Origin of the sequence: Polyangium mundeleinium, assembly GCF_028369105.1 — a bacterium.
GTDB classification, from domain to species: domain Bacteria; phylum Myxococcota_A; class Polyangia; order Polyangiales; family Polyangiaceae; genus Polyangium; species Polyangium mundeleinium.
In genome coordinates this window covers 3,109,640-3,152,500 of sequence record NZ_JAQNDO010000001.1, presented here as the reverse complement: position 1 = coordinate 3,152,500, position 42,861 = coordinate 3,109,640, and the positions used below count along the sequence as shown (strand labels likewise).

The 42,861-nt window shown below is 69.0% G+C and carries 34 protein-coding genes and 2 tRNA genes (1 of these 36 running past the window's edge); 16 read left to right on the top strand and 20 right to left on the bottom strand.

The window, feature by feature from the left end:
• Window positions 1-614: 614 nt before the first annotated feature.
• From POL67_RS12755 to POL67_RS12725, 7 genes are all read right to left on the bottom strand, one after another.
• Window positions 615-1,277: a roadblock/LC7 domain-containing protein gene (locus POL67_RS12755; protein WP_271917561.1), complete on the bottom strand. Its 663-nt coding sequence runs from the start codon at window positions 1,275-1,277 to the stop codon at window positions 615-617.
• Window positions 1,274-2,302, bottom strand: a complete 1,029-nt coding sequence (locus tag POL67_RS12750) for a peptidylprolyl isomerase (RefSeq protein ID WP_271917560.1) — start codon at window positions 2,300-2,302, stop codon at window positions 1,274-1,276. The genes POL67_RS12755 and POL67_RS12750 overlap by 4 nt, the downstream gene beginning before the upstream one ends.
• The gene (locus POL67_RS12745) at window positions 2,299-2,478 is read right to left on the bottom strand and encodes a hypothetical protein (protein ID WP_271917558.1); all 180 of its coding nucleotides are present in this window, start codon (window positions 2,476-2,478) and stop codon (window positions 2,299-2,301) included. Before POL67_RS12745 ends, POL67_RS12750 begins: the two co-directional genes overlap by 4 nt.
• A 128-nt stretch (window positions 2,479-2,606) precedes the next feature.
• Window positions 2,607-3,425 carry a hypothetical protein gene (locus tag POL67_RS12740; RefSeq protein ID WP_271917557.1) on the bottom strand — a complete coding sequence of 273 codons (819 nt, stop codon included), beginning with the start codon at window positions 3,423-3,425 and terminating at the stop codon, window positions 2,607-2,609.
• Window positions 3,426-3,431: 6 nt separating this feature from the next.
• Entirely contained in the window at window positions 3,432-4,295 is an 864-nt protein-coding gene (gene ttcA, locus POL67_RS12735; RefSeq protein WP_271917556.1) for a tRNA 2-thiocytidine(32) synthetase TtcA, read from the bottom strand.
• Between the two features lie 10 nt (window positions 4,296-4,305).
• Window positions 4,306-5,787 (bottom strand): leucyl aminopeptidase, encoded by a 1,482-nt coding sequence (locus POL67_RS12730; protein ID WP_271917554.1) that lies wholly within the window; start codon window positions 5,785-5,787, stop codon window positions 4,306-4,308.
• A 244-nt stretch (window positions 5,788-6,031) separates the two neighbouring features.
• A complete protein-coding gene (locus POL67_RS12725; RefSeq protein ID WP_271917553.1) occupies window positions 6,032-6,967 on the bottom strand; it encodes a class I fructose-bisphosphate aldolase in 936 nt (311 codons plus the stop codon).
• Window positions 6,968-7,169: 202 nt separating this feature from the next.
• On the opposite strand from POL67_RS12725, the gene fbp reads away from it, so the two are divergent.
• On the top strand, window positions 7,170-8,228 hold the full coding sequence (gene fbp, locus POL67_RS12720) for a class 1 fructose-bisphosphatase (RefSeq protein WP_271917552.1): 1,059 nt from the start codon (window positions 7,170-7,172) through the stop codon (window positions 8,226-8,228).
• 13 nt (window positions 8,229-8,241) lie between these two features.
• Window positions 8,242-11,769: a caspase family protein gene (locus POL67_RS12715; protein ID WP_271917551.1), complete on the top strand. Its 3,528-nt coding sequence runs from the start codon at window positions 8,242-8,244 to the stop codon at window positions 11,767-11,769.
• Between the two features lies 1 nt (window position 11,770).
• On the opposite strand, the gene POL67_RS53560 is transcribed toward POL67_RS12715, so the two are convergent.
• Complete coding sequence (locus POL67_RS53560) at window positions 11,771-16,087, bottom strand: DEAD/DEAH box helicase (RefSeq protein WP_271917550.1); 4,317 nt, start codon at window positions 16,085-16,087, stop codon at window positions 11,771-11,773.
• Between the two features lie 153 nt (window positions 16,088-16,240).
• On the opposite strand from POL67_RS53560, the gene POL67_RS12705 reads away from it, so the two are divergent.
• The 3 genes from POL67_RS12705 to POL67_RS12695 all read left to right on the top strand — a co-directional run bounded on the left by POL67_RS12705 (window position 16,241) and on the right by POL67_RS12695 (window position 18,688).
• Window positions 16,241-17,308, top strand: coding sequence for a DUF4349 domain-containing protein (locus POL67_RS12705; RefSeq protein WP_271917549.1), 1,068 nt, complete (start codon window positions 16,241-16,243; stop codon window positions 17,306-17,308).
• Between the two features lie 18 nt (window positions 17,309-17,326).
• Entirely contained in the window at window positions 17,327-17,794 is a 468-nt protein-coding gene (locus POL67_RS12700) for a hypothetical protein (protein ID WP_271917548.1), read from the top strand.
• Window positions 17,795-17,929: 135 nt separating this feature from the next.
• Window positions 17,930-18,688 (top strand): CDP-alcohol phosphatidyltransferase family protein, encoded by a 759-nt coding sequence (locus tag POL67_RS12695; protein ID WP_271917547.1) that lies wholly within the window; start codon window positions 17,930-17,932, stop codon window positions 18,686-18,688.
• Window positions 18,689-18,754: 66 nt separating this feature from the next.
• Here POL67_RS12695 and POL67_RS12690 read toward each other — a convergent pair whose 3' ends face one another.
• On the bottom strand, window positions 18,755-20,932 hold the full coding sequence (locus tag POL67_RS12690; RefSeq protein WP_271917546.1) for a PAS domain-containing sensor histidine kinase: 2,178 nt from the start codon (window positions 20,930-20,932) through the stop codon (window positions 18,755-18,757).
• A 182-nt stretch (window positions 20,933-21,114) separates the two neighbouring features.
• On the opposite strand from POL67_RS12690, the gene POL67_RS12685 reads away from it, so the two are divergent.
• Both POL67_RS12685 and POL67_RS12680 read left to right on the top strand, forming a co-directional pair.
• Entirely contained in the window at window positions 21,115-22,758 is a 1,644-nt protein-coding gene (locus tag POL67_RS12685) for a L,D-transpeptidase (RefSeq protein ID WP_271917545.1), read from the top strand.
• A 138-nt stretch (window positions 22,759-22,896) separates the two neighbouring features.
• Window positions 22,897-23,058 carry a hypothetical protein gene (locus POL67_RS12680; protein ID WP_271917544.1) on the top strand — a complete coding sequence of 54 codons (162 nt, stop codon included), beginning with the start codon at window positions 22,897-22,899 and terminating at the stop codon, window positions 23,056-23,058.
• A gap of 341 nt (window positions 23,059-23,399) precedes the next feature.
• Here the strand turns inward: POL67_RS12680 and POL67_RS12675 are convergent, their stop codons facing one another.
• From POL67_RS12675 to POL67_RS12660, 4 genes are read right to left on the bottom strand one after another with little or no spacing between them, the layout of a single operon-like run.
• Window positions 23,400-25,706 carry a hypothetical protein gene (locus POL67_RS12675; protein ID WP_271917543.1) on the bottom strand — a complete coding sequence of 769 codons (2,307 nt, stop codon included), beginning with the start codon at window positions 25,704-25,706 and terminating at the stop codon, window positions 23,400-23,402.
• Entirely contained in the window at window positions 25,706-27,031 is a 1,326-nt protein-coding gene (locus POL67_RS12670; protein ID WP_271917542.1) for a tyrosine-protein kinase family protein, read from the bottom strand. The genes POL67_RS12675 and POL67_RS12670 overlap by 1 nt, the downstream gene beginning before the upstream one ends.
• Window positions 27,028-27,498 carry a hypothetical protein gene (locus tag POL67_RS12665; protein WP_271917541.1) on the bottom strand — a complete coding sequence of 157 codons (471 nt, stop codon included), beginning with the start codon at window positions 27,496-27,498 and terminating at the stop codon, window positions 27,028-27,030. The genes POL67_RS12670 and POL67_RS12665 overlap by 4 nt, the downstream gene beginning before the upstream one ends.
• A gap of 20 nt (window positions 27,499-27,518) precedes the next feature.
• Window positions 27,519-27,905 (bottom strand): OsmC family protein, encoded by a 387-nt coding sequence (locus tag POL67_RS12660; protein ID WP_271917540.1) that lies wholly within the window; start codon window positions 27,903-27,905, stop codon window positions 27,519-27,521.
• A 97-nt stretch (window positions 27,906-28,002) separates the two neighbouring features.
• On the opposite strand from POL67_RS12660, the gene POL67_RS12655 reads away from it, so the two are divergent.
• The gene (locus POL67_RS12655; protein ID WP_271917539.1) at window positions 28,003-28,740 is read left to right on the top strand and encodes a lysophospholipid acyltransferase family protein; all 738 of its coding nucleotides are present in this window, start codon (window positions 28,003-28,005) and stop codon (window positions 28,738-28,740) included.
• Between the two features lie 47 nt (window positions 28,741-28,787).
• Here POL67_RS12655 and POL67_RS12650 read toward each other — a convergent pair whose 3' ends face one another.
• On the bottom strand, window positions 28,788-29,435 hold the full coding sequence (locus tag POL67_RS12650) for a GNAT family N-acetyltransferase (protein ID WP_271917538.1): 648 nt from the start codon (window positions 29,433-29,435) through the stop codon (window positions 28,788-28,790).
• A gap of 243 nt (window positions 29,436-29,678) precedes the next feature.
• Here POL67_RS12650 and POL67_RS12645 point away from each other — a divergent pair, with 243 nt between their 5' ends.
• Both POL67_RS12645 and POL67_RS12640 read left to right on the top strand, forming a co-directional pair.
• Complete coding sequence (locus POL67_RS12645; RefSeq protein WP_271917537.1) at window positions 29,679-30,029, top strand: hypothetical protein; 351 nt, start codon at window positions 29,679-29,681, stop codon at window positions 30,027-30,029.
• 58 nt (window positions 30,030-30,087) lie between these two features.
• On the top strand, window positions 30,088-31,389 hold the full coding sequence (locus POL67_RS12640) for a UDP-glucose dehydrogenase family protein (RefSeq protein WP_271917536.1): 1,302 nt from the start codon (window positions 30,088-30,090) through the stop codon (window positions 31,387-31,389).
• A gap of 388 nt (window positions 31,390-31,777) precedes the next feature.
• Here the strand turns inward: POL67_RS12640 and POL67_RS12635 are convergent, their stop codons facing one another.
• Complete coding sequence (locus POL67_RS12635; RefSeq protein ID WP_271917535.1) at window positions 31,778-33,250, bottom strand: DUF4178 domain-containing protein; 1,473 nt, start codon at window positions 33,248-33,250, stop codon at window positions 31,778-31,780.
• Window positions 33,251-33,366: 116 nt separating this feature from the next.
• Here POL67_RS12635 and POL67_RS12630 point away from each other — a divergent pair, with 116 nt between their 5' ends.
• The 3 genes from POL67_RS12630 (at window position 33,367) to POL67_RS12620 (ending at window position 37,455) form a co-directional block, all read left to right on the top strand.
• The gene (locus POL67_RS12630) at window positions 33,367-34,905 is read left to right on the top strand and encodes a polyamine aminopropyltransferase (RefSeq protein WP_271917534.1); all 1,539 of its coding nucleotides are present in this window, start codon (window positions 33,367-33,369) and stop codon (window positions 34,903-34,905) included.
• Window positions 34,905-36,500, top strand: coding sequence for an FAD-dependent oxidoreductase (locus POL67_RS12625; protein ID WP_271917533.1), 1,596 nt, complete (start codon window positions 34,905-34,907; stop codon window positions 36,498-36,500). The genes POL67_RS12630 and POL67_RS12625 overlap by 1 nt, the downstream gene beginning before the upstream one ends.
• 178 nt (window positions 36,501-36,678) lie before the next feature.
• Window positions 36,679-37,455 carry a PP2C family protein-serine/threonine phosphatase gene (locus tag POL67_RS12620; protein WP_271917532.1) on the top strand — a complete coding sequence of 259 codons (777 nt, stop codon included), beginning with the start codon at window positions 36,679-36,681 and terminating at the stop codon, window positions 37,453-37,455.
• Between the two features lie 67 nt (window positions 37,456-37,522).
• Here the strand turns inward: POL67_RS12620 and POL67_RS12615 are convergent, their stop codons facing one another.
• The 4 genes from POL67_RS12615 to groES form a co-directional block, all read right to left on the bottom strand.
• The gene (locus POL67_RS12615; RefSeq protein ID WP_271917531.1) at window positions 37,523-38,290 is read right to left on the bottom strand and encodes an MBL fold metallo-hydrolase; all 768 of its coding nucleotides are present in this window, start codon (window positions 38,288-38,290) and stop codon (window positions 37,523-37,525) included.
• Window positions 38,291-38,295: 5 nt separating this feature from the next.
• Window positions 38,296-38,943 carry a Crp/Fnr family transcriptional regulator gene (locus tag POL67_RS12610; RefSeq protein WP_271917530.1) on the bottom strand — a complete coding sequence of 216 codons (648 nt, stop codon included), beginning with the start codon at window positions 38,941-38,943 and terminating at the stop codon, window positions 38,296-38,298.
• Between the two features lie 137 nt (window positions 38,944-39,080).
• Window positions 39,081-40,769: a chaperonin GroEL gene (gene groL, locus POL67_RS12605; protein WP_271917529.1), complete on the bottom strand. Its 1,689-nt coding sequence runs from the start codon at window positions 40,767-40,769 to the stop codon at window positions 39,081-39,083.
• Window positions 40,770-40,811: 42 nt separating this feature from the next.
• A complete protein-coding gene (groES, locus tag POL67_RS12600) occupies window positions 40,812-41,117 on the bottom strand; it encodes a co-chaperone GroES (RefSeq protein ID WP_271917528.1) in 306 nt (101 codons plus the stop codon).
• A gap of 443 nt (window positions 41,118-41,560) precedes the next feature.
• On the opposite strand from groES, the gene POL67_RS12595 reads away from it, so the two are divergent.
• The 3 genes from POL67_RS12595 to POL67_RS12585 all read left to right on the top strand — a co-directional run bounded on the left by POL67_RS12595 (window position 41,561) and on the right by POL67_RS12585 (window position 42,844).
• Window positions 41,561-41,631, top strand: a tRNA-Gln gene (locus tag POL67_RS12595).
• Between the two features lie 42 nt (window positions 41,632-41,673).
• Window positions 41,674-41,748, top strand: a tRNA-Glu gene (locus POL67_RS12590).
• A gap of 157 nt (window positions 41,749-41,905) precedes the next feature.
• On the top strand, window positions 41,906-42,844 hold the full coding sequence (locus POL67_RS12585; protein WP_271917527.1) for an alcohol dehydrogenase catalytic domain-containing protein: 939 nt from the start codon (window positions 41,906-41,908) through the stop codon (window positions 42,842-42,844).
• Window position 42,845: 1 nt separating this feature from the next.
• On the opposite strand, the gene POL67_RS12580 is transcribed toward POL67_RS12585, so the two are convergent.
• Window positions 42,846-42,861, bottom strand: the final stretch of a protein-coding gene (locus POL67_RS12580) for a metallophosphoesterase (protein ID WP_271917526.1). Its footprint extends 1,271 nt past the window's final position; the window shows 16 of its 1,287 coding nt (coding positions 1,272-1,287); its start codon lies off the right edge, out of view; its stop codon occupies window positions 42,846-42,848.

Below are 42,861 nucleotides of genomic sequence, written 5' to 3'. Positions count from 1 at the left end.
TAGTTGCCTTGCGGCGCCCTGTCAACCATTCATTTTCGAGTCAGTCGCTTTCTACTTCGACCAACTCTCCCTTCGCTCGGGAGCCGCTCATCGCGGCATCCTCTGCGTCGGGGCGGCGGACTCTACTCATCGAGTTCCGCCTGTCAACCACCTTTTTGCCTTTTTACTTCGTCCCGTTTCTTCCGCTTTCTCCTCCCCTCTCGCGAGGCTGAGGGAGCGAGGTAGACCTCGCCCTTATCGAGCTGAAGAACCGGGGCACAGGCCCTCGGTGGCCCCTCCGCGGCGACTCACGTCGTCGCATCGAGGGGGGCGGACTTTACTCATCGAGTTCCGCCTGTCAACTGCCTCGTTACCTTTTTTTTTCGTCCCGTCTCTTCCGCTTTTTCCCCGCCTCTCGCGGGGCGAAGGAGCGAGCCAAACTCACTCCTTCTTGCTGAAGAACCGGGGCGCAGGCCCTCGGCAGCCCCTCCGCAGCGGCACCGCCGTCGCGTTGGGGAGGCGGACTCTACTCACCCTCCCCTTCCTGTCAACAACCAGGACGATCTTTTTCCGTTCATCGTGTCCGACAGCGGGTTTCACCGCAAAACCCGCAGCCAAGACAATCGAACGTGCGCCTAGATGAGCTCCTCGACGTGCTCGTCCGCGAACCAGCGGTTCCGGCACTCACGCACGAGCAGCATCTCCGCACCGCTTGGCAGACGCACGCGAAAGCCCTTTTCCCGCCCGCGAAGCCCCACCATCGCACCCATCACCTCGATGGACTGCCAACCGCCCGCCGCCCGGAGCCGCCTCGGTCGCGAGTGATCGGGCGGAGCCGTCTCCACATCCACGCGGAACCACTTGGTGCTGCCCTGCGGCAGCGACCAACCCGCCTCCGTATAGAGCTGCGCCTCGATCTCCTCGAGCGTGCGCTCGGAAGCCGCGAACGCGGCGCGCGGATGAAAGACGACGACGAGGGCATACCCATCCGGGAGCTGCCGCACGATGTACCCATGGCCGCGCGCCCGAACCGTGATCTGCTTGGGCGACGCGAAGTTCGGCGTCTCCCGGAGCTCCCCGAGCACGATCTGCCAGTGCGCCGCAGCTACTTTGAGGTCGAACGGCTCCAGGACGCCGAAGTAGTCGACGGTCTCCCCCTCCGCGTCGACCATCGCCGCGCCCTTCGCGCTGGGCAAGGCCTGCACGAGGCGCTCGAGGATCGTCGTGAAGGTCGTCGCCTCCTGATCACGCGGCGGAGGCGCAGGACGAGGACGGCGGGATCGCGTGCGTTCGCTCATCGCTCGATCGGGACCAGGGCGAGGAGCGATTCCGCGCTCCGCTCGACGAGGACACCACGCCGGAGCCCCTCGAGGAGCTTCGACCGCGCCGCACTCGCGCGGCCCCACACGACCTCTTCACGCACGAGCTTCCGTCGCTCCTCCAAAGGGACGCTCTGCGCCGGCGTGCGCTCGAGCAAGACGATGACGTGCACGCCATACGACGTGGGCACGAGGGGGCTCGTGTCGCCACGCGCCCCGAGCGCACTCGCTGCGCGCGCGAACGGTTCCACCAGCGTCCCGCCTTCGGGGCGGATCATGCGTCCATCCGCCGTGACCGGCGCGAGCGTCTCCACCACGATCTCGAAGCCATCCTTGTCGATGCCGTCGACGGCGGTGCGAAACGAGGCGACGACTGGATCGTTCACGTCCTCGAACGGGTGCGCCGCCTGCGGGCGCGCGATCGTGCGCGCCGATGCGCCGACCGGCAGCACGGCCTCGCGGATCGCGCGCGCCACGACGTCGGCGCGGCTTCGCGTCGCGTCATCCGCGTTCTCCGCGAACCGCACGACTGCATGCACGGTCCCAAACCCCTCCGGGCGATCGAGCTCGATCCACCGCCGTGCCATCACCCGCTCGAGCTCCGCGTCCGTCACCGGCCCCTGGTGATCCGCCTCCGCGAGGAGCTGATGCAAAAGCCGACGCGCGAGCGCCGCGCTCACGCGACCTTCGAGCTCGGGATCGTTCGACGCGCCGCGCGACCGGGCCTCGCTCGCGAAGAGCGCATCCCGGATCGCGAGCTCCCGCGCTGCCGCGACGTCAACCCCCTGGCTCGACGCAATGCGCGACACCGTGCCTTCGTTCACCTCTTCCTGCCCGACACGCGCGACCGTCCCCGCGGCAAGCGTGCCTCGCTCGGGCGGCGGCCCCGAAGGACCCCCGGAGCCTCCGCACCCTGCCGCGGCTGCCACGAACCACAGGAGCGACACGAGCCGCGGCGCGGAAGCGCCACGCCCATCGCGCAGCACGCCCGCGCGCACGCTCATCCACCCCCCCGCGGGCGCAAGAGCTCCGTCGACGCTCGCAAGGAGAAGCCACCGATCACGAGGAGGTAGACCGCCTTGAAATCGTCGCGCTGGCCGAGCGCATGAACGCCGAAGCCAAAGGCAGACGCGGCTGCGAAGAGCAGGAGCACCGCGAAGGCGTCAATCGCGCGAGACACGATGGGAGCATACCTCGACGCGCGCGGCCTGTGGGGCCGGACCGGCCTGGAACGTCGTCGAACGAGGGGGAAAGCCGCCGAGATTGCCCCGCGTCCCCACCGAACGCCTGGATTCGTCCGCCAGGCGACTATCGCCGCATCAGGACGACGGCAACTCCCGCCACCACGAAGACGACGAGCATGAGGAGCGATTTTCCGGCCGCAGGCGTCATGCGTCGCGAGGACCTCGACGAACGCCTACCGCGCTCCACCGCCACCATCGCTGCGACGACGCTGATGGCGACCGCACAAGCAACCGCGACGGCCTGTGCGGCGAGCGCGCGATCTCCATCACGCACATGCCACGCCAGGACGAGATAAATGAGGCCCGCGAGGATGCCGCCGGTCGCGACGGGGATCGCGCCGCGCGGCAACGTCGAGCGCGCTTGCAGGAGCGGCGCGTCGGGATCCCGCGGCACCTCGGGCTTCGACGGGCCCGTCTCCCAGCGCTCCCGCCACGAGAGCGCGAACGCGCCCCAGGCGATCGCGCCGACCGATGCACGCAAAGGATCGAGGCGCGCGGGCGCGAGCGCGGGTGCTCCGAGGAGCCACGCGCCTGTCGTGAGCGCGAGAAATGCCGTGATGCCGACGTGACGCGCCAGGGTCGGGCGGCTGCCACGGAAGAGCGGACCCGCGAGGCCGGCGACGAGGCCCACGACGGCGACGAACGCGGCCGGGCGCGCTGCGGTGCGCGAAAGCGCGGCGGGCGCGACGGTGGTCGACCAGGCGACGAACGTGGCGAGCAGCGTTTGTCCGGGGGAATCCCCGGCGCGAATCTCGGCGACGAGGCGCGCGACGGGTCCCTCGTTTTGCGGCGCGAGGGCGCGGGCGGGGGCGACCTTCAGCGGCTCCGCGAGGGCCCCTTCGTGGTCGGTCTCGCTCGATCGCTGCTCCCGCTCATCCGCCATGCGTGCTCACACGATACTCCGATCGGAGAGCCTCGACAGCGGGACGAAGCCGCCGGTGTCCTCATCGTCCCCCGCGAGCGCGGCGGAGGCCTCGCTGCCTCCGTCATCCCGCGCGACTTCGAGGCCGAGCTTCTGCCACAGGCCGGCATCGAAGAGGTGGCTCGGCCGCACGTTGCCGAGCGCGGCGAGCATGTTCCGCCGGGCGCCGGGGCAACGCGCGTCGAGGTCGGCGAGCAGGCGGCTGATCGCCTTGCGCTGGAGGTTCTCCTGCGAGCCGCAGAGGTCGCACGGCAGGATCGGGAACTTCTCCTCGGCTGCGAACGCCGCGAGATCGTCCTCGGCGCAGTAGATGAGCGGGCGGATGACGACGTTCTTGCCGTCGTCCGCCACGAGCTTCGGCGGCATGGCCTTGAGCTGCCCGGCGAAGACGAGGTTCAGCATCAAGGTCGTGATCGCGTCGTCGCGGTGGTGCCCGAGCGCGATCTTCGTGCAGCCCATCTCTTGCGCGATGCGGTAGAGGATGCCCCGGCGCAGGCGCGAGCAGAGCGAGCAGTACGTCTTGCCCTCGGGGATCTTGTCCGTGACGATCGAGTAGGTGTCCTCGTTGATCATCACGAACTCGTGGCCACGCGCGCTCATGTACTCGCGCAGGAGGTGCCCCGGGTAGCCCGGGTGCCCCTGGTCGATGTTCACCGCGACGACGCTGAAACGCACGGGGGCTCGGCGCGCGAGATCCACGAGCAGGTCGTGCATCGCGTAGCTGTCCTTGCCGCCCGAGACCGCGCAGAGGACGCGGTCGCCGTCGGAGAGCAGCTTGAAATCGGCGATCGCGCGGGACATCGACCGCGCGAGCTTGCGGCGTAGGTTCACAGCGAGAACTTCAGGACAGCTCTTCGATGAGCCGGAGGAACGTGAGGACCCCGTGGCCCGTGCCGCCCTTGGGGTAGATGCCGTAGGGCTTGTTCGCAAGCGAGGGGCCGGCGATGTCCACGTGGATCCACGGGCGATCCCCCACGAACTCGCGCAGGAAGAGCGCGGCCGTGATCGAGCCGCCCCAGCGATCGGCGGTGTGCTTGATGTCCGCCCAGTCGCTCTTCAGGCCCTCGCGCAGCTCCTCCACGAGCGGGAGCTGCCACGTCGATTCGCCCGCCGCCTTCGCCGACTTGCGGAACTGCTCGGCGAGCTCCTCGCGGTTCGCGAAAAAGCCGGAGACCGTGGGGCCGAGCGCGACGACGCACGCGCCCGTGAGCGTCGCGTTGTCGAGGATGAGATCGGGCTCGAGCGCGCGGGCGTACGCGAGGCAGTCCGCGAGGACGAGGCGGCCCTCGGCGTCCGTGTTGATGATCTCGACGGTCTTGCCGTCGAGCGAGCCGAAGACGTCGCCCGGCCGGTAGGCGTTGCCGTCCGGCATGTTCTCGGCGCAGCCGATGATGCCGTGCACCTCGACATTCGGCTTCGTGGCAGCGACGGCGGCCATGAGCGCGATCACGTTGGCCGCGCCGCCCATGTCGCCCTTCATCTCTTCCATGCCCTGCGCGGGCTTGATGCAGAGGCCGCCGCTGTCGAACGTGAGGCCCTTGCCGACGAAGACGAGCTTCTTCTTCGCGGGCTTCGCCGGCTTGTACGTCAGGTGTGCGAGGCGCGCATCCCGCGAGCTGCCCTGGCCGACGGCCAGGATGAGCTTCATGCCGCGCTTCGTGAGCTGGGCCTTGTCGAAGATCTTGCACTCGAGGCCGTTCGCCTTGGCCACGTCCTCTGCCGCCTTCGCGAGCTTCTCGGGGTAGAGCTCGTTCGGGGGTGTATTGATGAGGTCGCGCGCGATGCACACGGACGCGCCGATCTTCTGGCCGAGCGCGGCGCCGTCACGATCGGCCTTGCTCACGCGGCCCGCCGTCGTGAGCGTGACGCGCGCGAGGTTCGTCTTCGGGATGCGATCGCCCGTCAAAAAGCTCGTGAAGCGGTAGGCACCGAGCACCACGCCCTCGGCCGCGGCGCGCGCGGCGTGCGCGACGCCCTCGGGCAGCGCGATCGTCAGCGACTCGGCCTTGCCGCCAAGCGCGGTGCGCGCGCCCTTCGCCGCGAGGAGGCGAACCTCGACGTCCGTGATCGTCGCCTTGCCCAGACCCATCAGGAGAACACGCTGCACAGGCAGCACGCCGTTCGTCTGCAGATCGAGCGTCTGGTCCTTTTTCCCCGTGAAATCCTCACGTTTGACGAGGCGGGAGACGACCGGACCGAGCGCCTCTTCGAGCTTCGCGAGGATGCCCTCCTTCGTCGTGGCCCCCTCGGGCACGCCGATGACGGCGACGTCGGCGTCGATCCGAAGCGGGTCCTGGGAAACGACGGAAAGCTTGATGGACATGCGTTCTCCTGGACGATTGCATGCGACCCCTCGGGGGTCGGGGCGCGCATCTAATCACGAGACGCAGGCAACGTCGACCGCTCGTCTCGTGGGTTTCACGGGGATGGACGGCGCGCGCCACGCCATGTGACGCTCGGGGCTGCGCTCGGACAGGCCGAGCTACGCCCCAAACCCCATGTGACGCGCGCCTCTTCGGGGTACGTCGCCGCGCTGCGGCAAGGCCGGCGCGTCGACGCGTGCGCGCTCAGCGGCCTGCGGAAGACGCGTCCTTGTAGACGCGGATGACGTTCGTGAGGAGCTCGAGCCCCTCCGCGCGAGGCCGCTGGAACGCGTTGCGCCCCATGATCGAGCCGAACGAGCCGCCCGCGGCGAGCTCGCGCACCTCGGCGAGCACGGCGTCCGCGCCCTTGGCCTCGCCGCCCGAGAAGATGACGACGCGCCGGCCGTTGAACGTCGACTGAATGACGTGGCGGATCCGTTCAGGGAGCGTCGCGATCGGGATGTTGTACTTCTCGTACATCTTGCGCGCCTCGTCCTGCTCGATGTGCGCCGTCGGAGGCTTGACCTTCACGATGTGCGCGCCGAGCTCGGCCGCGATGTGCGAGGCGTAGGCGATGATGTCGATGCCCGTCTCGCCGGCCTTCGACATCGAGCCGCGCGCGTACGACCAGACGATGACGACGAGGCCCTTGCGCTTGGCCTCGATCGTGATCTCCCGGAGGTCCTCGTACATCTGGTTCCGAGCGCCGGAGCCGGGATAAATCGTGTAGCCGATGCCCACGCAGCCGAGACGCAGGGCGTCCTCGATCGAGCCCGTGACGGCCGAGATCGGGTGCTCGGGTTTGCCGAGCGAGTCGCTGTTGTTGAGCTTGAGGATGAGCGGGATCTGCCCAGCGAACTTGGCGGCGCCCGCTTCAAGGAAGCCGAGCGGCGCGGCGTACGCGTTGCATCCCGAGTCGATGGCGAGCTGGAAGTGGTAGTCGGGATCGTTCGCATCGAGGTTCGGCGCGAACGACCGCACCGGGCCATGTTCGAAGCCCTGATCCACGGGCAGGATCACGAGCTTGCCCGTCCCCGCGAGCCCGCCGTGGTTCAGGAGGCGCACGAGGTTCGTCTGGGTACCGGGGTTGTCCGAGGAGTACCAAGAGAGGATCTGCTTGACGCGATCGGTGAGAGCCATGGTCGTCTCCGGCGGGGTTTGGGGCGCAGGGCGCCGAAGGCGACCCGAAGCCCCAAGCGTGAACGGGTTTCGCCCGGCGCGCGGGCAGCGAACGGCAGGCTAGGCCGCGGACGGCTCTTCCGCAACGAGCACCACGCCTCCGGAATCGGACGACGTCGGGCGGAGGGCCGTGGTAGACGGCAGGCCCCGGAGGGGAGACACGATGACGACGAGTTCGGACAAGCGGCTAGAGAGCTGGGCCCCGCCGCCCGAAGGGCCTTCGCGTGTTGGAATCACGCTCGAAACGTTCATCCTCGAAGGACAACTCGGGTTCCCGGCGGCGACCGGGACGTTCACGTCGCTCCTCAACCAGATCGGCCTCGCAGCCAAGCTCGTCACCGCGAAGGTGCGTCGCGCCGGCCTCGCGCGGCTGCTCGGGTACACGGGCCAGACGAACGTTCAGGGCGAGCTCGTGCAGAAGCTCGACGAGGAGGCGAACGAGACGCTCCTCAGCGTGCTCGGGCGTCGCAGGCATTGCGCCGCCGTCGCCAGCGAGGAGCTCGACTCGATCCGGATCACCTCGACCGATCGACGCGCGAAGTACCTCGTCGTCTTCGACCCGCTCGACGGCTCGTCGAACATCGACGTGAACATCTCGATCGGGACGATCTTCGGCGTGCTGCGCAAGGAGACCGACGGCGAGGGCGCGACGGAGGCGGACTTCCTGCGGCCCGGCCGCGAGCTCGTGGCGGCCGGGTACATCCTCTACGGCTCGTCGACGATGCTCGTGATCACGACGGGGCACGGCGGCGTGCACGGGTTCACGTACGATCCGACCGTCGGTGAGTTTTTCCTCTCGCACGAGAACATCCGCATCCCCGAGCAAGCCTCGCTCTACTCGATCAACGAGGGCAACAGCACGTACTGGTCCGACGAGGTACGCCGCTGGAACGCGTGGCTCAAGGAGGAGGACAAGGCGACGGCGAGGCCGTACGGGGCGCGGTACGTGGGGTCGCTCGTGGCCGACGCGCACCGGACGCTCATGAAGGGCGGCATCTTCGCCTACCCGGCCGATCGCAAGAACAAGCAAGGCAAGCTGCGGCTGCTCTACGAGGCGAACCCGTTCGCGTTCGTGTTCGAGGCCGCCGGCGGCAAGGCGTCGACGGGCAGCACGCGTATCCTCGACATCACGCCGACGGAGCTGCACGAGCGCGTGCCGCTGGTCCTCGGCTCGCCGCGGGACGTCGACATCTTCGAGTCGTTCGTGCGCGGCGACCGGTAGTACCCTCGGGCCCGTGGCCCGGCCCCCGATTCGAACCCTCCTCCGCGCGCTCGCCGCGTCCCTCATCGTCGCTGCCGGCTGCAACACGACCGTGCAGCCGCTCCACCAGGCGCGACCTCCGACAGAGCCTACGCAGACGAAGGCGGCGCCTCGGATCGCCGAGGGGCCCACGGATCCCGACGCGCCGCTGCCCACGTGCCCGGACACCGCGCCTCCGGCCGGGAACACGCCGAGCAAGCCGACGTTCCTGCTGCAGAACGGTCACGAGCGGCCGATCCAGCGGATCGCGGTGAGCACCGACGGCAGCAAGCTCGCGTCGGGCGCGCAGGACGGCACGGTGCGCGTGTGGGATCTCCGCGCGGGCCTCCTCCTCACCCGCTTCGTGACGGCCGGGTTCTTCGTGCAAGACCTGTCGCTCAGCGCGGATGGCAAGCGCCTCGCGTACTACGCGCCGGACGGGACGCCCGAGGGGCTCCTCGTGCAGGTGGTCGACCTCGACAAGCCCAAGGGCCCGCGCGCCGCGATCCCGCTCCACGGGGCCTTCCAGCTCTCGCCGGACGGCACGTGGCTCGCCATGGCCGCGGACAAGCTCACGCTCTTCGACGCGAAGACGGGCCGCGCGAAGAAGGAGATCGCCGTCGGCACGAAGGCCTCGAGCGCGCTCGCGCTCACGCACGACGCCGAGGGCCGGCGCGTCGCGGTGGCCTACCCCGGAGAGCTCGTCGTCGTCGACGTCACGACCGACACGGTCACGCATCGGTTCCCGCTGGGGAGCGGGCTCGCGGACACGCCCATGCGCGTCGCGCTCACGCCCGAGGTCGTCGTCGTGATGGGCGCAGGCGGGGGGACGACGTTGTTCCCGCTCGCGAAGGGCGGCGCGCCGCGCGTCCTTCCAGGTCGGTACAAAGACGTGTCCGTGGCGGGCGGCCGGCTCTGGGCCGTGGATCTCATGACCGGGAACGCATCGGCCTTCACCCTCCCCGACGCGCAGGCCGTCTCGCTCGCCACACCCGATCTACCGCGGGGGGATCTCATCGCTGCGAGCCGCGACGGCTCGACGCTCGTGACGGCCCGGAGCCACCTCGCCGAGAACACGAGCATCGTGGTGCGGGACGTGCGGACGATGCGCGCGGTGCGCACGATCGAGGGGCTGCCTCGATCCATCGAGTCGGTCGCCGCGCGGTCCGACGGGAGCGAGCTCGCCACGGGCGCGCTCAACGGCGATCTGACGCGCTGGGATCTCCGGACCGGCAAGCCGAAGCCCGGCGTCGCCGCGAACGAGCTGGATCATGGGCGGATCATGGCGCTGTCGTACGCGCCGAACGGCGAGCTGCTCGCCTCGTCGACGGGCAGCTACGAGGTGCGCGTGCGCGAGACCACGCGCGGACTGACCCTGCGCCGCTGGAGTTTGCTGTCCGGATCGTTCGTGCGTTTCACGGAGTTCCTGCCGACGAGCAAAGAGCTGCTCACCGTGCGTGTGCTGACGGATCGGAAGCTCAAGAGCCAAAAGGGCCCGGGCGGGGCGCCGGTGATCGAGGAGAAACACGACGTGGCCGTGGAGCGCTGGGATCTCCGCGGACCGATGCCGCCCTTGCCGAAGACTCCCTTCGGCGAGATCGCGCGGCCCCAAGGGCGCGTCGTCGCCAAGCTCGCGTCGGACGCGAAGTTCTTCGCGCTCTCGAAGGACGGCCTGCGCCTCGTCGTGGGCGGCGGCGACGTGCTCACATCCCTGCGCACGGACACGGGGAAGATCGACTGGACCCTCAAACTTCAGACGATCCCGTTCGGCGTCGCGAAGCGGCCGGATGGAGGGATGGAGGTCGATCGATCCCACGCCGCCTTTTCGCCCGACGGAAAGACGGTCTTGATGTCGACGCGGCGGCTGGAGACGAACAAGGGCGGCGTGCAGCACTTCGTGCCCGTGCTGATGGAGATCGACGGCGGCACGGGCCGCGTGCGGAAGGTGCACAAGCCGGAGACGGACGGGGCCGTGCAATGGCACAAGGGGGCGATCGTCGTGGGGGGGCTCAAGCCCGCCGTGCTCGACGCGTCGAGCTTCGCCGTGCGGACGCGCCTCGATCTCGCGGACAACGAGATCTCCGCGATCACCGTCGTTCCGAAGCGGGACCTCTTCCTCCTCAGCGGCAACGGGGGCGGGACCACCCTCGTCACGGAGCGCGGCGACGTCGTCATGATGCTCGTCTCCACGCCGAACGGGGAGTGGGTGTCGACGACGCCGTCCGGCGCCTACCGATCGAGCATCGATGGAGCGCGGAGCGTCGCGTGGACGTTCTCGGATCCCCTGGAGGGCTTCTCGTTCGAGCGCTTCGCCACCCGGTTCGAGCGGCCGGATCTCGTGGAGCGGAGCCTGGGCGGGGAGGAGGCGGCGGCGCCAGCCTCGCTCGCGCGGCCACCGAGGTTGCGCATCGAGACGAAGGCCCCGCGCGGGAGGATCGAGACGACGGAGAACCACCTCGACCTCGACGTGGTCGCGACGAGCCCCTCGCGTGTCGATCGCGTGCGTGTCTTCGTCGACGGCAAACCCGCGGCCGATCGGCTCGTGTGCGCCGCGGAGGGGCGCGTCTCGCTCGACGTGCCGCTCCACGCGGGCCGAAACCGCCTGAGCCTCGTCGCCTACGACGCCGCCGGCTACGCGAGCAACCCCGAGCAGCTCGACGTCGTGTCGACCTCCCCCCTCGCGGAGAAGCCGAGCCTGCACGTGCTGTCGATCGGCGTGAGCCGGTATCCCCACATGCCGCCCGAGCAGCAGCTCGAGTTTGCCGACGACGACGCGCGCTCGGTCGCGGCCTCACTCGCGCGCCTCGCGGGACCGAACCGCCCGTTCGGCCGCATCGTGGCGACGACGTTGCTCGACGACGAGGTGACCGTGAAGCGCGTGGACGAGGCGCTCGCGGGGCTCACGGGGATGCGCCCGGACGATCTCGCCGTCGTGTTCTTCGCGGGCCACGGGGCGCGGCTCGACGAGTCGAAGATGCTCTTCCTGACGAGCCAGGCGATGTTCACCCGCGAAGCGGCGATCCAGCACGGGATCGGATGGGACCGCATCGAGAAGGCGCTGCGCGGGGCGCGCGGGCGCGTGCTGATGATGCTCGACGCCTGCCATGCGGGGCACGTGTCGACGGAGGTCGTCGCGCCGAACGAGGCGCTCGCGCGAGAGCTCGCGGCGGGGGATCGGGCGGGGGTCCTGGTGTTCTCGGCGGCGCGCGGATCGCAGTTCAGTTACGAGGTGCCACCCGACGGGGCGAGCGGGACGAGCCGCGGGTTCGAGCTCGCGTGGGAGGGCCAGCCCAAGCCGTTGCAGAAGGATCTCCAGGGCGGACACGGGCTCTTCACGAGCGCGCTGCTCGAAGCGCTCGACGGCGAGGCGCCCGATCGGGATCGCAGCGGCGCCATCGAGGTGAACGAGCTCGTCGACTACGTGACCGAGCGGGTGCGCGCGGCCTCGAACGGCAAGCAGACGCCTTGGGTCGCGCGGCGCGAGTTGTTCGGCGAGTTCATGGTCGCGCCGGCGGCGCGGTAGCTCAGACCGCGCGGGCGGGCGCCCGTTCACCCGGGCGAGCCTTTGCAGGCCCCACCTTCTCCGCCCCGATCGGCTCCTCGATCGGCATCCCATCCCGGTACGTGACGAAGTGCGAGAGCGTCGAGGGCACGCGCTCGCCTGGGAGGATCGTCCCGACCAGGTTCAGCGGATCACACGCCGACAGCCGCACGGCCTCTCCGCGCAGCGGCGCCTTGCGAAGGGCCCGCAGCGATTCGAGGGCCTCGGGCAGCGCGAACTGCTCGCCGACGAAGGATGCGACGAGCCGGCCCCCGCGCACTTCGCCCCGCATCTCCAGGCGGCGATAGACACGCACGAGGTCCCGCCATGCGGGCGCGCGGGACTCGCGGGTGACGAGCTCGCGGAAGACGATGCCCCAGCGCCGCAGGAGCTGCCGGGCCTGGGCCTCGATCAGCGCGGCAGGATCGACGCCGCCCGCGGGGGGCGCGTCGGCGTGAACCGGCGCGCGGAGAAGCGCCCATCGGCCTGCCGCGAGGACGGGCGCGCCACGTGAATGCTTGGTGCTCGAACGAGCGCGGGCGCGCGCCGAGGGCCCGAGCAACCCGCGCAGCCCCGCAAACCCGTCCCCCGTGATCCGCCCGGCGGAGACGAGCTCCCACAACGCCTCCTCGACCTCGGGCCGCGCGAGGCCCGTGGCGCGGACGATGTCCTCGAAGAAGGACGCCCCCGCCGCGCCGAGCGTGGCGAGCACACGGCGCGCGGCAAGAGAAAGTCCCTCGTCGCCGAGCGGCGCCTCGGGCGGGGCCTCGGACGGCTCCGCGAGCAGCCACGCGAGATCCCGCCGCAGCGCGAGCGTGATGGGCGCCGCGCGCGTGGGCGCGCCGCCAGCCGAGGCGCGCGGCGAGAGCCGCCCCCACGTGACCTCGCCGGACAGGCAAAGCAGATCGAGCCACGAGGGATCGTAGGCCTCGACGCGCGCAGGGAGGATCTCGCTCTCCCACGCGCCCGCGGCGATCTCGAAGCCCTGGAGCTGCTCGACGACACGCGCGAGCCCCGCGGCGCCCTGCGCGTGTTGCCCCGGGATCACGCCCTGCCACGCGAGCAGAAAACGCACGAGCTCGACGGGCGACGCAGGCTCGATCGCGCGGCGCAGGCCGTCGACGGTGCGGCGATGGATCCGCGCGAGCAGGCGCCGATCGCACCACTCGATCGCCCCGGGTTCGAGGTCCGGCGAGAACCTCCCGCGCAGCACCACGCCGTCCGCCTCCACGCGCGCGAGGGCGATCTCGATGTCCGCGACCTCGATCGACAGACGCTCGGCGAGCATGGCCGCCTGGATGGGGCCGACGAGCGCGAGCCAGCCGCGCACGAGGCCCGCGATCGCGGCCTCGCGTTCTCCCTCCGCGGGCGCTTCCAGGGGGACCTTCGTGGGCTGCACGAGCTCCGGCGAGAAGGCCCCCGCGGGCCAGATCGAAGCCGCCCGATCCCGCCGCTCGGCCGCGACCCACAGCGCCCCCGTGATCCCCGGCCCCGCGAGCTTCGCGGCGCGACGCGCGCGCACGAGCACGTCGAGGCGCCGATCGTATCCGAGCGCGCTCGCGTCCTCCTCGGGCAACGCCGTGAGATCGAGCAGGAGATCATGCAGCTCGTCCTCGTCGCGCACGACGGGCCGGGCCTCCGCGACGATCGCCTCGATGGCCTCCGGATCGAGCCCGCCGATCCGGTCTGCAATCTCCGCCGGCAAGCCGCGGCGCACGGTGACCGCGCGCGCCCGTCGCTCTTCGAGCGGCGCGTCGTCGAGGAACGCGTACGGGTTCGCGTTCAGGATCTCGTGCGACAGCACGCTCGGCTCGGCCGTCTCGCGCGAGGCGATCCGGATCTCGCCGCGCTGGATCCGTTCGAGCACCTCGGTGAGGCCCTCGGCGTCCATCACCTCCGTCAGGCAGTCGCGCATCGTCTCGCGCACGAGCGGGTGATCCGGGATCTCGAGGATCGCCTCGCGCCCGTGGTTGTCCTGGCAGCCGAGCTGCGCCGGGAACACAGCGGCGATGAGGTCGTCGCTGCGCATGCGCACGAGCGGCGCCGGCACCTTTCGCCCCCCGGAGAAACGCAGGATCTGGAGCGCGCGCGTCGCGTTCCACCGGAAGCGCGTCCCGAACATCGGCGCCTGGAGCGCGGCCTGTTCGAGCACGCCCACCACGCCCTCGGGCCGCAGCATCTCGAAGATCACTTCGAGCGGGAAGCTGTGCTGCGCGCCGAGCGAGAGCAGCACGCCGTCGTCGGTCGCCGCCGCCTGCAGCTCGAAGTCGAAGCTCCGGCAGAAGCGCTTGCGCAGCGCGAGGCCCCAGGCGCGGTTGATGCGGGCGCCGAAGGGCGCGTGCAGGATGAGCTGCATCCCGCCCGCTTCGTCGAAAAACCGCTCGGCCACGACGACGCGCTGCGACGGCATCTCCCCGAGCGCGGACCGCGCGGCCGCCACGTACTCGCAGAGCAGCACCGCGCCCGCGCGATCGAGCGCGCACGTCTCTTCCAGCCACGCCGCCGTCCACCAGAGCCGCACCGGTTCGTCCGCCTCGCGCCCATCGAAGAGCCTCCGCGCGACCTCCTCGCGCAAGAGGCCCACCTCCGCGGAGAGCTCGCGCGTGCGCGCGGGCCCCTCGCCGAACCAGAACGGCACCGTCGGCGGCGCGCCCGGCGCATCTTCGACCCACACCTTGCCCGCCTCGATCCGGCGGATGCGCCACGACGTCGATCCGAGGAGGAAGACGTCGCCGGCCGAAGAGTCGATCGCAAAGTCCTCGTCGACCGAGCCGACCTTCATCCCGTCCGCGAGCACGACGTCGTAGTTGCCGTTGTCCGGGATCGCGCCGCCCGACGTGAGCGCGGCGATCGATGCCCCGCGCCGCGCCTTGAGCCGCTGGCCCACGCCGTCCCGGAAGAGGAGCGCGCCCGCCCGACCGCGCCGCGCCGACACGCCCTCGGCGAGCATCTGCACGACATCGTCGAACGCCGCGCGCGTGAGCTTCTCGTAGGGCGCCGCCCGCCGCATGAGCGCGAAGAGCTCGTCCTCGCCCCGCTCCCCCGACGCGCACGCCGCCACGATCTGCTGCGCGAGCACGTCGAGCGGCGCGTCGCGCATCGCGATGCGGTCGATCTCGCCGCGCCGCGCCGACCGAACGATCGCCGCGCACTCGAGGAGCTGATCCCGCGTCAACGGGAACATCCGTCCCTTCGGCGTCGCCGCGAGCGCGTGGCCCGAGCGGCCGATGCGCTGCAGCGCCGTGGCGATCGATCGCGGCGATCCCACGAGGCAAACGAGCTCCACGGCGCCCACGTCGATGCCGAGCTCGAGCGACGCCGTCGCCACCACGACCTTGAGCTCGCCGGCCTTGAGCCTGCGCTCCGCCGCGAGCCGCCGCGAACGGGAGAGGCTGCCGTGATGGGCGGCCACGGCCTGCTCGCCGAGCCGCGCGCCAAGGTGCAGCGCCACCCGCTCCACGAGCCTGCGCGTGTTGACGAAGACGAGCGTCGACTTGTGCGCGCGGCACATCTCGGCCACGCGGTCGTAGAGCTCTTCCCACTGCTCGTTCGTGCAGACCGCCCCGAGCTCGTCGCGCGGCACCTCCACGGCGAGGTCGAGATCCCGGCGCACGCCCGCGTCGACGATCTCCGGCAGCGGCCTGCCTGCGCCGACGAGCATCCGCGCTGCGATCTCGATCGGCCGCATCGTCGCCGAGAGCCCCACGCGCTGCGGGCGCGCCTCCCCGCCGCTCGTCACGAGCTCTTCGAGCCGCTCGATCGAGAGCGCGAGGTGCGCGCCTCGCTTGTCCGAGGCGACCGCATGGATCTCGTCCACGATCACGGTGCGCACGCCGCCGAGCGCGCGACGACCCGAGGCCGATCCGAGCAGGATGAAGAGCGACTCCGGCGTCGTGACCAGCACGTGCGGGGGCTTCTTGAAGAGCTTTCGCCGGTCCTTCTCCGGCGTGTCGCCCGTGCGCACGGCCGTCCGGACGGCGGGCCGCGCGAGGCCGAGCTCGTCGGCGAGCGCGGTGAGCTCCGCGATCGGCTCATCGAGGTTCTTCTGGACGTCGTTCGACAGCGCCTTCAGCGGCGAGACGTAAACGACCTCGATGCGGTCCGCGAGCCGCCCCTCGTCGCTCGCACGCACGAGACGATCAAGGCACGCGAGGAACGCGGCCAGCGTCTTGCCGGAGCCAGTGGGGGCGGCGATGAGGCAGTCCTCACCTCGCTGGATCGTGGGCCAGGCGCGGACCTGCACAGGCGTCGCGGCCCCGAAACGGCGGGTGAACCAGGCGTCGACGAGGGGGTGGAACACGGCCTTCCCAGGAGGCTACCGCGGCGGGCCGACCTTCGCATCGGCGCGGCGACCGGCCGGCGCCAGCCGTTCGCAACGGCCACACGGTCGAGAGCGAGAGGTGTAAGCTCGAACCAGCGCCTTCGTTTCTCGTCGGCTTCCGGGAGATCTCGCATGCCCTACGTGTTCCGGACCCTCCGGGCGCGGCTCGCCGCGCTCACGTTGATCACCACGTCTCTCTTCATGGTCGGGTGTGGCGCCGGCGCCGAGCCGCCCGCGGCCGCCTACGCCCCGCAGCCGGCCTACTACGGCGGCGGCGCCGCGCAGGCCGAGGCCGCGCCCGCCTCCGCCGGCGCCCCGATGCCGATGGATGCGCCCTCGCCCGCGCCGATGGCCGCCAGCGACAGCGAAAGTTACGAGAGCATGGGCAGCTCCGACGAATCGGGCTTCTTCGGCGGCTCGCCCGACGCGGCCGCGAAAGCGACAGCGCTCGGCCCGTCGCCCGCCCCGGCCCCCGTGGCGCCCGGCGCACGCGCCCCGATGGCCGCGCCCGCGGCCGCGCCGAAGCAACCCACGCCGCCTCCCACGGGCGCGAAGCCCGCGCCCGGCGGCAAGAAGACCGAAGGCGCCTCCGAGCCGCAGCAGCCGCAGGAGAAGCCCGCGACGCCGCTGCTCATCTACACGGGCCGCGTCGGCATGGAGGTCGCGGAGTCCACGGTCATCCCCGGGACGATCGACAAGGTCATCGACATGGCCGAGTCGTTCGGCGGCTACCTCGCGTCGCGCTCGGACGCGGGCGTCGTGATCCGCGTGCCCTCGCGGCATTTCCGCGACGCGCTCACCGCGCTGGAGAAGCTCGGCGAGGTCAAGCGCCGCAGCGTGAACGCGGAGGACGTGTCCGAGGAGTTCCACGACCTCGAAGTGCGCCTCCAGAACCTGAAGAGCGTGCAGAAGCGCCTGCAGGAGTTCCTCGCGAAGGCAGCGAACGTGAACGACGCGCTGCAGGTCGAGCACGAGCTCGAGCGCGTGGGCCGCGAGATCGATCAGATCGAAGGCCGCATGCGGTTCCTCCGCGCCCGCGCGACGTTCTCCACGATCACCGTCGACGTCTCGGCCAAGCCCAAGCAGCAGCAGGTCGTGGCGCAAGGCACGCCGCCGCCGCCCCCGCCGCCGCGCACGATCGATCTGCCCATCGACTGGCTCTCGAGGGTCGGCCTCGAGACGCTGATGACCCTTCGCTGAGGCAAGGAGGCAAGGACCATGAAACGCAACGTCTCGATGCTCCTCTTGTGCCTCGCCGCCTCCCTCCTCGGGATCGGCTGTGGCCCCGGCTTCAAGCTGAACACGCCCGACGGCTTCGTCGAACTCGAAGACCAGGAGGAGTACGCCTTCCGCGCGACCACGGCCCAGGGCGTCGTGATGAGCGTGCGCGTCGAGCCGAACCGGCCGAAGGGCAACCTCTCCTTCTGGACCGACGCGATCGACCTGAAGCTCCGCAACATCGGTTACACGGCGGAAGCCTCGCGCGAGGTCAAGACGAAGAGCGGCGCGACCGGCAAGCAGCTCCGCTACACGCGCACGGTCTACGACCGGCCCCACATCTTCTGGCTCACGGTCTTCGTCACCGACGCCGACGTGTTCGTCCTGGAGACCGGCGGCGACGCGCGCGAGTTCGACAAGGCGAAGGACGACGTGACCAAGGCGATCGAGGGATTCGTCCCAGGCTGAGGTTGGTCCCGAGGGGGACGCCTCGCGTCCCCCTCTCGGCCAGGCACAGCCCGGCCGATTCACCCCCCGAGGCGAGCTCGCTGCACGATCTCGCCGACCCGCAAGCGGGTCGCCTGCACTAGGATGCGCCCGGCCATGCCGGGCAGCCCGATCGAGGTCTACCGCCTCACCCGCAAGAAACACGATCAGATCTGGAACACGTACGTGATGCGTCCGCTCGCGGCCGTGTTCGTCGCCGCGATCCACCGCACGCCCCTCACGCCGAACCAGATCACGATCCTGAGCCTCTTCGTCGCGGTGACCGGCTCCGCGCTCTTCGTCGCGCTCCCCTCCTACCGCGGCGGCCTCTGTGCCGTGCTCGTCCTCGAGCTCGCCTACCTCTTCGACTGCGCGGACGGGATGCTCGCGCGGTACAAGAAGCTCGCCTCCCCCACGGGCCACCTCTTCGACTTCTTCGTCGACGAGATCAAAGCGGTGCTGCTCGTCGCCGTGATCGGCATCCACCTCCACAGAAAAGGAGGGCTCGGGATCGATGGCTCCACGTGGCCCGCGAACGGCCCGGGGTTCCTCTATGCGGCCGTGGCCGGCGCGGTGATCGTGGCCTCGGGCATCTCGCTGACGAACTTCGTCCGCAGGCCCGAGCTCACGGGAAAAGACACGCCGACGGAGGCGCATTACGAGACCGTGGGCGAGAAGAAGCCGCAGTCGATCGTCGGCCGCGTCGCGTCCCTCGTGATGACGTTCCTGCGCTTCCTCAACCACTACCCGAGCCACATCTGGATCTTCGCGCTCGCGGATCGGCTCGACGTTTTCTTCTGGATGTACGTCGCGCTGAACGCGCTCTACCTCGCCCGCGGCTGGCTCGGGCTCGTGGTCCGGTTCGGGCGCGCGTAGCCCAAGGGGCTTCTTTTCACCTGCCCCGGACCCCGTTGGGGGCAAAGCCCCAGCTCCGCGCCGCCTTCACAAACACAACGGCGGCGAAAGCGGCAACTCGACCACGAACTCGGCGCCGCGGCCGGGCTCGCTGAGCGCGCGGATCGTGCCGCCGTGGGCCTCGCAGATCTGGCGCGCGATGTACAGGCCGAGCCCGAGGCCTCCGTGGGCGCTCGACGTCGCGCCGCGCTCGAAGCGGTCGAAGATCCGCGCGAGATCCTCGGGGGCGATGCCCTTGCCCTCGTCCCGCACCGAGAGGAGCGCGCCGTTCTCCGCGACCTCGACCTGCACGTGGACCGGGGCTGGGGCCGCGTAGCGCAGCGCGTTCGTGAGGAGGTTCGTCAGCACTTGCTCGATCCGCATCGCGTCGCCGTGGATCTGGCGGGCGCAGCGCACGTGCAGGTGCACCTCGCTGCCCACGCGTTGCGCTTCCTCGGTGAAGCGCTCCACGAGCTCGGTACACAACGCGCAGAGATCGATCTCCCCGAGCTCGAGGACGAGCTTCCCCGCGGCGATCCGCGAGACGTCGAGCAGGCCGTCGACGAGGCGCTTCAAGCGCGCGAGCTGCTTTTGCGTGCCGAAGGCACGCGCGATGGTCGCGCTGGGTTTCCCCCCGTTCTGCAACCCGCGCGCGAGCAGATCGACCGAGAGGCACGCTGTCGTGAGCGGCGTCCGCAGCTCGTGCGAGGCGATCGAGAGGAACTCGTCGCGCGCCCGGAGCGCGGCTTGGGCTTCCTGGTAGAGGCGCGCGTTGTCCAGCGCGATGCCCACGCGATCGGCGAGCGCGATCGCCAGCGTCAGATCGTGGCTCTGGTAGGGAGATCCTCCGCTGCCGCGCCCGAAGCTGATGCTGCCGAGCACACGCCCGCGGGCGCGCACGGGCACGGCCATCGCTGTCGTGATTCCGATGCGGTGAACGAGGTCCTTGTGATCGGCGTCCACGCAGACGCGATCGAGCAGGGCATCGTCGACCACGGGGTTCAAGATCGGCACCAGCGTGCTCGCGGGCTCCAGGCCTGGCTGCTTGCTCCCCGGGGCGTACCGACCCACCGATTCGACGAGCAGCGCATCCCGCGACGGATCCACGTGGGCCACCGAGAAGCGTCGCATCTGCCCGTCTTCTTCCAGCAGGTACATCACGCACCAGTCGGCGAGGAACGGGAGGGTGAGGCGCGGGACGAGGCCGACGAGCTCGTCGAAGTCGAGCGAGCCAGCGAGGCGCTCGGCTACCTCGCCGAGGAAACGCTGCGCCGCCTCGGCTCGCTCGAGCTCCCGGTAGAGACGCGTATTGTCGAGGTCCCCGGCCAGGCGCTGCGCGAACCGCTCGGCGAAAGCGCGGTCGTCCTCGTCGAAGGCGCGCTCGGTCACGTCACGCAAGAACACGAGCGTGCCGAGCCGCTGATCACGCCCGCGCAGCGAGACGAGCAGGAGCGCGTGGGGCCCGAGCGCGGCAAGCTCGAAGGCGGCCCTCGTGTCCGTCGTGAACGAGGCGAGCGTCGCGTGGTCGATCTCGTTCAGCACGAGCGGCTGTCCTGCTTCGAGCACGGCGCGGGCCGACGCCGAGAAGCGCTCGATGAGGTTCGAGGTCTCGACGAGCTGCCGCCAGCGCTCTTCCCGTGCGGCGTCCACGTGCGCGACGACGGCGCGGGGCGCGCCGCTCGTCGGATCGATGAGGAACATGCAACCGTCGCCGCCGACGGGCAGGGCCAAGCGCGCGGCCGCGGGCAGCGGATCCCCACCGGCGGGCGCGAGGGGCGCGGTCGTCTGCGCGAGGACCCGCTGCCGCTCGTCGGCGCGGCGGATTCGCTCTTCGAGCAGCTTTCGCTCCGTGATGTCCTCGGAGATGCCGAGCAAAAAACGCGGCTGCCCCGCGTGGTCGACGATGGGGATCTTCTTCGTATGCAGGACGCGCAGACCGTGCCGCGTCTGGATGGGCTCCTCGGTGATGTCGACGAGGCAGTTGCCCGAGAGCACCTCGCGGTCCTTGGCCACGAAGAACATCGCCTGTTCTCGGGGGAACAAGTCGTCGTCGTTTTTGCCGAGGATGGCTTCGCGGTGCAGCCCGAGCAGGTCCTCGCCTGCTTTGTTGAAAAGGACGAAGCGGAGCTCGGCCGCGTCCTTCACGAAGATCATGTGAGGGAGGTTCTCGACGATCGAGTCGAGGAACGAAGCTGTGCTTTCGAGCGGCGCCGCGCTGTTGGTCACGGGACGACCGAGCTCTCCGTCTGCCTTCGCCACTTCCCCTCTCGATTTTCATAGGGTGGGCTTGTGGGCGGTGCAACTCGACGAAGGGAGCAAGGTGGAAGCGTCGAGCGCCGACGGCGACGCGAGGGGCCTGCGGAAAACTGGACATCGTCGCCCTGGCATGCGCTAACGGGCCTCACGTCATGCGACGCCACTGCTACGCGCTGTTCGTCCTCACGGCGGCGAGCCTCGGCGGCTGCCGCGAGAAACCAGGACCGGCCCCGGGCCTCGTCGCCGACGCGGTCTCCGAAGCCGGCGCCGCCACGAATCCGAAAGCCGACACGGACGGCGCAGCTTCCGCGGACGCGGCGGACGCGGACGCGCCTCCCCCTGAACCGAGCGGGCCCTTGCTCGTCGATCTCGCGGGCATCGCGCACCTGCCCCCTCCGATCCCGGAGAACGCGCCGCGGCTCGCGAGCATCGCGATGCGCACCGACGTCGTGGCGAAGCCGGATCCCAAGGCGGCGCGTGTCGGCTTCCTTCGCGCCGGCGCGATCGTCGAGATGGATCCCGAGATCGCGGGGACGGCCGGCTGCAAGGACGGATGGCGCAAGATCAAGCCGTACGGCTACGTCTGCGTGGGCCCCGACGCCACGATCGATCTGAACCACCCGATCGTGAAGGCCGCGACGCGGCGCCCCGACATCACGCAGAAGCTCCCGTACATGTACGGCATCGTGACGCGCGGCGGCCCGGTCTACGCGCGCATCCCCACGGCCGAGGACCTGAAGGCGCACGAGCCTGGACTGAAGAAGCACATCGCGAAGTGGGAGAAGGACAAGGAGAGCGGCGCGACGTACGGGCTCGACGTGTGGATGAAGTGGAAGTCTTCGCCCTCCCCGCCCGCGCTCGACGCGATGGAGCAGAAGCTCACGGACGAGGACATCCCGTTCTTCCTGAAGGACGGCGGCCGCGTGCCGAACCTGTCGGGTCTTTTGAAGACGAACGATCTCGTGAAGATCGGCCAGGTCGAGCGGCGCAACGGGGTGGCCTTCGTGGAGACGTTCTTGCACGAGGGGCGACGCTACAACGTGTCGACGGATCTGCGGGTGATGCCTGCGGATCGGTTCCGTCCGATCCGCGGCAGCGACTTCCACGGCTACGAGATCGGCAAGGACGTCGACTTCCCGTTCGCGCTGGTACGCAGGCCTGGGGCGAAGCGCTGGGTGTGGGATGAAGGGAAGAACAAGCTCGTCGCGAACGGGGAGGTCCCGTACCGCGCGGCGGTGGGGCTAACGGGCAAGCAGAAGTTCGTGGGCGGCGTCTTGCACTACGAGATGAAGGACGGCGGCTGGATCGACGACCGTCACGCGGGCCGCGTGGATCCGGCGAAGAAGATGCCGGCGTGGGGGAAGAACGGCGAGAAGTGGCTCGACATCAACATCACGAAGCAGGTGCTCGTCGCCTACGAGGGGACGAAGGCGGTGTTCGCGACGGTGGTGTCGAGTGGGGAGAGCGGGCTCGAGGATCCGGAGACGAGCAAGTCGACGAAGCGAGGGATCTTCCGGATCCATACGAAACACGTGAGCGTGACGATGGACTCGGACGCGGTGGGCGAGGAGTTCGAGCTACGCGACGTGCCGTACGTGCAGTACTTCCAGGACGGCTACGCGCTGCACGGCGCCTACTGGCACGACCGCTTCGGCCAGCCGAAGAGCCACGGCTGCGTGAACCTCGCGCCGGAAGACGCGCGGAGGCTGTTCCACTGGACGGAGCCCCAAGTGCCGCATGGATGGCACGGAGCGGCGCGGAGCCTCACGGGGACGGTGGTGTTCATTCATCCGTGAGGGGCCGGAGCAAACGGACGCTGCGAGCGTTTCCGCGCCGCAGTGCCATCCGGCGCGGCGTTTGGTAAACTCGTCTTTGTGATGCAGTCGCGGCCCGCGGATCGAGCAGACGAACGGTCCTCCGACAAGGAGGAGTTCGTGTCCTGGTCCCTCGACCCGGAGATCCTCGAAGCAGCGGGCGAGGTCGATCGATCGCTGATCCAGCTCGCGCTCGGCCGAACGTTGCGGGAGCGGCTGCGCGCAGGCGCTTCACTCGCACGCCTGGCAGCGAGGTTCCGTGCAGCACCCCAAGGTCGTTGATTCCGAGGCGTTCCTCGTCATGTGTGACCGAGGGGTTGATGCGTGGCGGCACCCGCCGGTCAACGTGACGCGTGGGGGTCGACGCGTGGCGACACCCGCTGATCAACGTGACGCGTGGGGGTCGACGCGTGGCGACACCCACCGGTCATCGTTGCGCGTGGGGGTCGACGCGTGGCGACACCCGCCGGTCATCGTTGCACGTGGGGGTCGACGCGTGGCGACACCCGCTGGTCCACGTGACGCACGGGGGTCGACGCGTGGCGACACCCGCTGGTCCACGTGACGCGCGGGGGTCGCGGCGTTCCAACCCCCTCGGTCGTCGGTTTCCTGCGGCTGAAGGCTCAGTCGAAGGGAGGGATGGTGACTTCGGGGAAGGCGGCGACGAGGAGGGAGTGGCCCTTGTCACGGGCGTAGGCGTCGAGGGCCTCCTGGCGGAGGGCGGCAACGCGGGTGGGAGTGAGGCCGGCGCGGAGGCCGAGGTCGTCGATGTAGGCAGTTAGGTCGACATTGGCTTGATCGCCAACCCGTTGGTTCAGGTGCGCAGCCACGGCCATGCTCAGGATTGCAGCATCCACGCGGCCAGTCTGCTCGGCGATGGCTGATATTTCTCTCCACGCGTTCTGTTCTCGCGACGGCAGACGAGCACGGATCGCGATGCGGAGTCCCTCGACACAAGCCTGCATTCCACCGTCGAGCATGCCGCTGGCGCGATAAACGCGCGACATGCCGATGTATGCAAACCAAAGCCCCTCCGCGTCATCGAGGTCCTTGAAGCCCGACAACGCCCCTGCAAACACCCCCATGGCCTCGCCCAGCTCTCCGCTCGAGAGCGCATTGAACGCGACGAACAAAGATGTCCACCCCTCCTGCACGGAATCGTGGAGACGACGCGCGATCTCGAGCGCATGCGCATACTCATCCTTGGCGCGCATATAATCGTTCGTATACGTGCCGCTGATGTGCCCGAGTTGCTTCCAAAGGGTAAGCTCAGCCTGCAAATCGCGCGCGCTCTGCGCGGCAGCCATCGCTCTCTCACACTTGGTCCGCGCAGCCTCGTAGTCGCCCCGTTCGATCTCCTCCTGCACGAGCGAGTGCCACCGGATATCGAGGCCACGCAGAATGTCCCCGAAAAGCGGAGCTTCCCGCACGAACTGCGCCCTCGCCGCCTGCTCGTCTCCGCGCAGCAGGTCCTTCCACGCAGTCGCGTAATCCGGCGTGATGTCGAATCCGTACCGGTAGATGTCCGGCACATCGATCCTCCCGTCCTCCGCCTCCCGCAACACCCCGATCCGTACCATCTCCCGCAGGACCGGCTCCCCTTGCTCCGGGATGCCCTCAGGCTCGATCGAACGCCGCTTGCCGAGCGCCGTGATCACCTCGTCTCGCGTGAGTGGGATCTCCTTGCCGCGCAGGTTCTCGAGTCGCGCGACGAGCCCGTACTCCTCCAGGATCTCGTTCGCGCGCTCCTTCGAGGTCCGCTTCAGTGACGCCACCAGATCCGGGGCCGAGAAGAGTGCTTGGCTCCGCCCCGGCCGCCTCGTCTTCGCATGCTCCGCGGCAAACCCGAAGAACCAAAGCATCGCCCGCGGGGTGATACGCCCTTGCGTGTCCTTCAGGCGATCCAGGATCCAGTCGACCGTCGGCATGCGGATCACGCCCTGACCGATCCCAACGCCGGCCACACGCGCGACAAAAGCCTTGTAGACACGTCCACGCATGTCGCCGGGGACCCAACCGAACTCACCACGATCCCGAAACTCGAGGTCCTTCACCTCCGCGAGCAGGCGACGCGCGCGCTCGGCTTGGAATGCGTCGGGCACATTGGCCACATGACGCGCGACGATCTGAAAGAGCGCCTCGGCGTCCCAGGTGAGGGAGACAGAGCGGCTGTTGAGCTTCGTCGCATCTGCAAAGGCGAGCTCGCCCGCGTCGAACAGATCATCGCGGAGAAAGACCTTGCCGCGGATCTGCTTGTAACGGCTCGACAGCGAGAGCCACAGAGAAAGAAGCGCTCGAACGTAGCGACGGCGAACCTCGGGGACGAACTGCGCGACGCGGTCGAGGTGATCATAGAGAGCCACCACCAGGATGCCGCGCCCCCGGAGTTCCTGCTCGAGCCCATCGAGCGCCGTGAAGAGCGCGCCCAGGCTCGTCTCAGCCGAGGGAACCCATGCCGCGAGCTCGTTGATCGGAGCCGCGACGATCGACTCGAGTGCAGGAGGAAGAGGTTCGAGGTCGGGTACCTGTGTGCGCAGGCGACGGAGCAAGTGCGCCACCCAGAATGCACGGAGCGCGATGTCGCTCGCCGAATCCCCGAACGCCTCCAGCGTGCCCACCTCGGGGTGCGGCGGGATGCCTGGAGCGTCCTGAGCGTCCTGAGAGAATGCATCGAACCAGATCGCATCGGGGATGGTCTCGCGTTCGAAGAACGCACGCATGCGACCGCTGGTCCGTGGGTCGGTGGCGAGCTTGAAGAGCGCCGTCTTGCCGGCCCCACGCGGCCCGAGCACGACCACGACATCCGGGTTGAGAGCGCGCCCGTGCAACCAGAACGGCAGGAAGGTCCGTAGCGGGTCCTTCGTGTCAGCGTCGGCATGTACGAGTGTGGCGAACGCCTCTATGAGAGGCGTGCGATCGTGGGCAGCCATCAACTCCCCCCTTCGCGCCGCTTCAGGCACGCGAGGACATGCTCGAGGAGCGTCTCGTACCATGGCGCGAAGAACGCCCTCTCGATGGAGGTCAACGTCGCGAAGCGTTCGAGCATCGAGTCGTAGCGCAGCACGACCGGACGATGCGGCCCCTTGTCTCCCTTGGCAATCGCGAGCGCCCGCGGCTCGGTGTACACGTGTTTCCGAAACCAGTCGTAGCTCCGCTCGAGAAACTCCTCTTCTTCCGCAACAGCATCAGGAAGCCCCTCAGGGCTCACCATCGTCTGCACGACGAGGCACTCGAGGTTCTTCAACCCCTTGCGCCGTACGAGCATGTCCAAGGACAGTTCGAGCCCCTGAAACGTCTGCTCGTTCGCCCGCCCGCAGAGCACATCCACATGAGCGAACCTGTGGAGCGAGAGCCCAGCGAGATCATGAAGACCCGCGCGAGCGTCGATGAGTACGTAGTCGGGTCGCAAGCTCCTGAGCTTCATCAAGATCGCGCGCATCGCGTGCTCGAGCGGGCTCATGCTCCGGTCCTCATCGTCGCCCGGACGTCCCCCCGCGAAATCGAGCCTCGCAAGCTTCTCCAGGTATCCGGGGCCTAGCCTCCCCGCAGGTACGACGTGGACGAGCGGAGCCTCCCTGTCGAGCGCCGCCGCATCCGCCACGGCGTCCGACAAGTCGACATCACCCGACGCGAGATGATCCACGATCAGATCGATGAGTCCTCGCTTTGCATTCACGCCGAGGAGAACACCCACGCCAGGCGCCTCGAGGTCGAGATCGAGCACGACGACGCGCTTGCCTTGCCGCGCGAGTTGCCACGCGCAAGCGACCAGCGCCGTGGTTCGTCCGACACCCCCCTTGAACGAGTAGAAGGTGACGATCCCAGGGCCTCGCCCGATGTCCCAAGGCGGCCGTGCTATCGCGGGCTCCAGCCACTCCTGCTTCGAGAGACGCCGCTCGTACTTGTGCCAGTTTGCTTTCGTCGCAACGGACATCACTCCTGTGAGTGGATCGTCGTATGTCGACGACCAGGGCGCTCCGCGACTGTCGCCGAAGATCATCCGAGCGAGCCGCGCTTCATCCTTCTTCTCCGACGAGGTCGACCAGATCGGCGGCGCAAAGTAGCTGCCAAGCGCCCGGTTCAGCGCTGCCTCAAGCGAGTTCATGTCGAACTTCGGCTTCGCAGGATCGGGATCAATCACGAGCCGCACGCGTCCACGGAGATCACGCACGACACAGCAGCGCTTCAACTCGACGAATCCTGGCGCGCCTTCACAGAGACGGACCAGCGTGGGCAACACGTCGTCGAACGTCACCAGAGCACCTCCCCATCATCCAGACGGCCGTCGGCCCACATCGCCAGCACAATGGCATCGACGATCTCTCGCGCTTCCTCGCATGCCTTTTCCGCCTGCTCGGCTGAGCGCGTGCTCGTCCTCTCGTATCGCACGTCGACAGTCCACTTCACGAGTTCCGGGCAGCGAGCCCGTAGTTCGAGGATCTCGTACCGATGCGCGACAGGGTCGATCGAGGCCGCGAACGCGAGGAGTTCATCCGTCCGCTCCGTCGTGCCGTGCCCTATCGCTTGATCGAGCCACCGCTCCGCGATCGTCGCCTTGCGCGCGCACTCGGGCCCGAACCCGGCGAGGTGATACGCCTGGTCCGGCGACGAGTACCCCTCCGAGCATCCAAGCAGGTGCTCCGCGTCGCGGACGTGGCGGAGCGCAGCCGACGCAAGCGCGGTTGCCTTCTCCGAGATCGTGAGTACCCGAGGCTTCGCCATCTCGAACTCCTCAACCCACCTCAGACCAGCGAGCTTTCGATCTCGATCTTCCCCGTCAGCATCTTGTGCACCGGGCACTTGTTCGCGATGTCGAGCAGCCGCGTGCGTTGCTCGTCCGTCAGGTCTCCCACGAGCCGGATCGACCTCTTCGCGAGAAACGAGCCATCCCGTTTCTCGCCGGAGACCTCCACCTCCACCGACGCGAGCGGCCACGCCTTGCGATCAGCGTAGACCTTGATCGTCATCGACGTGCACGTGCCGAGGCCGGCGAGCACGAGCTCGAACGGATCGGGCCCTCGATCGTCGCCGCCCACCTCCGGCAGTTCGTCGCCCGTGAGCTCGTGGGGTCCTACGTGGATCGATTGCCCGAACTTCCCCTCGCCCGTCTTCACCGTGACGTTTCGCATGTCCCCTCGTATCGCAGAATCCCGCCTCGGGAGAAAGCCGCGGCGCGTGCGTGACGCTTTACGGGACGGCGGGCCTGTCCGACGTTAGGAGCTCGCCATGGTCCCGCTCGCTCCTACAGGCTGGCTGCTCGCGCAGACCGAGTCCGGCCGCCGCTTCGCGCAGAGCCTCGCCGAACAGCTCCACGCCACGCTGCACGGCGACGAGCACGTGCCCCGCAAAGGCGGCGTGCTGCTCGTCGGCAACCACGCCTTCATGGGCATCGACGCCTTCGCGCTCGCCGCGCTCCTGCTCCTCCAGACGGGCAGGCTCCCGCGCTTCCTCGCGGAGCGAAACCTCTTCCGCATCCCCGGCCTCCGCGAGCTGCTCCGCAGCATGGGCGCGATCCCAGGCACGCCCGACGACGCCGCCTTTCTCCTCGAAGCCGGCGAGGTCGTCGTCGTGTATCCGGGCGGCGTCGACGACTCGTTCAAGCTCTCGAGCGACGCGTACACGCTGCGCTGGCAAGGGCGCGCCGGCTTCGCGCGCGTGGCCATGCGCGCGCATGTCCCGATCGTGCCGGTCGCTGCCACGGGCGTCGACGAGCTCTACCGCCTCGATCGACGCGAGCACTTCCTCGGTCGCTGGATCGGCGGCTCATCGCGGTACGACATCCCGCTGCCGAGCGGCCTGCGCCCGCGCCGCGTGCCGCTCGATTACCACCTGCTCCCGCCCATCGACACGTCCGGCGATCCGCGGAGCGAAGGCGACGTCGAGCGCGTCCGACGCGCCACCGAGGAGGCCATCCGCAGCGTGCTCGATCCTTACCGCGCAGAGCTCACGTCGTCGGCGCGTTGATCGTCCGCGTCCCCGAGGAACGCCGCACGTGTGGCTTCGGTCGACGCTCAGGGCTCCGGGTCGCCTGCGGCGCCCTTCGCCCCGAACCCCGCAGCGGCGCGCAGCACGCGGAAGATCGGGAGGTCCGACCAGTGCAAGCGCGGCTCGCCGATCGGCACGTCGACCACGAGCGTGTCGCCCTCGTCGTGGTGCACGACGCCTCCTGCTTCGTCGAGGATCCGCCGCATCGGCGCGTTCGAGACGAGCACCGCCGAGCGGAAGATCAAGATGCCACGCTCGCGCGCCGCGTGCGTGAGCGCTTCGAGCAAGACGCGGCCGAGGCCCTTGCCCTGGTACGCGTCGATCACCGTCACCGCCGCCTCGGCGATGTGCGGCGCGTCGGGCAGGCGCAAGAAGCGCGCGACGCCGACGCCCTCTTCTTCCTTCAAATCGTGCGAGTCCGTCATCGCCACGATGGCCACGTGATCCTTGCCGTCGACCTCCGTCAGGTACCGCGCCATCGACGGGCTCAGGAACGGCACGTCGGAGAGGAAGCGGCGGTAGCGCGACTCGCGCGAGAGTTTTCCAAACGCACGCACGAGCGCATCGCGATCCTCCGACCGGATGCATCGCAGCCGTACGACGCGGCCGTCCGCGAGCTCCCGCGTCTCGTGATACTCCCGGTCGTAACGCACGCCCTCAGCATACAGCGCCATCGTCCGTGCCGAACGACGCTTCCATCTTCGTGTCGCGCGTGGTTGCCGACGGCCGAGCGCGCCGTACCCTGGCCGATCATGCATCGCTTCAAATCCCTTTTGAGTTCGCACGATTCCGCTCGCCGTCTTGGACACCTCCTGGCGTGTCTCTCGCTCGCCCTGTCCGGCTGTTCCGGCTGTTCCGGAGCGAGGACCCCCGCCGAAGGCGACACGCGATCGACCTCCGTCGTGGAGCCGGGTGTCATGCCTTCGGAAGAGAACGGCGCGTCGTCGTGCGGTCGCGAGACCAACGTGCACGGCACGGGCTACGACGCCGCAGCACGTGCGTGCCTATGGGACGCGTGGCTGAACGGGAGCGCCGCAGGTCTCAAGATCACGATGCACACCGTCGAGGGCGATCCGATCTCGTACCTGCTCCGCGTGCGTCCCGGTCCCGTCGTCGACGTGACCGAGGACAGCCGCGATCGCTTCGGATCCCCAGGCGTGACACGCACGACGTGCAGGACGCTGGAGAAGCGCGCAGGCTCGGGCGACCGCTTCGGCTTCGTGCTGCGCGGATGCGAGGGGCGCGCCTCCGAGATCGTGATTCCCTGACGGCGCGTGGGGCGCGCCACGTACACACGAGCGCCCACGAAATGATAGGGTGCGCCCCATGCAACTGGCGGTGATTGGTACGGGTTACGTCGGCCTCGTGGCCGGCGCCGGGTTCGCAGATTTCGGCAACGACGTCGCCTGCGTCGACGTCGACGAGGGCAAAATCGCGCGCCTCTTGCGCGGCGAGGTGCCCATCTACGAGCCGGGCCTCGACACACTCATCGCAAAAAACACGAAGGCCGGGCGCCTGTCGTTCTCGACGGACGTGGCAGGCGCCATCCAAAACGCCGAGGTCGTGTTCATCGCCGTCGGCACGCCCTCCGCAGCCGACGGATCCGCAGATCTCTCGGCCGTCTACGCCGTGGCCGAGACCATCGGCAAGAACATGAACGGCTTCAAGGTCGTCGCCACGAAGAGCACCGTGCCCGTCGGCACGGCCGATCAGGTCGAGGCCATCATCGCCCGCCACACGACGCACCCCTTCGGCGTCGCGTCGAACCCCGAGTTCCTCAAGGAAGGCGACGCAATCAACGACTTCATGAAGCCCGATCGCGTGGTCATCGGCTCAAACAACACGCGCGCACTCGAGGTGCTGCGGAGCCTCTACGATCCGTTCGTGCGCACGAGCGATCGCATCCACGCGATGGGCGCGCGCTCGGCCGAGCTCACGAAGTACGCCTCGAACGCGCTGCTCGCGACGCGCATCTCGTTCATGAACGATCTCGCCCTGCTCGCAGAGAAGCTCGGCGCAGACATCGATCGCGTGCGCAAAGCCGTAGGCGCCGACCCGCGCATCGGGCCCAAGTTCCTCTTCCCCGGCCCAGGCTTCGGCGGCTCATGTTTCCCGAAGGACATCTCCGCGCTGATCCACACAGCGCGCGCGATGGGCCACGACCTCGAGGTCGTGCGCGCCGTCGAGGAGGTGAACAAGCGGCAAAAGCACGTGCTCGGCTCGAAGGTGAAGCAACACTTCGACGGCGCACTCGCCGGGCGCGTCGTAGGCGTCTGGGGCCTCGCATTCAAGCCGCAGACCGACGACATCCGCGAGTCCCCCGCGCTCACGTTGATCGAGGACCTGCTCGAAGCAGGCGCAACGGTGCGCGCACACGATCCGCAAGCCATCGAGAACGTCCGCCCCCTCTTCGGCGATCGCGTGACCTACGTGGACACGATGTACGCCGCAGCCGAGGGCGCCGACGCCCTCGCACTCGTCACCGAATGGCACGAGTATCGCCGCCCCGATTTCCACCGCATCAAGCGGCTGATGCGCACGCCGTCCCTCTTCGACGGTCGCAACATCTGGGACCCCGAAGATCTACGCGCACTCGGCTTCTGGTACACCGGCATCGGCCGCGGGTGACGCGCGAAGGCGCCGCGCTGGGGCTTTGCCCCAGGCCCCACCGGGGCTGTCCGCCCCTGGACCCGGACCAGCGCAAGCGCTGGACTCGGGGTCGATGAACTGCGCTCCGCGCAGTTCATCGAACAGCCGCTGACACGACCGGCAACGATCCTGCCAACCAAGACCGCAGCGCTGACGTTTCAACCGGCAACGTGCCCGTCGCCGACTTGAGACGCACGTGCATGGTCTTGCCACCGGCCCGTTGGAAGAACTGCGCACCGCGCAGTTCTTCCACCCCCGGTCCAGGCCGTGCCTGGTTCGGGTCGAGGGGCGAACAGCCCCCGCGGGGCCCGGGGCAGCGCCCCGGCGCAACGCCCTGCGAGGCGACAGGCAACGCCTTGCGAGGCTGCTACTTGCCGCCGCCGAAGCTGGGGCCGCCGATGAAGACGCCGCCGCCTCCGCCGCTGCTGCCGCAGTCGCTGAAGACGATGAGCAGGACGAAGAGGACGATGACGCCGATGATGAGCATCGTGCCGCATCCGCTGCTTGTGCAGCCGCTGCCGCCTTCGCCTGATGCGAGCAGGGAGCCTGCGGGTGGCTTGATGCCGAAGGCGGCGCCGATGTCGCCGGAGGAGAGACGCTCGCAGAGCGAGTAGTTCACCTCTTTTGCTGTTTGCTCGACGCTGACCTTGCCGCCGGGGCCTTCGTATTCCGTGGCCTGGACGGCTTCGCCGATCTCGACCTTCCAGTAGAACTCGCCGACCACGTACTCCGTCTCGGCGCGGACGCTCTGCTTCCAGTTGTAGTGCTGGCTGCGGAACATCGCGGCGCCGCCGGAGACGCTGACTTCGCCGGGTGGGATGGGCGTCACGAGCCACCACGCGCCGTCCTCCTCCATCAGCCACAGGTAACCGATGCGCGGGCCTGCATAGAGCAGGTACTCGCGCCATCGGTAGCGCTCGCCCTCCACGGTGCAGCCGCGGATCGTGAAGCCGATGCAGATGACCCGGTTGCCGCGCAGGTTGCCTTCGGCGCCGAGCGGGATGAACGGCTCGATGGGCGGCTTTGGCGCAGGGCCGAGCGCGCGTAGCGCACCCTGGTTCAGGTCGCTCGCCATGCCGCAGTAACGGCAGACGACACGCTCGGTTTGTCCTGGGGTGACGAGCGGCAGGTTGCCGCCGCAGTTCGGGCAGGCGACGCTCGTGACCTCGGCCTTGGCTGCTTCGACCGGCGCGCCCGAGTCGAGCACCATCACGGCGGGATCGATCTGCCGGCCGAGGTAGAGCTTCGGGGGGATGCGCCCGTCGCCGTAGTCGATCGTGCCGAACGCGCCGTTGGGCGCGGCGATGTCTGCGTAGCCTGTGGGCACGCCGGGCGACGCGACGGCGGGCATCTCGCCTTCGCCCGCGATCACGCGACGCTGCCCGACCTCTGCGACGGTCCAGACGCCGTAGGTGCCGAGGCTGATTTGCTGGCCTGCGCGGAGCGCGTGGATCGGCGGGAGCTCCGGCGGGAGCGGGACCTCGCTCGTCGAGTACCAGCGCCCTTGTGCGCTTGCGACCCAGCACCACTTCCCGCTCGTCGGGAACGTGATGAAAAACTCCTGCCACGGCGCGCCGGGCGCGCTCGCGCGATCGAGCTGCACGCGACCGTCGACCATGAACGGCTCGCCGCCGCTCCAGCGGCCTGTCCCGCCGAGCTGCAGGGGTGACGGGATGTCGACGAGGTCTGCCATCCGGCCGACGGCGACGAGGTTCCGGTCCGTGCGTGCGACGACGAAATTGCAGTGCTTGCAGACCTGCGCTGCGGCGCCGGCGAAGCGGAACGTGATGGGTGCCCCGCACGACGGACACGCCGCCTGGCGGTCGAACGGGCTAGTCACGCCTCGGATGGTAGCCGATTTTCGTCGCGGGCGTGTCCTCTCGTCGGACGGCTCCGACGTGTACGTCTCGGATCGTGCTCACCGGCCGCGCCGACCCGGTGCTAGGAAGGCGCGGCATGCCGGAGCCGCAGTTGCCGCGCCGCTGGGTCCACCCCGCGCTCCTCGCCATGGTGGCCGTGATCGCGACCTCCGGGCTCGTCTATGAGCTCGTGACGGGCACGCTGGCGAGCTACGTGCTCGGCGACTCGGTCACCCAGTTCAGCCTGGTGATCGGCCTGTACCTGTTCGCGATGGGCATCGGCTCGTACCTGTCGAAGTTCCTCGAGGATCGCCTCCTCGAGCGCTTCGTCGAGATCGAGCTTTGCCTCGCCCTCGCGGGGGGCCTCTCGGCGCCGCTGCTCTTCAAGGTCTACACGGCGGCCGCGGCGTTTCGCTTCGCGCTCTACGGCGTCGTGGTGCTCATCGGCACGCTCGTGGGCCTGGAGATCCCGCTGCTCATCCGGCTGCTCCAGTTCTCGGTCGACCTGAAGGAGCTCGTCGCGCGGGTCCTCACGCTCGACTACGTGGGCGCGCTGATCGCGAGCCTGCTCTTCCCGTCGCTCCTCCTGCCGAAGCTCGGCGTGCACCAGACGAGCCTCTTCTTCGGCCTCCTGAACGCCGCCGTGGCGATGCTCGCGACGTTCCTCTTCCCGCTCGATCGCGCTGTCACGATCCGCTTGCGCGCGCAGTGCTTGCTCATCTTCGGCGTGCTCGCCGCGGTGTTCGGGTTCGTCACGCGGTTCGTCGATCGCGCCGAGACCGTCTACTTCGGCGCGCCGATCATCTACACGGCGCAGTCGCCCTACCAGCGCGTGGTGATCACGCGCTCGCCACGCACGACGCGCCTCTTCCTCAACGGCAACCTTCAGTTCTCCTCGGACGACGAACAGCGCTACCACGAGGTCCTCGTCCACCCCGCCGTCGCCGCGCTCGGCCGTGATCCGCGCAGCGTGCTCGTGCTCGGCGGAGGTGATGGGCTCGCGGCGCGCGAGCTGCTTCGTTACCCGTCGATCGAGCGCATCGTGCTCATCGACCTCGACGCCGCGGTCACGGACGCGTTCCGCACGTTGCCCGTCGCGCTGGAGCTGAACGGCGGAGCCCTCAACGATCCACGCGTCACCGTGCGCAACGAGGACGCGTACAAGTTCCTCGAAGACTCGCGCGACTCGTTCGACCTCGCGATCGTCGACTTCCCCGATCCCTCGAACTACGCCGTCGGCAAGCTCTACACCGACGCGTTCTACCACCTCCTGCGCGAGCGCCTCTCCTTCCGCGGCGTCGCCGTCGTGCAGGCGACCTCGCCGCAGTACGCGCGTGAGTCGTTCTGGACCATCGTGCAGACCCTCGAAGGCGCGGGCTGGAAGACGGCGCCGCTCCACGTGTACGTGCCGAGCTTCGGCGACTGGGGGTTTGTGTTGGCAGGCGGCGAAGCGCTCACGGCGCCGGGCGCGCTGCGCATCGAACCGACGAAGCTTCGATGGCTCGAGTCGTCGGGGCTGCCCGAGCTCTTCCGCTTCCCGCGCGACATCGGCCGCGTCGAGGCGCCCGTGAACCGGCTGAACGATCAGAAGCTCGTGGCGACCTACGCGCGCGAGTGGGGCGTGCTCACGCGCTGATGGACCGGCGGGCCTTCCTCAGGACGGTCGCGGCGGGCTGGATGGTCGACACCATCCTCCCGGGCAAGGCGCCGATCGCAGGTCGCATCATCGGCGCCTCGCACGGCGTGGGGCACCTCGTGCGTGACGGGGGCGCGCCCGCGCCGAGCGGGCCGCCGGATCTTGCAGACGTCGTCATCGTCGGCGCGGGCATCGCCGGCCTCTCCGCGGCGTGGAGGCTCGCGCCCGCGGAGCTCGACGTGCGCGTGCTCGAGCTCGAGCCTTTCCTCGGCGGCACGAGTACGTGGGGCGACGACGGCGCCGCGCCGCATCCGTGGGGCGCGCACTACCTCGCCGCGCCGAACCCGGAAGCACGCGCCGCGCTGCGCCTGCTCGAACAGATGGGCGTGGTGAAGGGATGGGACGCGGCCGGTCGCCCGCGCTTCGATCCACGCGTGCTCTGCCACGCGCCGCAAGAGCGGATCTTCTACCGCGGCGCATGGCACCCAGGGCTCGTGCCGCAGGACGAGCTCGACGCGCACGATCGCGCCGAGATGGAGCGCTTCTCCCGCTTCGAGGACGAGCTCACCGAGCGCGTCGGCGCCGACGGCAAGCCCGTCTTCCAGATCCCGCTCGCGTTCTCGTCGCGGGATCCGGACACGCTCGCGCTCGATCGGATCAGCATGCGCGCGTGGCTCGATCGTGAAGGCTACACGTCGACGTTCTTGCGCTGGTACGTGCGCTACGCGTGCCTCGACGACTTCGGCGCCGAGCCCGAGGAGGTCTCGGCCTGGGCCGCGCTGCACTACTTCGCAGGGCGCAAGCTGAAGACACCCGAGCTCGACGGCAGCCACTTCCTCGTGTGGCCCGAGGGCAATGGAAAGCTGGTCCAGGCGCTCTCCGAACGAGCACGCGCGACGGTCACGCACGGCGCGCTCGTGACGGGCCTCGGCACGAGCGAAGGCGGTCGTGTCGAAGTGCGCTGGCTCGACGTGCGGGATCGCGCCCCGCGGCGCACGCACGCGCGGGCCGTCGTCGTCGCGGCGCCCGCGTTCGTCACGAGTCGGCTCTTCCCGCCAGCTGCGGCGCGCTTGCCCGTGCGCACGAGCTCACCGTGGGTCGTCGCGAACATGCACGTCGAGCGCCCGATCGATCCCGACATGGCGTGGGACTCCGTCCTCTACGATGCGGCGGGCCTCGGCTACGTCGATGCGCGCCATCAGCTCACGGAGCTCTCCGCGCGCACGGTGCTCACGTACTACCGCGCGTACGGCGGCCCCGACGTCGTGGACGCTCGGAAAGGCCTCGTCGTCGCGCCGTGGGAGCAGATCGCGAACGACGTGCTGCGTGATCTCGCGCCTGCACATCCGGAGCTGCGCGAGCAGATCACACGCATGGACGTGTGCGTGTGGGGCCACGCGATGCCGCGCCCGCGCCCTGGTTTTCTCGGCGAACGGCCCTTCGAACCGCTCGTCTTGCTCGACGAGCGCGTGGCCTGGGCGCACGCGGATCAGCCTGGTATGGCGCTCTTCGAGGAGTCGCAGGCGTCCGGTGTACGAGCGGCCGAGGCGGTCGCGCCTGCGCTCGGGATCGAGCTCGGTCCGACCTGGTTGTGAAAGCCAGGAAAATCGTAGTCACAAGCACATAACCGACACCCATTCGCCGCAAATTCGGGGTTCTGGTGGGCTTGCTGGCCTTCCAGGGGGTACGGGGGGATGGGTCTGCGCGGGAAAGGTGACGGGATCTGCTCACCGACCTTGCACGGCCCCCCCCCTACGCGTCTACTGTTCGGCCATGCGAACCCGGTTCGCCGGGATGACCGATGTCGGCCTGATGCGGGAGCACAACGAGGACAACCTCCTCGTGATGCCCGAGTACCATGTCGTCGCCGTTGCCGACGGAATGGGCGGGCATCGCTCTGGCGATGTAGCAAGCCGGCTGGCTGTCTCCACCCTCTCAGACTTCTTCTCGGTCACCGTCGGTCGCGACGGTACATGGCCATTTCCTGCCGATCCGAACCTGACGGAGGAAGAGAACTACGTCGTCACGGGCCTGCGACTGGCCAACCGTCGCATCTTCGACCGTTCGCTCAAGACCATGGCGGACTTCGGGATGGGCACGACGATCGTGACGGCGATGTTCGACAAGAACGCGACGCGCGTGACCGTGGGTCACGTCGGCGACAGCCGTTGTTACCGCATCCGAGGCGAGAAGATCACACAGCTCACCCGTGATCACTCGCTCGTCAGCGACGCCCTGCACATGGCGCCGTGGATGACCGAGGAGGAGATCAAGCGGCTGCCGCCGAACGTGATCACCCGCGCGCTCGGCATCCGCGAGGACGTGCTCGTCGATCTGCTCACCGAGGAGACAGCCGCAGGGGACATCTACCTGCTCTGCTCCGACGGCCTCTCGGGGCTCGTGAAGGACCCGGAGATCTGCGACATCGTCACGAAGGCCCCGTCGCTCGACGAGGCGTGCCGCGTGCTCATCGAGCGCGCGAACTTCCATGGCGGACTCGACAACATCACGGTCGTGCTCGCGCGCGTGGAACCCGAGCAGCAGAGCTGACCGCCCCTCACCCAACCCCTCTCCCGCAAGCGGGAGAGGGGCTTTGCTGCGCTGGCGCGCGTTCGCTCTACAGCAAGAACTGATCGCCGATCTTCATCACTTCGAGGCTCACGCCTTCGAGCGCGGCGCACTCCCGCTCCACCTCGGCCTGGAACACCGGCTTGATGTGGTAGAGCAGCGTCGGCAAGTCCTGCGGACGGCGTAGCTTCTTCAAGTCGGCGCGCAGCGTCTGCGGCGTGTGATGACCACTCACGGTGGCGAGCCGCTGCTCCCGGTTCGGAAAGCTCACCTCCATCAAGAGCGCGCGCAGGTTCGGCTGCTCGTCGAGCACTTGCCACAGCCGATCCGTGGGGCCCGTGTCGCCGCTGTACGCGATGGCGCCGCCCGGCGTCTCGATCACGAACGCAGCCGACTCGATCGTGTGGCTCACCATGATCGCGCGAACGTTGCAGCCCGCGAGCGGCGCCGGGTTCTCCGGCGAGAGCTCGAGGTAGCGGATCGTCGGGTTGTCCGGCGTCGGGATCGTCGCGAAGTCGGGCCAGAGCTCGTTGTTGAAGAAGTGCTGCCGCAGGATGCGGATCGTCTCGCGCGTGCCCGCGACGATGAGCGGAGGCGCGCCCATCTGACAGCGGTTGTCCGCGAGCGTCGCGAGGTCGCGGATGTGATCGAGGTGCGCGTGGCTGACGAGGCACCCTTCGAGCTTGAGCTGCCCCTCGACTTCGAGGCCGCTCGTGAGGGATCCCGCGTCGATCGCCAAGCGCTCGTCGAGGATGAAGGCGCTCGTGCGGTGCTTCGGAGTTTCGCCGCCGTGGCAACCGATGACGCGGAGCTCCACGTCGCTCAGCCTTCCCCGCCGAACTTTTGCGGCATCTCGAGGAACTCGACGAAGTCCTGGAGCCTGCCGACGTCGGCGACGACGATGCCCCCCGGGACCTCGCTGGCAAGGCGCAACCTGCGCAGCCGCTGCATCACGTCGGAGGCCGCGACCGCGTCCACGCCGACGTCACGCGCGAGATCCTCCGCCCGCGTGCGGATCAGGATCCCTTCGGCCGTCTTCTCGCCGAAGGCCTCCGCGCTCCGCGCCAGCGCGAGCATGATCCGCGCCTTCGGATCGCGGTGCATCAGCACCTCGATCAACGCGTCGGCCGAGTCGAGCCGCTTCGCGAGCTTCTTGATGAGCCGCATGGCGATCTCGGCGTTGACCGCGACCATCTTCTCGAGCGTCCTCGCCTCGACCAGCAGGCACCGCGTCGTCTCGACGACCGTCGCCGTCGCGCTGCGCGGCTTGCCGTTCAGGATCGCCAGCTCGCCGAGGAACTCGCCTGGACCGAGCATCGCGATCACGCGCTCCTCGCCCGCGATCATCTTCGTGATGCGGACGGAGCCGGACTGGATCACGTACATCACGTCGCCGGGATCGCCCTCGCGGCACAGTATGTCCCCGGCCGAGAACTCGCGGCCAAACCGGGCGAAGAGCGGGTCCGACATCGTGGGGGGAGTTTACCGCCATACGGCAGGCCGGGTCAAAAACCGGAGGCTTCGCCGCCGTGGTCTTCGAAAAACGAAAGCCCCGGACGCCGCAGGCGCCCGAGGCTCTCGTGCTCACGTGTGGGCTCGCGGGGCGATCAGCCCATGTCGAAATCGCCCATGCCGCCCATGCCGCCCATGCCGCCCATTCCACCCATGCCACCCATGCCGCCCATGCCGCCGCCGCCGCCAGCCGCGGCCGCCGCTTCCTTCTTGGGCTTCTCGGCGACGAGCGCCTCGGTGGTGAGCATCAGGGCCGCCACGCTCGACGCGTTGGCGAGCGCGTGGTGCACGACCTTGGCCGGGTCGATGACGCCGGCGGCGAAGAGGTCCTCGTAGGTGTCGGTCGCGGCGTTGTAGCCAAACGAGCCTTGCCCCGTGCGGACCTTCTCGACGACGACGCTGCCGTCGATGCCGGCGTTCGTGGCGATCTGCCGGATCGGCGCCTCGGCGGACTTGCGCACGATGCGCACGCCCACGTCGCGCTCGTCGCCGAACTTGAGCGTGTCGAGCACGGACGCCGCGCGGAGCAGCGCGACGCCGCCGCCGACGACGATGCCCTCCTCGACGGCCGCGCGCGTGGCGTGCAGCGCGTCCTCGACGCGGGCCTTCTTCTCCTTCATCTCGACCTCGGTCGCCGCGCCGACGCGCACCACGGCCACGCCACCGGCGAGCTTCGCGAGGCGCTCCTGGAGCTTCTCGCGATCGTAGTCGCTCGACGTGTCGCCGATCTGCTTGCGGATCGACTCGACGCGGGCCTTGATCGCGGCCTTGTCGCCGGCGCCGTCGACGATGACGGTGTTGTCCTTGTCGATCTCGACGCGGCGGGCCGTGCCGAGGTCGCGCAGCGTGGCGGTGTCGAGCTTCTGGCCGAGGTCCTCCATGAAGGCCGTCGCGCCCGTCAGGGTCGCGATGTCCTTCAGCATCTCCTTGCGGCGATCGCCGAAGCCGGGGGCCTTCACGGCGGCGACCTTGAGCGTGCCGCGCAGCTTGTTCACGACGAGCGTCGCGAGCGCCTCGCCCTCGATGTCCTCGGCGATGATGAGGATCTCGCGGCCGTTCTTCACGACCTGCTCGAGCACCGGGAGGAGATCGGCCATCGCCGAGATCTTCTTCTCGTTCACGAGGATGAGGGGGTTGTTGAGGACCGTCTTCATCTTCTCGGGATCGGTCACGAAGTACGGCGAGAGGTAGCCGCGGTCGAACTGCATGCCCTCGACCGTGTCGAGCTCGGTCGACATGCGCTTGTTCTCTTCGACCGTGATCACGCCCTCCTTGCCGACCTTCTCCATCGCCTCGGCGAGGATGTTCCCGATCTCCTTGTCGCCGTTGGCGCTGATCGTGGCGACCTGGGCGATCTGGCCCTTGTCCTTGGTCGGGACGGCTTGCTTCTTCAGCTCGCCGAGGATGGCGCTGACGGCGGCGTCGATGCCGCGCTTCAGGTCCATCGGGTTGTGACCGGCTTCGACGAGGCGGAGGCCCTCGTTGTAGATGGCCTGGGCGAGGACGGTCGCGGTGGTCGTGCCGTCGCCAGCCTTGTCGCTCGTCTTCGAGGCGACCTCACGGACCATCTGCGCGCCCATGTTCTCGAGCTTCGAGTGCAGCTCGACTTCCTTGGCCACGGTGACGCCGTCCTTCGTGACGACCGGCGAACCCCAGCTCTTCTCGATGACGACGTTCCGGCCCTTCGGCCCGAGGGTCACCTTCACGGCCTCGGCGAGCGTGTTGACGCCCCGGAGGATCGCGGCGCGCGCGCTACGGCTGTAAATGATCTGCTTGGCGGACATGGATCTTCTTCCCTTTGGGGTTGGTGAGGAGAGGGCGGGCGTTCAGCTCGCGGCGCCTTCGCCGCCGGTGATCGCGAGCAGGTCGTCCTCGCGCAGGAGCACGAAGTCCTCGCCGTCGATCTTCACCTCGTTGCCGGCGTACTTGCCGAAGAGGACGACGTCGCCGACCTTGATGTCGAGCGGCCGGAGCTTGCCGTCGCGGAGGAGCTTGCCGTTGCCCACGGCCACCACGCGCCCCTCGATGGGCTTCTCCTTGGCCGAATCCGGGATGATGATCCCACCCTTCGTCTGGGTCTCGCTCTCGAGACGCTTGACCACGATGCGGTCGTGCAGCGGCCTGATCTTCATGATGGCTTCCTCTATCGTCTGTTTGCGGGCCCCGGCGGGCCGACTCCCCCCGGCCGTGGCTCTTGGCCACGGAGGGTGTCGAGCACCAACGCCGCTGGCACTCGGCTATGCCGGTGGCTAAAACCGGCCCGGAAAATAGATCCCCCCTTTCCACCGTCAAGCCCACCCTGGGCCGGTTGGTCGTTTTTCCGGAGGGCGGCGTACGTCCCCGGAGCGCCCCGAACGCCCTCGTCCGTGGTGCGAGGAGGACAGCGGAAGGACGAACCCGGCCAAGACGGACGGAATATCCAAACAATCTCAAGCTGTTCCGAACGAACGACAAGAAGTGCTTGACAGGCCCGACGGTTCGGCTAAGTTGCGCGGCCCGTGGGCGACGGAGCGATTGCTCCGGTGCTCCACCGGTCCCTTGGCTTTGGCTCGCAAGGCTTGGGGACGCCGATCCTTGGGGGATCGTCTAATGGCAGGACGACGGTTTCTGGCACCGTCTATCAAGGTTCGAATCCTTGTCCCCCAGCCCGAAGTCGGCTAAGAAGTGTCGCCGACGGATTTGAAAACTGGTCCCATCGTCTAGCGGTTAGGACGCCGGCCTCTCACGTCGGTAACGCGGGTTCAATTCCCGCTGGGATCGCCAGGTAAAGCAGAAACAGCGAACAACGGCACCTTCGGGTGCCGTTTTCGTTTTGTGCCTTTGTTTCCGGACCGCGAGCGCCTCCGGCCCGGCCGGCGCGTCGCGTGTCGCGTAAGAAGGCCAGGTTGCGCACGCCGTCCTCATTTGAGAGAGAGGACGCATGAAGGCGCTCCAGTGCACAGAAAAAGGCGTCGTCCTCAGCGACGTCCCCGATCCCGCGCCCGCGCCGGGCGAGGTCGTCGTCAAGGTCCTGTCGACCGGGATCTGCAATACCGATCAGGAGCTCGCCCGCGGATACATGGGCTTTCGCGGCGTGCTCGGCCACGAGGTCCTCGGCCTGCACGCCGGCAAGCGTGTCGTCATGGAGATCAATTGCGCCTGCGGGAGCTGCGCGACCTGCCGTGCAGGCGGGCGCAACCATTGCCCCACGCGCACCGTGCTGGGAATCCTCGGCCGCGACGGCGGGATCGCCGAATTCGTACGGATCCCCGAGGAGAACCTGCATGTCTTGCCGGATTCGATCCCCGACGAGAGCGCAGCTTTCATCGAGCCGCTCGCCGCCGCGCTGCATGCCTTCGACGAGGCCGCGCCCCGGCCAGGAGATCGCGTTTGCCTGCTCGGCGATGGCAAGCTCGGCCTGCTCACCGGGCTCGCGCTCGCGGCGCGGCGCGGGGATCTCGGCCGCGCTGTCGCCGTCGGCCGGCACCGGGACAAACTCGCGCTCCTCGAAGCCGCCGGGCTCGACGTCGCGCTCGAATCCGGTTTTTCCGAGTCGGGGTTCGACCTCGTCGTCGAGGCGACCGGCCAGCCTGTGGGGCTCGCCCGCGCGCTCGCCATCGTGAAGCCGCGCGGCACGATCATCCTCAAGAGCACATATGCAGGCGTCGCGAACATCGACCTCGCGCCCGCCGTCATCAACGAGAACAGGATCATCGGCTCGCGCTGCGGCGATTTTCAGCGCGCCATCGACGTGCTCGCCCGCGGCGTCGTCGACCCGCGTCCGCTCCTTTCAGCGCGTTATCCGCTCGCGGACGCCGCGCGCGCGTTCGCACGCGCTGCCGAGCCGGGCGTCTTGAAGGTGCTCGTCCTGCCGTCTTGATTCAGGCCGACACGAGC

Bases quoted from the DNA above. Each gene is read 5' to 3' on its own strand.
- POL67_RS12655 (WP_271917539.1), top strand. From the start codon at position 28,003: ATGGTCCCGCTCGCTCCTACAGGCTGGCTGCTCGCGCAGACCGAGTCC.
- POL67_RS12610 (WP_271917530.1), bottom strand. From the start codon at position 38,943: ATGTCGGACCCGCTCTTCGCCCGGTTTGGCCGCGAGTTCTCGGCCGGG.
- POL67_RS12755 (WP_271917561.1), bottom strand. From the start codon at position 1,277: ATGAGCGAACGCACGCGATCCCGCCGTCCTCGTCCTGCGCCTCCGCCG.
- POL67_RS12705 (WP_271917549.1), top strand. From the start codon at position 16,241: ATGCCCTACGTGTTCCGGACCCTCCGGGCGCGGCTCGCCGCGCTCACG.
- fbp (WP_271917552.1), top strand. From the start codon at position 7,170: ATGACGACGAGTTCGGACAAGCGGCTAGAGAGCTGGGCCCCGCCGCCC.
- POL67_RS12620 (WP_271917532.1), top strand. From the start codon at position 36,679: ATGCGAACCCGGTTCGCCGGGATGACCGATGTCGGCCTGATGCGGGAG.
- POL67_RS12675 (WP_271917543.1), bottom strand. From the start codon at position 25,706: ATGGCTGCCCACGATCGCACGCCTCTCATAGAGGCGTTCGCCACACTC.
- POL67_RS12750 (WP_271917560.1), bottom strand. From the start codon at position 2,302: ATGAGCGTGCGCGCGGGCGTGCTGCGCGATGGGCGTGGCGCTTCCGCG.
- groL (WP_271917529.1), bottom strand. From the start codon at position 40,769: ATGTCCGCCAAGCAGATCATTTACAGCCGTAGCGCGCGCGCCGCGATC.
- POL67_RS12650 (WP_271917538.1), bottom strand. From the start codon at position 29,435: ATGGCGCTGTATGCTGAGGGCGTGCGTTACGACCGGGAGTATCACGAG.
- POL67_RS12700 (WP_271917548.1), top strand. From the start codon at position 17,327: ATGAAACGCAACGTCTCGATGCTCCTCTTGTGCCTCGCCGCCTCCCTC.
- POL67_RS12665 (WP_271917541.1), bottom strand. From the start codon at position 27,498: ATGGCGAAGCCTCGGGTACTCACGATCTCGGAGAAGGCAACCGCGCTT.
- POL67_RS12585 (WP_271917527.1), top strand. From the start codon at position 41,906: ATGAAGGCGCTCCAGTGCACAGAAAAAGGCGTCGTCCTCAGCGACGTC.
- POL67_RS12695 (WP_271917547.1), top strand. From the start codon at position 17,930: ATGCCGGGCAGCCCGATCGAGGTCTACCGCCTCACCCGCAAGAAACAC.
- POL67_RS12740 (WP_271917557.1), bottom strand. From the start codon at position 3,425: ATGGCGGATGAGCGGGAGCAGCGATCGAGCGAGACCGACCACGAAGGG.
- POL67_RS12640 (WP_271917536.1), top strand. From the start codon at position 30,088: ATGCAACTGGCGGTGATTGGTACGGGTTACGTCGGCCTCGTGGCCGGC.
- groES (WP_271917528.1), bottom strand. From the start codon at position 41,117: ATGAAGATCAGGCCGCTGCACGACCGCATCGTGGTCAAGCGTCTCGAG.
- POL67_RS12730 (WP_271917554.1), bottom strand. From the start codon at position 5,787: ATGTCCATCAAGCTTTCCGTCGTTTCCCAGGACCCGCTTCGGATCGAC.
- POL67_RS12630 (WP_271917534.1), top strand. From the start codon at position 33,367: ATGCCGGAGCCGCAGTTGCCGCGCCGCTGGGTCCACCCCGCGCTCCTC.
- POL67_RS12660 (WP_271917540.1), bottom strand. From the start codon at position 27,905: ATGCGAAACGTCACGGTGAAGACGGGCGAGGGGAAGTTCGGGCAATCG.
- POL67_RS12685 (WP_271917545.1), top strand. From the start codon at position 21,115: ATGCGACGCCACTGCTACGCGCTGTTCGTCCTCACGGCGGCGAGCCTC.
- POL67_RS12625 (WP_271917533.1), top strand. From the start codon at position 34,905: ATGGACCGGCGGGCCTTCCTCAGGACGGTCGCGGCGGGCTGGATGGTC.
- POL67_RS12725 (WP_271917553.1), bottom strand. From the start codon at position 6,967: ATGGCTCTCACCGATCGCGTCAAGCAGATCCTCTCTTGGTACTCCTCG.
- POL67_RS12645 (WP_271917537.1), top strand. From the start codon at position 29,679: ATGCCTTCGGAAGAGAACGGCGCGTCGTCGTGCGGTCGCGAGACCAAC.